At 38.9% G+C, this 57,671-nt stretch carries 56 protein-coding genes, 1 pseudogene and 1 riboswitch (2 of these 58 cut by a window edge); of the genes and pseudogenes, 31 read left to right on the top strand and 26 right to left on the bottom strand.

Features of this window, described 5'->3' with window-relative positions; translation table 11 throughout:
• Both pdxR and M998_RS03040 read left to right on the top strand, forming a co-directional pair.
• Positions 1-1,424, top strand: partial view of a MocR-like pyridoxine biosynthesis transcription factor PdxR gene (gene pdxR / locus M998_RS03045; protein ID WP_082912988.1) — the 3' portion only. 16 nt of this gene lie to the left of the window's left edge; only the last 1,424 of its 1,440 coding nucleotides appear in the window; its start codon lies off the left edge, out of view; it ends in the stop codon at positions 1,422-1,424.
• 284 nt (positions 1,425-1,708) lie between these two features.
• A complete protein-coding gene (locus tag M998_RS03040; RefSeq protein WP_068442927.1) occupies positions 1,709-2,995 on the top strand; it encodes a dicarboxylate/amino acid:cation symporter in 1,287 nt (428 codons plus the stop codon).
• 75 nt (positions 2,996-3,070) lie between these two features.
• On the opposite strand, the gene M998_RS03035 is transcribed toward M998_RS03040, so the two are convergent.
• The gene (locus tag M998_RS03035; protein ID WP_068907440.1) at positions 3,071-3,952 is read right to left on the bottom strand and encodes a LysR substrate-binding domain-containing protein; all 882 of its coding nucleotides are present in this window, start codon (positions 3,950-3,952) and stop codon (positions 3,071-3,073) included.
• Positions 3,953-4,075: 123 nt separating this feature from the next.
• On the opposite strand from M998_RS03035, the gene cuyB reads away from it, so the two are divergent.
• The 3 genes from cuyB (at position 4,076) to M998_RS03020 (ending at position 7,023) form a co-directional block, all read left to right on the top strand.
• Entirely contained in the window at positions 4,076-4,813 is a 738-nt protein-coding gene (cuyB, locus tag M998_RS03030; RefSeq protein WP_068907438.1) for a cysteate racemase, read from the top strand.
• A gap of 169 nt (positions 4,814-4,982) precedes the next feature.
• Positions 4,983-5,924, top strand: coding sequence for an SPFH domain-containing protein (locus M998_RS03025; RefSeq protein ID WP_068442932.1), 942 nt, complete (start codon positions 4,983-4,985; stop codon positions 5,922-5,924).
• Positions 5,925-6,210: 286 nt separating this feature from the next.
• Positions 6,211-7,023, top strand: coding sequence for a bestrophin-like domain (locus tag M998_RS03020; protein WP_068442935.1), 813 nt, complete (start codon positions 6,211-6,213; stop codon positions 7,021-7,023).
• Between the two features lie 74 nt (positions 7,024-7,097).
• Here the strand turns inward: M998_RS03020 and ulaA are convergent, their stop codons facing one another.
• Genes ulaA through M998_RS03005 form a run of 3 tightly spaced genes read right to left on the bottom strand, consistent with a single transcriptional unit; the run spans position 7,098 to position 9,121 of the window.
• On the bottom strand, positions 7,098-8,354 hold the full coding sequence (ulaA, locus tag M998_RS03015; protein WP_068442938.1) for a PTS ascorbate transporter subunit IIC: 1,257 nt from the start codon (positions 8,352-8,354) through the stop codon (positions 7,098-7,100).
• A gap of 11 nt (positions 8,355-8,365) precedes the next feature.
• Positions 8,366-8,653: a PTS sugar transporter subunit IIB gene (locus M998_RS03010; RefSeq protein WP_068442941.1), complete on the bottom strand. Its 288-nt coding sequence runs from the start codon at positions 8,651-8,653 to the stop codon at positions 8,366-8,368.
• Between the two features lie 21 nt (positions 8,654-8,674).
• Positions 8,675-9,121, bottom strand: coding sequence for a PTS sugar transporter subunit IIA (locus tag M998_RS03005; protein WP_068442945.1), 447 nt, complete (start codon positions 9,119-9,121; stop codon positions 8,675-8,677).
• Between the two features lie 235 nt (positions 9,122-9,356).
• Between M998_RS03005 and M998_RS03000 the strand changes: the two genes are divergently transcribed.
• The gene (locus M998_RS03000) at positions 9,357-10,391 is read left to right on the top strand and encodes a LacI family DNA-binding transcriptional regulator (protein ID WP_068442948.1); all 1,035 of its coding nucleotides are present in this window, start codon (positions 9,357-9,359) and stop codon (positions 10,389-10,391) included.
• A gap of 206 nt (positions 10,392-10,597) precedes the next feature.
• The gene (locus tag M998_RS02995) at positions 10,598-11,491 is read left to right on the top strand and encodes an endonuclease/exonuclease/phosphatase family protein (protein ID WP_068907472.1); all 894 of its coding nucleotides are present in this window, start codon (positions 10,598-10,600) and stop codon (positions 11,489-11,491) included.
• Between the two features lie 71 nt (positions 11,492-11,562).
• Here M998_RS02995 and M998_RS02990 read toward each other — a convergent pair whose 3' ends face one another.
• Complete coding sequence (locus M998_RS02990; protein ID WP_068442951.1) at positions 11,563-11,853, bottom strand: hypothetical protein; 291 nt, start codon at positions 11,851-11,853, stop codon at positions 11,563-11,565.
• A gap of 1,096 nt (positions 11,854-12,949) precedes the next feature.
• On the opposite strand from M998_RS02990, the gene M998_RS02985 reads away from it, so the two are divergent.
• Entirely contained in the window at positions 12,950-13,273 is a 324-nt protein-coding gene (locus tag M998_RS02985) for a hypothetical protein (protein WP_232007507.1), read from the top strand.
• 70 nt (positions 13,274-13,343) lie between these two features.
• Here M998_RS02985 and M998_RS02980 read toward each other — a convergent pair whose 3' ends face one another.
• Complete coding sequence (locus M998_RS02980) at positions 13,344-14,972, bottom strand: FGGY-family carbohydrate kinase (RefSeq protein ID WP_068907435.1); 1,629 nt, start codon at positions 14,970-14,972, stop codon at positions 13,344-13,346.
• Positions 14,973-15,010: 38 nt separating this feature from the next.
• Positions 15,011-15,739, bottom strand: coding sequence for an SDR family oxidoreductase (locus M998_RS02975; protein ID WP_068907433.1), 729 nt, complete (start codon positions 15,737-15,739; stop codon positions 15,011-15,013).
• A gap of 251 nt (positions 15,740-15,990) precedes the next feature.
• Between M998_RS02975 and M998_RS02970 the strand changes: the two genes are divergently transcribed.
• Positions 15,991-17,031 carry a LacI family DNA-binding transcriptional regulator gene (locus M998_RS02970; protein WP_068442965.1) on the top strand — a complete coding sequence of 347 codons (1,041 nt, stop codon included), beginning with the start codon at positions 15,991-15,993 and terminating at the stop codon, positions 17,029-17,031.
• A gap of 54 nt (positions 17,032-17,085) precedes the next feature.
• Here M998_RS02970 and fetB read toward each other — a convergent pair whose 3' ends face one another.
• The gene (gene fetB / locus M998_RS02965) at positions 17,086-17,862 is read right to left on the bottom strand and encodes an iron efflux ABC transporter permease subunit FetB (protein WP_068907431.1); all 777 of its coding nucleotides are present in this window, start codon (positions 17,860-17,862) and stop codon (positions 17,086-17,088) included.
• Between the two features lie 15 nt (positions 17,863-17,877).
• Positions 17,878-18,525, bottom strand: coding sequence for an iron efflux ABC transporter ATP-binding subunit FetA (gene fetA, locus M998_RS02960; protein WP_068907429.1), 648 nt, complete (start codon positions 18,523-18,525; stop codon positions 17,878-17,880).
• Positions 18,526-19,036: 511 nt separating this feature from the next.
• Between fetA and M998_RS02955 the strand changes: the two genes are divergently transcribed.
• Positions 19,037-19,798, top strand: a complete 762-nt coding sequence (locus M998_RS02955) for an SDR family oxidoreductase (protein ID WP_068907427.1) — start codon at positions 19,037-19,039, stop codon at positions 19,796-19,798.
• Positions 19,799-20,275: 477 nt separating this feature from the next.
• On the opposite strand, the gene tkt is transcribed toward M998_RS02955, so the two are convergent.
• Positions 20,276-22,273: a transketolase gene (gene tkt, locus M998_RS02950; protein WP_068907471.1), complete on the bottom strand. Its 1,998-nt coding sequence runs from the start codon at positions 22,271-22,273 to the stop codon at positions 20,276-20,278.
• Positions 22,274-22,311: 38 nt separating this feature from the next.
• On the bottom strand, positions 22,312-22,764 hold the full coding sequence (gene rpiB, locus M998_RS02945; protein ID WP_068442977.1) for a ribose 5-phosphate isomerase B: 453 nt from the start codon (positions 22,762-22,764) through the stop codon (positions 22,312-22,314).
• Between the two features lie 321 nt (positions 22,765-23,085).
• Between rpiB and M998_RS02940 the strand changes: the two genes are divergently transcribed.
• From M998_RS02940 to M998_RS19725, 8 genes are all read left to right on the top strand, one after another.
• Positions 23,086-24,198 carry an MDR/zinc-dependent alcohol dehydrogenase-like family protein gene (locus tag M998_RS02940; RefSeq protein ID WP_068442979.1) on the top strand — a complete coding sequence of 371 codons (1,113 nt, stop codon included), beginning with the start codon at positions 23,086-23,088 and terminating at the stop codon, positions 24,196-24,198.
• Positions 24,199-24,320: 122 nt separating this feature from the next.
• Positions 24,321-25,592: an MFS transporter gene (locus M998_RS02935; protein ID WP_068442981.1), complete on the top strand. Its 1,272-nt coding sequence runs from the start codon at positions 24,321-24,323 to the stop codon at positions 25,590-25,592.
• A gap of 12 nt (positions 25,593-25,604) precedes the next feature.
• The gene (locus M998_RS02930) at positions 25,605-26,606 is read left to right on the top strand and encodes a dihydroxyacetone kinase subunit DhaK (protein ID WP_068442982.1); all 1,002 of its coding nucleotides are present in this window, start codon (positions 25,605-25,607) and stop codon (positions 26,604-26,606) included.
• 11 nt (positions 26,607-26,617) lie between these two features.
• A complete protein-coding gene (dhaL, locus tag M998_RS02925; protein ID WP_068442984.1) occupies positions 26,618-27,271 on the top strand; it encodes a dihydroxyacetone kinase subunit DhaL in 654 nt (217 codons plus the stop codon).
• A gap of 287 nt (positions 27,272-27,558) precedes the next feature.
• Entirely contained in the window at positions 27,559-28,521 is a 963-nt protein-coding gene (locus M998_RS02920) for a sugar-binding transcriptional regulator (protein WP_068442986.1), read from the top strand.
• Between the two features lie 79 nt (positions 28,522-28,600).
• A riboswitch (Fluoride riboswitch) is annotated at positions 28,601-28,669 on the top strand.
• Between the two features lie 121 nt (positions 28,670-28,790).
• The gene (crcB, locus tag M998_RS02915) at positions 28,791-29,171 is read left to right on the top strand and encodes a fluoride efflux transporter CrcB (protein ID WP_068442990.1); all 381 of its coding nucleotides are present in this window, start codon (positions 28,791-28,793) and stop codon (positions 29,169-29,171) included.
• A gap of 100 nt (positions 29,172-29,271) precedes the next feature.
• Positions 29,272-30,420 carry an AAA family ATPase gene (locus M998_RS02910; RefSeq protein WP_068907425.1) on the top strand — a complete coding sequence of 383 codons (1,149 nt, stop codon included), beginning with the start codon at positions 29,272-29,274 and terminating at the stop codon, positions 30,418-30,420.
• Between the two features lie 2 nt (positions 30,421-30,422).
• Entirely contained in the window at positions 30,423-30,881 is a 459-nt protein-coding gene (locus tag M998_RS19725; protein WP_068907423.1) for a PIN domain-containing protein, read from the top strand.
• Positions 30,882-30,926: 45 nt separating this feature from the next.
• Here the strand turns inward: M998_RS19725 and M998_RS02900 are convergent, their stop codons facing one another.
• On the bottom strand, positions 30,927-31,889 hold the full coding sequence (locus tag M998_RS02900) for a sugar-binding transcriptional regulator (protein ID WP_068907422.1): 963 nt from the start codon (positions 31,887-31,889) through the stop codon (positions 30,927-30,929).
• A 234-nt stretch (positions 31,890-32,123) separates the two neighbouring features.
• Here M998_RS02900 and dalD point away from each other — a divergent pair, with 234 nt between their 5' ends.
• From dalD to M998_RS02870, 6 genes are all read left to right on the top strand, one after another.
• Positions 32,124-33,512, top strand: a complete 1,389-nt coding sequence (dalD, locus tag M998_RS02895; protein WP_068907420.1) for a D-arabinitol 4-dehydrogenase — start codon at positions 32,124-32,126, stop codon at positions 33,510-33,512.
• A gap of 11 nt (positions 33,513-33,523) precedes the next feature.
• Positions 33,524-34,990 (top strand): xylulokinase, encoded by a 1,467-nt coding sequence (gene xylB / locus M998_RS02890; RefSeq protein WP_068443001.1) that lies wholly within the window; start codon positions 33,524-33,526, stop codon positions 34,988-34,990.
• Positions 34,991-35,082: 92 nt separating this feature from the next.
• The gene (locus M998_RS02885) at positions 35,083-36,375 is read left to right on the top strand and encodes an MFS transporter (RefSeq protein WP_068907418.1); all 1,293 of its coding nucleotides are present in this window, start codon (positions 35,083-35,085) and stop codon (positions 36,373-36,375) included.
• Between the two features lie 650 nt (positions 36,376-37,025).
• Positions 37,026-38,249: a hypothetical protein gene (locus M998_RS02880; protein WP_068907416.1), complete on the top strand. Its 1,224-nt coding sequence runs from the start codon at positions 37,026-37,028 to the stop codon at positions 38,247-38,249.
• Between the two features lie 7 nt (positions 38,250-38,256).
• On the top strand, positions 38,257-39,492 hold the full coding sequence (locus M998_RS02875; protein WP_068907415.1) for a Zn-dependent hydrolase: 1,236 nt from the start codon (positions 38,257-38,259) through the stop codon (positions 39,490-39,492).
• A gap of 66 nt (positions 39,493-39,558) precedes the next feature.
• The gene (locus M998_RS02870) at positions 39,559-40,743 is read left to right on the top strand and encodes a M20 family metallopeptidase (RefSeq protein ID WP_068443013.1); all 1,185 of its coding nucleotides are present in this window, start codon (positions 39,559-39,561) and stop codon (positions 40,741-40,743) included.
• A gap of 120 nt (positions 40,744-40,863) precedes the next feature.
• Here the strand turns inward: M998_RS02870 and M998_RS19185 are convergent, their stop codons facing one another.
• Both M998_RS19185 and M998_RS02865 read right to left on the bottom strand, forming a co-directional pair.
• Positions 40,864-41,040, bottom strand: coding sequence for a DUF2526 family protein (locus M998_RS19185; protein ID WP_073890155.1), 177 nt, complete (start codon positions 41,038-41,040; stop codon positions 40,864-40,866).
• A 32-nt stretch (positions 41,041-41,072) separates the two neighbouring features.
• Entirely contained in the window at positions 41,073-41,678 is a 606-nt protein-coding gene (locus M998_RS02865; RefSeq protein WP_375342642.1) for a helix-turn-helix domain-containing protein, read from the bottom strand.
• A 36-nt stretch (positions 41,679-41,714) separates the two neighbouring features.
• Here M998_RS02865 and M998_RS02860 point away from each other — a divergent pair, with 36 nt between their 5' ends.
• Both M998_RS02860 and M998_RS02855 read left to right on the top strand, forming a co-directional pair.
• Positions 41,715-42,368 (top strand): AzlC family ABC transporter permease, encoded by a 654-nt coding sequence (locus M998_RS02860; RefSeq protein ID WP_068443019.1) that lies wholly within the window; start codon positions 41,715-41,717, stop codon positions 42,366-42,368.
• 279 nt (positions 42,369-42,647) lie between these two features.
• Positions 42,648-42,968: a branched-chain amino acid transport AzlD family protein gene (locus M998_RS02855; RefSeq protein ID WP_175403180.1), complete on the top strand. Its 321-nt coding sequence runs from the start codon at positions 42,648-42,650 to the stop codon at positions 42,966-42,968.
• Positions 42,969-43,013: 45 nt separating this feature from the next.
• Here M998_RS02855 and M998_RS02850 read toward each other — a convergent pair whose 3' ends face one another.
• Positions 43,014-43,202 carry a YegP family protein gene (locus M998_RS02850; RefSeq protein WP_068443023.1) on the bottom strand — a complete coding sequence of 63 codons (189 nt, stop codon included), beginning with the start codon at positions 43,200-43,202 and terminating at the stop codon, positions 43,014-43,016.
• A gap of 433 nt (positions 43,203-43,635) precedes the next feature.
• Positions 43,636-43,941: a hypothetical protein gene (locus M998_RS02845; protein WP_068907469.1), complete on the bottom strand. Its 306-nt coding sequence runs from the start codon at positions 43,939-43,941 to the stop codon at positions 43,636-43,638.
• A 270-nt stretch (positions 43,942-44,211) separates the two neighbouring features.
• Between M998_RS02845 and M998_RS02840 the strand changes: the two genes are divergently transcribed.
• Positions 44,212-45,216 (top strand): luciferase-like monooxygenase, encoded by a 1,005-nt coding sequence (locus tag M998_RS02840; RefSeq protein WP_068907413.1) that lies wholly within the window; start codon positions 44,212-44,214, stop codon positions 45,214-45,216.
• Positions 45,217-45,300: 84 nt separating this feature from the next.
• Here M998_RS02840 and M998_RS19180 read toward each other — a convergent pair.
• From M998_RS19180 to hxpB, 4 genes and pseudogenes are all read right to left on the bottom strand, one after another.
• Positions 45,301-45,688, bottom strand: a pseudogene (locus M998_RS19180) (YkgJ family cysteine cluster protein).
• A 251-nt stretch (positions 45,689-45,939) separates the two neighbouring features.
• A complete protein-coding gene (locus M998_RS02835; protein WP_068443030.1) occupies positions 45,940-47,331 on the bottom strand; it encodes an L-cystine transporter in 1,392 nt (463 codons plus the stop codon).
• Between the two features lie 181 nt (positions 47,332-47,512).
• Positions 47,513-48,088 carry a metal-dependent hydrolase gene (locus tag M998_RS02830; RefSeq protein ID WP_068907411.1) on the bottom strand — a complete coding sequence of 192 codons (576 nt, stop codon included), beginning with the start codon at positions 48,086-48,088 and terminating at the stop codon, positions 47,513-47,515.
• A gap of 192 nt (positions 48,089-48,280) precedes the next feature.
• Positions 48,281-48,946: a hexitol phosphatase HxpB gene (gene hxpB / locus M998_RS02825; protein WP_068443036.1), complete on the bottom strand. Its 666-nt coding sequence runs from the start codon at positions 48,944-48,946 to the stop codon at positions 48,281-48,283.
• A gap of 247 nt (positions 48,947-49,193) precedes the next feature.
• On the opposite strand from hxpB, the gene M998_RS02820 reads away from it, so the two are divergent.
• A complete protein-coding gene (locus M998_RS02820) occupies positions 49,194-49,733 on the top strand; it encodes a YniB family protein (RefSeq protein WP_068443039.1) in 540 nt (179 codons plus the stop codon).
• A gap of 68 nt (positions 49,734-49,801) precedes the next feature.
• Here M998_RS02820 and M998_RS02815 read toward each other — a convergent pair whose 3' ends face one another.
• The 5 genes from M998_RS02815 to M998_RS02795 all read right to left on the bottom strand — a co-directional run bounded on the left by M998_RS02815 (position 49,802) and on the right by M998_RS02795 (position 54,494).
• Positions 49,802-50,671: a fructosamine kinase family protein gene (locus tag M998_RS02815; RefSeq protein ID WP_068443041.1), complete on the bottom strand. Its 870-nt coding sequence runs from the start codon at positions 50,669-50,671 to the stop codon at positions 49,802-49,804.
• Between the two features lie 273 nt (positions 50,672-50,944).
• Entirely contained in the window at positions 50,945-51,811 is an 867-nt protein-coding gene (locus M998_RS02810; protein WP_068443044.1) for a metal ABC transporter permease, read from the bottom strand.
• A complete protein-coding gene (locus M998_RS02805; RefSeq protein WP_068907409.1) occupies positions 51,804-52,694 on the bottom strand; it encodes a metal ABC transporter permease in 891 nt (296 codons plus the stop codon). The genes M998_RS02810 and M998_RS02805 overlap by 8 nt, the downstream gene beginning before the upstream one ends.
• Positions 52,691-53,581: a manganese/iron ABC transporter ATP-binding protein gene (locus M998_RS02800; RefSeq protein WP_068443049.1), complete on the bottom strand. Its 891-nt coding sequence runs from the start codon at positions 53,579-53,581 to the stop codon at positions 52,691-52,693. The genes M998_RS02805 and M998_RS02800 overlap by 4 nt, the downstream gene beginning before the upstream one ends.
• A gap of 1 nt (position 53,582) precedes the next feature.
• Entirely contained in the window at positions 53,583-54,494 is a 912-nt protein-coding gene (locus tag M998_RS02795; RefSeq protein ID WP_068443052.1) for a metal ABC transporter substrate-binding protein, read from the bottom strand.
• A 297-nt stretch (positions 54,495-54,791) separates the two neighbouring features.
• Here M998_RS02795 and M998_RS02790 point away from each other — a divergent pair, with 297 nt between their 5' ends.
• The gene (locus M998_RS02790; RefSeq protein WP_068907408.1) at positions 54,792-55,454 is read left to right on the top strand and encodes a transglycosylase SLT domain-containing protein; all 663 of its coding nucleotides are present in this window, start codon (positions 54,792-54,794) and stop codon (positions 55,452-55,454) included.
• A 56-nt stretch (positions 55,455-55,510) separates the two neighbouring features.
• Here M998_RS02790 and M998_RS02785 read toward each other — a convergent pair whose 3' ends face one another.
• A complete protein-coding gene (locus tag M998_RS02785) occupies positions 55,511-56,215 on the bottom strand; it encodes a MarC family NAAT transporter (RefSeq protein WP_068443057.1) in 705 nt (234 codons plus the stop codon).
• Between the two features lie 735 nt (positions 56,216-56,950).
• Between M998_RS02785 and M998_RS02780 the strand changes: the two genes are divergently transcribed.
• Complete coding sequence (locus M998_RS02780) at positions 56,951-57,361, top strand: hypothetical protein (protein ID WP_068443060.1); 411 nt, start codon at positions 56,951-56,953, stop codon at positions 57,359-57,361.
• Positions 57,362-57,460: 99 nt separating this feature from the next.
• Positions 57,461-57,671 carry the beginning of a methyltransferase family protein gene (locus tag M998_RS02775; protein ID WP_068443063.1) on the top strand. The gene runs 239 nt beyond the window's last position, so the window shows 211 of its 450 coding nt (coding positions 1-211); it begins with the start codon at positions 57,461-57,463; the stop codon falls past the right edge of the window.

Below are 57,671 nucleotides of genomic sequence, written 5' to 3'. Positions count from 1 at the left end.
TGAATATTGATGAAGCGGCAAATATTCCGCTCTATATCCAAATTTATCAACGTTTTCATGAAGGAATAAATAGTGGGCAATTAAAACCCTTAACCCGAGTTCCTTCTATCAGAGTGTTGGCGAGTGAATTGAATGTTGCTCGCGGTACAGTAGAGCTAGCATATCAGCTTCTGATCAGTGAGGGGCTATTGGTGGCTAAAGGTGCAAAAGGAACATTTATTACTGAAATAGTTGAAAATCTTTCCAATAGTGCAAATTCGCTGAATAAAAAAGTCATGGCTGTTGCTGAACAGAGCGCTATACCTAAACATAATGCGAAATCAATTCGTCCATTTCAATTAGGGATCCCTGCCTTAGACGCCTTTCCGATTAAGCTCTGGTCTCGGTTATCTGCCACAACGTTAAGAGAGACTAACTCATCACTATTAGGTTACCCTGATCCGCAAGGCCTATTTGGTTTACGTGAGGAATTGGCAAGGTATCTAGTTATGTCTCGCGGTATTAATTGTACCGCTGAGCAAATATTCATCAGCTCGGGCTACCGTTCTAGTTTAATGTTGATCGTGCAAAGCTTACTCAATTCAGGAGATATAGGGTGGTTTGAAGAGCCGGGTTATCATATAGCACGTTCCTTCTTGCAGCATATGGGCATAAAGCTTGTACCCATAAGTGTTGATGATAAAGGCATTAATGTGGAGCAAGGGAAGCGATTGGCACCAGATGCAAATTTTGCTTTAGTCACACCAACGCATCAAAGCCCGACAAATATTTCATTGAGCTTAGAGCGGCGAATTGAATTACTTGATTGGGCTAATAAGAACAAAAGTTGGATTATTGAAGATGATTATGATGGAGAGTTTCGCTATCAAGGTCGGCCATTAGCTGCATTAAAAAAATTAGACAAATTCGAACGAGTTATTTATTGTGGCACAATGAGTAAGGCACTATTTCCTGCATTACGACTATCTTATGTTGTCGTACCAACTCATTGTATTTCGCAATTTTATTCCATAGCTGAAATTATTGGCAATCAATGTTCAGTTTGGCAACAGGAAGTCACGTATAAATTTTTTAAAGAGGGACATTTTTCTCGACATTTACGTAAAATGCGTAATTTATACCGCCAGAGAAGACAAATTCTTATTAATGCCATTAATGATGAACTTTCAAGTATATTTAAAATTGAAGCTCAAGCGGGGGGGATGCATATTGTTGTAGAGTTAATTAATGGACAGACTGCAAAACAATTTTCGGTAGTTGCAAATAAAAATGGGTTAAGTGTGGAATCATTAGATGATTGGTGTATCAAAGAAACGAATAAACAAATTTTATTGTTAGGATTTACAAATATATGTGATGAGATTACAGCTTATAAATATTGTCAGCAACTATTAAAAATTAGTACATATGAACAAGGAATTTAATTTAAGCTGTTTTTTGAAATAAAGTTAAATAGTGTTTTTTATATTGGTATCAATTATTTATTAAAAATAAAAAACACAGTAAATAAATGATTTGATTTTAAAAAGTGATTTTATTCAATGTATTACGTTGAATTTTTTTCTATGCGTTTTTTGCATACGATTTCGCCCATTTGCATTTCTCTTTAAGTTAAAAAAATGTAACTATCGAATTCAGGCTCAAGAGTCGCCTCCAATAAAAGAGTTTGGGAAAATCCCAACTTTACATAAATACAATAGGGGTCCGAATGAACAGACACAAACTCATGAAACAAATTATTATCGCCATTGTGCTTGGGGTTATATTAGGTTGGGCATGTCATAATTATGCTACATCAGTTGACGAAGCAAAAAATATAGCATCATATTTAAATATTATTACCGATGTGTTTTTACGTTTAATTAAAATGATTATTGCACCATTAGTATTTGCCACCATAGTATCCGGTATTGTTTCTATGGGAGGATCTTCTTCTGTCGGTAGTATTACCGTTAAAGCAATGGTTTGGTTTATTTCTGCAGCTATTATTTCGTTAGTCATTGGAATGGTATTCGTGAATGTATTCCAATTAGGTGTAGGACTTAATTTAACTGTGCCTGCAGTTGCTGTCGACAGTGGATTAAATACATCAGGTTTTACATTAAAAGCATTTATTACACATATATTCCCGAAAAGCTTTGCGGAAGCGATGGCGAATAATGAAATATTGCAAATTTTAGTTTTCTCAATCTTCTTTGGCTCAGGCCTTGCGTATATCTGCAAAGATAAAAAAAGTCCGATTGTAACTTTTATTGAAGATCTCTCGCGGATCATGTTCCGTATTACGGATTATGTGATGAGCTTTGCGCCTATCGCAGTATTTGCTGCAATTGCTTCAGCGGTTACCGTGGAAGGGATGGGTTTACTTTATGACTATGGCAAATTAATCGGCCTATTCTATGTTGCGCTGGCTTTATTATGGGGTGTCTTATTTTTTGTAGGTTATATTTTCTTAGGTAAATCAGTGTTTCATTTAGGTAAATTGATTCGGGAACCTGTTGCGTTGGCTTTTGCGACAGCAAGTAGTGAATCGGCTTATCCAAAAACAATGGAAGCACTAAACCAATATGGCGTTCCTAAAAAAGTGACGAGTTTTGTGCTTCCATTAGGTTATTCGTTTAACCTTGATGGTTCAATGATGTACCAATCATTTGCTGTATTATTTATTGCTAATGCGTATGGGATTGACCTAAGCATTACTGAGCAAATTTTAATTCTGCTTACCTTAATGGTAACAAGCAAAGGAATGGCAGGTGTTGCTAGGGCATCTATCGTTGTTGTTGCAGCGACGTTACCAATGTTTAGTTTACCTGAAGCCGGTATTTTACTTTTACTGGCAATCGACCAATTCCTTGATATGGGAAGAACTGCAACAAATGTCGTGGGTAACAGTATTTCAACAGCGGTAATATCTCGTTTAGAAGAGCGAAAGGGTAACTTGCACGAAGCGCCAGAAGTTACTATAGATGAAAAAGTAACGACAACAACATCATAGTAAATAATTAAAATTAAGATATAGAAATCCCTTCTTATTAATTAAGATGGGATTTTCTATTGTCATGAATAATTACTATTTCAAGTTTCTCATAAATTGCCAAAAGCGTTCTGATGAGACATTGAGCCTTGCTTCGGTTCGATAAATATAGACACCCATAGTAATCGAAAGGCTTTCATCCAAAATGGCTAATTCATTTCGTTCAATTTCATTTTTAATTGAATAATCAGGCAACCAACCTACACCGCTTCCATTCAAAATCATACGCTTTAGTACATCACTCATTGATGAAACAAACAGTAACTCTAAAGGTAAATGCTTATATTTATTCATCAGTTGATTTACTTGACGTCCCATATAGCTTTCATCTGTGTATTTTATGAGTGGTAAATTCGAGTTATCAAGCTGAAAAATAGGCTTTTTATTTTCATCACATAAAGAAACTAAATGTAAACGACTTTCCAATATTTTCGAGTGCAAGAAGGGGGAAGACATCAACTCTTCATTATAAAAAGAAAGGATAAAATCACTTTGACCTTCTTTTAATTTATGAACAGCTTCGTCAACATTTATTGATTCGACAAAGAAAATTTTGTCAGTATCTTGTGAAAATTGAGAGATAAAATCAGGAAGTAGAAAAACAGATAAGGAGTGCGCTGCAGAAATATTTATTCTTTGCTTTCCATTATCAATCCCTTTAATTCGGTTTATTTGAAAGTAAATATCATCAAGTAGATTTCTAGCATAGACAATAAAGTTCTTTCCCTGAGCGGTTAGTTGGAGTGGGTTTGTATTACGATCAAATATTTCAAATCCAACGGATGACTCTATCGTTTGAATTCTTCGACTAAAAGAAGATTGTGAAATATTTCGTTTTTCTGCTGCTAAAGTGAAACTTCGACATTCTTCTAGTACAACAATATCGTGCAACCATTTTAATTCTAGATTACTGATCATTGTGTCCCCAAATAATTTGTAGTTATTAATTTGCTATGCAAATTTAGCATACATTATAGAAACTCTGCAATTACCTAAGACTAACATTATGTCATTATAATATTTATTTACGAGGTGGAATATATGAAAAAAATATTAGGCATGTTGGGTGGGATGGGGCCGGGAGCAACAGTAGATGCTTTTTCAAAATTAGTTACTAATACTCAAGCGTCAAAAGATCAGGAGCATATTCCTGTTATTATTGTTTCTATTCCTGATATTCCAGATAGAACTGAAAATATTATTCATCATGGTCCTTCTCCGTTACCTGCGATGATAGATTCCCTGCGTATATTGGAGCGTGCAGGAGTTTCTTGCATTATTATGCCTTGTAATACAGCACATTACTGGTATGAAGACTTAAAAAGTTCAGTTAATATACATTTTATAAGTATTATTGATACCGCATGTAATAAAATAATAGAAATGGGTATTAAGCGTATTGCTTTATTAGCAACCACAGCGACTATTTATACTCAATTATATCAAGATAAATTAAAAAAACACAAAATTGAATGCATTATCCCTGATGAGATTAATCAATATAAAATAATGCAAAGCATTATATCTTATAAGGCAGGGGATTTAATCAAAGCAAAAGAGTTAATTTATCCCTATATTGATCAACTTAAATCATTAGGTATAAATAAGTTTGTTATGGGCTGTACAGAAATTCCACTGATACTTAATGAGCCGGCTAAAATTTATCCAAATGATTTTATTGATGCGACAGAAGAGCTGATTAAAGAAACGATAAGTTGGTATAATTTAAATGGGTACACAATTGATGATGAACTGAATAAAGTGGTAGAACACTATTGAAAAAGCTGATTAAGATAATACTTAATTTGTGATAACCCCTAAATACGTTAAAATATCTAATCAAATAAATCTAAATTATTTTAGGATTTTTACGCTTGCAGTTATTTCTCTAATAAGGACAATACGCTCCTCAAATATAATAAGATAATTGTTAGATAGGGATTTAATCATGCAGTTAAAGTCAATAATTACACTAGTTATAGGTGCCGCCATACTTTTAGTTGCGGGTCTTGTTGGTGTTAATTCGTATACGATTGTACAAGATGGTTCTGTTAAAGTAGGCACATTTTTAGGGAAAGTTGATCCGGTAGCATATGATGCTGGTCTTCATTTTCCTATAAATCCATTTACTAATTTTGATACTTATTCAACTAAGGATATCCGTGTTTCTTTAAAAGAATTACGGGTACCTTCCCAAGATAAATTAAAGTCAATTGTTGATATCACGGTTATGTTGCAATTTGATGGAGCAAAGGCACCAATGCTACGTATTAATGGCGGAACTGAAAGTGAAGCTCTTGATAAATATGTTCGTCAAAAACTAATCTCAACGATTTTAGAATTTGGTAAAGATGTTGCCAATGCGCAAGATTTATATACGGCAGATACTCAACGAAAATTACAAGAATCAATTCGTGATGCTATCCAAAGTTATGCATCACCTTATGGTTATACAATTAAAGAGATTATGATCCAAGATATTACGCTACCAGAGGTAGTACAAGAACAAGTTGTTAATACCAAAATGCGTCAAGAACAAATTAATCAAGCAAAAGCAGAAGCTGAAAAAGAGCGTGAATTAGCGCAAAAGAAAGTCGTTATAGCTGAGGCCGAAAGGGAATCTTCAGAGCAACAAGCGATTGCAAGAGAACGTAATGCACAAGCTAGCTCTTTTGCTACACGTCAGGAGGCTGATGCAAAATTATACGCGGCTCAGAAAGAAGCGGAGGCCAATGCAATTTTGCAACGAACGATTACCCAAGAAATGATCCGATGGAAACAGTTAGAAATTGAGCAAGTTAAAGCACATAAATATAAAGGTGAAGTACCCAATATTGTTGTCGGTGCTGATTATGATGGAAAAATGATTATGGATATGCGCAGTAATTGATTTGTTATTGAGCCGATTAATTCGGCTCAATTGATAAATAACGTAATATATCTCCTCAACTTTTCAAATTATATGCTGTTAAATATCATCAATAAGCGTATTGCTTGAAGAGTGGCGGGGATATGCTGAATAAGTGACTCAAGGAGCTATTCCTGCCTGAGCAATATCATTAAATGATTTATTACTGGATGTAATACCTAAAATAGGAAACTAAGTACTTAATAACTAGATAATTATACAATGAGTGTGATATATCATCAGAAAATAAACTCTATGGGTGTATTCCATGTTTAACCTTTCTGAATTCATTAATGACTCACCAATTGACTCTATACTTCTTTTTGTGATTACTTTTGTTTTATTAGTTATCGCCGCTTATGTGGGTAAATTTATTTTTAAACGTAAAAATGCACATGAAGAAGCGGCTGATGATGAAGCTAAAATTATTTTAGGCGCTATTTTATCATTGCTGGGTTTACTTATTGGTTTTGTGCTTTCTATTTCGATAAACGGGTATAATAATCGGCAGCAAACGGAAGAAAATGAAGCCATCGCTATCGGCAACGCTTATCAGCGAGCTCAATTGCTCGGAGATACGGATAGAATGGAAGCATCTAAACTACTACAGCAATACTTAGAAGCGCGCATCGAATTTTTTAAATCTGGCGTCAGTGATGAAAATAATCAATGGCGTATGCTTTCTCTGCAAAAACAAAATCAGTTATGGGAAATCGGTGTTAAAGAAGCCCATCAATCACCTAATCCTGTTGTTGCATCTGTATTATCTGCATTTAGTGACCTTTATCTTTCTCAACAAAAAACAATGGCCAGTTGGCGGCACCAAATTCCCAATGCAACCTGGTTTTTACTGATTTTTTTTGCTATTTGTTCGAATGTTTTAATTGGCTATAACATTCGCGGTACAAAGGGAAAAAACTGGTTAATACTTATCTTGCCTTCATTAACCACTTTAGCGTTATTTATGATCGCAGAAATAGATATCCCGGGAGAAGGGGTCATTCACGTGACACCGGATGATTTAGTTTTATTGCAGGATTTTTTATTTAAAGATGGTGCTTGGCTTGGCAAAGTAGAATAGTTTATGACTTACTAATATTCTTGGACTTTCTTGATATATTCCCCGCAAACTTATGCTTGCGGGGAATATTATAATTAACGAACGATAATACCTAATAAAATTCCGATAGCACCGAAGTCTGCATCACTAAAGGTCGTATTGGCAATACCAATGTCACCAAGAACAGGCAGTAAGAATACAGGTAAGAAGGTGATTAATAGGCCTTGAGCAAAAGCACCTAAAATAGCACCACGACGTCCACCGGTAGCATTACCGAAAACACCCGCAGCAGCACCTACAAAAAAGTGTGGAACTACCCCTGGAATAATTACTGTCATATTCAATGCATATAAAATAAACATCCCGATGACACCGGCGGCAAAGCTACTTAAAAATCCGACTAAAACCGCGTTTGGTGCATAAGGAAAAACAACTGGGCAGTCTAATGCAGGCTTTGCATTTGGGACTAATTTATCTGAGATACCTTTAAATGCAGGTACGATCTCCGCAATCACCATACGTACACCCTGTAGGATGATGTAAACACCTGCCGCAAAGGTAATAGATTGCATTAAGGAGAACATAAACCAGTTTTTACCGCCACTCACTTCACGTACATAATCACCACCCGCAAATAAACAAGTAATGATGAAAATAATGAACATGGTAAATGAGATAGCAACCGGGGTATCACGCAGGAATAATAGGCTTTTTGGGACATTCATGTCTTCAGTTGAATGTGCTTTATTACCAAATTTACTGCCGATATAACCGGCTAAAACGTAAGAAATTGTTGAAAAGTGACCAATGGCAACGTCATCAGAGCCAGTAACTTTTTTCATATAAGGGTGAGCGATGGCAGGGAAGAATACCATACAAACCCCAACAATCACGGAACCGACAGCGACTAACATGGTTCCTTCCATCCCAGCGGTTGCCAGAATAACAGCAATCATCATAGACATGAATAATGTATGGTGACCCGTTAGGAAGATGAATTTCCATGGTGTTAAACGCGCAATTAAAATGTTAATCAGCATTGCAAAGAACATGATCATCGCCATTTCGCGACCAAAGCTCTTTTGTGCAATAGAAACAATTGCTTCGTTATTTGGAACAACACCATTTATGCCAAATGCATGTTGGAAAATTGCTGAGAAATCACCTAAAGAACTCACAACTAAGCCAGCACCGGCACCTAAAATAACAAAACCCATAATGGTTTTGATGGTACCTTTAATGCATTCAGTAACGGGTTTCTTTTGAGCAATTAAACCAATTAATGCGATAAGACCCACTAGAATAGCAGGTTCTGATAATACATCTTGCATCAGAAAACGAAAAAATGACATATTGCCTCCGCTTACATCGCGCCGAGTTTATGTAAAGCGACACTGAGGCGTTCTTTCATTGCCACTTTGTCTATCATATTTTCGAGTGCAACAATTTCACCACCAACTTGTTGGGCAACGAGTTGCTCTGCAATATCTTTTGTACCGACAAAAATATCGCTGACAGTTCCCTTGGCTGAACCAAGATCAACGTGGTCAACATCCGCATTAACTTGCAAATCTTTTAAGATAGTCTTGATGCTCATTTCCATCATTAAACTTGTACCTAAACCATTTCCACAAACAACAGTGATTTTCATAGTATTTACCTTATGACTAAATTATTCGTATTTAGAGATGACATTAAGAATGTCATTTACGTTTTCTGATTGCATGATGCTATCAATATCATCTTGATTATCAAATAGCTCTGCAAGTTTAGCGATGGCGCCAATGTGGCTATTGCTATCGGTAGCAGCAAGTACGATAAGTAATTTGATTGGGTCATTACCGTCAGAGCCAAACTCAACACCTTGCTTAATCACAGTGAGTCCAAGCGAGAGCTGATTGACACCATCTTCAGGACGAGCATGGGGCATTGCAATCCCAGGGCCTAAAACATAGTAAGGGCCTATTTTTTCATGGGACTGAATGATGGCATCAATATATCTTGGTTCGATGAACTTATTATTAATTAATGGATTACAGGCTACTTTAATCGCATCACGCCAATCATCCACGCTTTCTACGACTTGAATGACGTTAGGTGTTAGTAATGTTGTTAACATTAAATTGACTCCTGGTATCGTTACACATTTTTTAGCTTTTATATTAAGTGAGTGAATAGTAGTGATCTATGGTAGCGCTATCTAGCTGTATTGTTCATTTTCGTGATAGCGCTATCATTTTGAGCAAATATAACCAATAAAAGCGAAACAAGGCGGTTTGTGGCTTAATTAACAAATTCAACCTGTGGTAAGTTAGTCACGATAAATATGAGGTTAAGCGAACTAAAAATATTTCATGCAAAAAATACGAAAGCGAAAAAATACAGGGCGAGTTACATTACAGGATGTTGCTAAACATGCTGGTGTAGGGTCAATGACGGTATCTCGGGCTTTACGCACACCAGAGCTTGTTTCTGATAAGCTGAGAGAAAAAATTAATAGTGCGGTCGAAGAACTTGGTTATATTCCTAACTCAGCGGCCGGGATTTTGGCATCAGGTCAAAGCCGGACAGTTGCGGTATTAGTCCCTTCATTGAGAGATAATGCTAGCTCAGTATTTCTGCAATCATTACAAGAAGTACTGAACAAAAATAGTTATCAAGTGGTTATTGGTAGCCATGACTATCAGCAAAAGAAAGAATCAGAGGTCTTGTTTACATTGCTGCAAAGCAATCCTGCAGCTCTCGTTATTTTCGGCGCAATTAATTCTGAAAATGTATTTACTTACCTAAAAAATATCGATATTCCCGTAATTAATGTCGCGGGGGAGTCAATACATCCTTTTACGTTGAGTATAAAAAGTAATATTGGTGAGGCGGTTAATTTTTTAACACGCTACTTATTGGAAAAAGGCCATAAAAAAATTGGTTACATTGGTGCGCAAATGGACAGCAAAATCCAAAGTCAGCAATTAAGTGGTTGGAATAAAGCGATGCTCAGTCATAATCAAAGTGCAGACCAAAGTATTACAACGCCTTATGTTGCAACCATGGATTTTGGGCGTCAGGCAATTAGTGAAATGCTCACTCGCCAACCCGATTTAGAAGCCGTTATTTGTAGCCATGAAATGATAGCTTTAGGTGTCATGTTTGAGTGCCAAAGAAGGTTGATTCAAGTGCCTAGAATGTTATCTGTTGCTTGTGTCGAAGGTTCTTCTAATTGTGATCATATTCATCCATCACTAACCTCTGTACGTATTGATTACAGTAAAATTGCGCGTGAAACAGCAAAAAAAATACAAAAGTGGTTAGCAGATGCTGACTATGATTATGAAGCTGTGCATGAAGAAATTATTTTTCCATATAAGTTTGAAGCAAGACAAAGTGCATAAAATATAATAATTGTTTTTTTTCATGTCGAAATAAGATTGCTAGCCAAGTCACTGTATCATTTTTATTTCATGGTAGCGTATAGGGGATGGTGGCTCATTACCATCCTGTATGGCGTGTACTATCTGATTTTATTCGTCGTATATTGAAAATACCTTCACATATAGATCCATTTTTCATGTAGATGATTTCAGGGGAAGTTATGAAAATAAAATTATTAAAAACAATAGTTTCAGCAGCAATTTTAGTTTCTTGTGGTGCGACTGCGGCCACAACAGGTTCTGAAGTTCTTATGGTTCAAAATGGTGGAACACCAAACAAAGTTTACACTCAAAATAAGCCTACAATAAAAATTGCTACTTATAATATAGGTAAAAATGAGCTTTCTCAGGATGTGAGCAATCTGAATAATCTGAGTAATGCCATCGCTAAAATAGATGCTGATGTTATTGTTTTAACTGAGATTGATAATAAAACGGCTCGTAGTAAAAACGTACATCAGCTAGAAGAAATAGCAAAAGCAAACAAAATGGATTTTGCTTTCGGTAAAGCACTTGATTTTGATGGTGGGGAATACGGAGTAGGTATTTTATCAAAGTATAAAATTGAAAAGTCCCAAGTAATTAACCTTCCATCGGGAGAAGCAGAGCAACGAGTTGTTTTATTGTCGCAGATTAGTAAACCGGGTTTCGATGCACCAATCATTATTATGGGTACTCATTTAGATTGGCAAAAAGATCCTACAGTTCGTATTGGCCAAGTTCGTCATATTTTAGATGCAAGTATTGGTGACACAGAAACGGGTTTCGACAATATAGCCGCTTCGATTAAAATTCTGGCTGGTGATTTTAATTCGACCGCCAATGAACAGCCGACACAAGAAATTCGTTATTTATGGAACCCTGTAGCGAAAAAGGGCGTTGATTATCGGACATGGCCTGCGGTTAATCCTGCTATTGATATCGATCATATTTTCACATTCAAAGGGCAGGTTTGGGATGTTAAAAATATGAAAATCCCTACAGATAGCCCAGAATTTCAATGGTCAAGTGTGAGTGATCACCTTCCTGTTATCGCAGAGCTAGAGTTACAGGAACAATAAACGGTCACAATAGAAATAGGTAGATAATAGCGAAGGCCTCTTAATTGCAGGCCTTCATCATTTATATCACCTTACTTTTTTTGTAACGCTTGTTGGCGTTGAATAAAGCGAGTTTCAGCAGTGGCTATATAACTTTCAATTTCTGCATAGATGCGTTGACGTTGTTGATTCAAGCTTGGATCACTCTCTAAAGCGGAGGTTGTTTGTTTAATAAATACATCTAAAAAATCACTAATACAGGAATATTTGTTAGCAATATTTGAGTGATAATATTGATATACATAGGATTCTTGGGCGTGACTTAATGTTGTATTATTTTTTATGTTATTGGTTGCAAGTAGTAATAATTGAATGTGTGTCATGGTTTGGCTTACCCTATTTTTAAGTGAATAGATGCTACATGACTCCAAGAAAATTTTTTATCACGAATAGTCGGATAATTTTATATTTACGTTATAGATTAATGGGGATAAGAATATTCTGTAAAATTATAAGTTGTTTTATACTAAATGTAATGGATGTGTCTATAATAGTGTCTGTTTTGTGTGGTTTTATAATTAAATATTCTTATGAGTTATTAATTGTTTATATTTTGTTAAAAATTATTTTTACCATAAAACAAAATGACCTTTGAATTGAAAAATACTCAATTCCTTTGTTTTCATGTGGATAAAGGTGCTTCTTATATAGTGTATTTATATATTTTTAATAAAATTATATTGCTATACTCATTTTTAATCATTTACACTCTTTTTTGTTGTTTTCTTTAATCCTCTATTAGGTATTCAATTTACCGTCATAATTACATTTACTCATTGAAAAATAACAATAAATTAAATTCAGTCTATATTTGTGTATTTTTGAAATAAAAGTTTTAAATATTATTTGCAATATAAGATTTTACAATTAACGCAATAATTGAGTAAATCAACGCAATTAATGCGTTAATTTACAATTTGAAATGGTTATTCTTAAATTGAATTATTTATTTATATCTTTAATATTAATAAAACTAAAGAATAATGAACAGTTAAGCTGAATTAGTGTTTTTATTATGTAAGTATGAAATATTTACATGCTAAAAAATACAAATTGCAACAGTTAATCTTTCGTTTACTATTTATGTTCTTTGAATAATGCTGATATACTTACTCACCTTAAAGGTAAAAGCATATAAATACGCTTAATGCGTGTTTTATAATTGTTTTTTATCGTTTTTACTAATGATGAGGTTTCTAGGTAATTATTACCTAAATTAGCACTATTTAATAAGATAAATTTAAGTGGTTTTTGACTTAAATATTACATGAACACTCTTTATTTACCTTTTGATATAATTTATTGGCATGTGGCCAATTTGTGGTAATACATAGTTTTATGAGAGCTTAAAATATGAATTTGATAAAATTGCTCACCATTTTGTTGCTAACGGGCTGCTCTTTTTTATTAGGGATCACAATGAATTATTCACCTACGCCTGATTTAATCAGCTTAGCTAAAAGTAGTGTTGAGGATTATTTGTCTTATCCTGAAACAGCATCATTTAAAAATGTAAAATATAATTTTATTCGTCAAACTGCAGATAAGGGCGATCTTGGCTATGTTTGCGGTGAAGTGTTTAGAGTCAAAAATGCAAAGCTTGAAGGATATAAAAAATTCGTTGTCAAAGTTTACAGTGGTCATGATGGAAAGATATCGTTATCCATACCTTTAGTTGAAGGGGATTATGATTTGTTGCCAATGGAGATGGCGGAGTCATTATGGCAAAAATATTGTTATTAACCCTTAATGTCTATTTTTGAGCATTAATTGAAAATAGAGAAAGTTGGTTAAAACTTTCTCTATAATAAGCCTATCCTTTCAGGTTTCTTGCACATTGCTGTAAATGTAAAAATGATACATAGCGAATGTTATGATGTTCTTGATAATATTCGTTAGCTTGGTAGGTCAGGTCAATACTTGAAAATTGGTCCATTGCTTCAGCAACATTCTCACAAACACCGCCAGCGACTGCACCTAGGATCGCGGAACCCAGTAAAACCGGTTCACTTGCTTGAGTTGAGATAACCGGAACGCCACAAGTATCTGCAAGCAATTGACGGATCAGCGGGTGCTGTCCTGCGCCTCCACTCACGACAATATTTTTAATGCTTGCACCGGACTGAGCTTGAGCTTCAATAATTTGCTTCAAGCCATAGCCGATACCGCATATGCCAGCAATATAGAAAGCCAATAAATTTTCTAGGCTATTATCCATTGAAAGCCCTGCGATTACAGCTCGTGCGTGTGGATCTGCAAAAGGTGCTCGATTTCCTAAAAATTCAGGAATGATATGGATACCTTTTGCTAATTCAACCGATTGGGAAGGTGTTGATGATTTTTCGAGTACCATGTCAGCCAACATTACGGGTAAAGACTTGCCTAGTCCTTTCGCCATAATTTTTGCATCAATGGTGGCTGGATGAAGAGAAAGTAATTGGTCGATGGCTGCACCAGCTGCACTTTGCCCCCCCTCATTTAACCACATACCTGGAACCATGGCGCAGTAGTATGGCCCCCAAACTCCGGGAATAAATACGGGTTCTTGAGTTGTTGTCATCGTACAAGATGAAGTACCAAATACATAGGCCATATTTGCAGTGGCATCACCATTGACACCAACAGTACCAATACCGCCTGCATGGGCATCAATCATTCCAGCAGCAACGGGAGTACCGACTAAAAGCCCCATATGTTGTGCCGCTTGTTCCGTTAAACCTTGGCCACAAGGCGTTCCGGGCTCAACAATTTCTTGCCCAATTCGGCTGAAATTTTCATCAGCAAGTTCAGATAAACCAATTTGCTGAAAATAACTCACATCCCAGCGTTTTTCATGAGCTAAATAAGTCCATTTACAGGTTACAGTACAAGTAGAACGCATTAATGAACCGGTAGATTTCCATGTTAAGAAATCAGCTAAATCAAAAAACTGCCATGCATTATCATAAGTTTGGCGGCGATTTTCTTTTAGCCACAAAATTTTAGGTGTTTCCATTTCAGGCGAAATTTTGCCACCAACATAATTCAAGACAGGGTGCTTTAATTTATTGATGCGCTCCGCTTGCTCGGTTGCACGATGATCCATCCAAACGATAATATTGCGATTTGCATCATCGCTAAGGCTAACAGAAATAGGCTGTTGATCATGGCCAAGCACCACTAAAGAACAGGTTGCATCAAAGCCAATACCGGCAACTTGTTGTGCAATTGCCCCTGATTCAACCATTGCCTGCTTTACGCTAAAGCAAACGGCTTCCCATATCTCGTTACTTGATTGTTCAGCAAAGTGAGCGTTATCACGGAAAAGGGTAATATCTTGTTTAGCGGATGCCAACATCTTACCGTTCATATCAAACACACCAGCGCGAGCGCTGCCTGTGCCAACATCAATACCGATAACGACTTTGTCATTATAGGGTGCTATTTTTGTTGAATTACTCATTTTTCCTCCTAATAGTGGGTATGCAATAAAAGGTGCAATTAGAGGTCAACACTATTGGGTAAAATAACTAAATCGCGAATTGTAATATTTCTTGGACGCGTCAGCATGAATAGAACAGCCTCAGCAACTTCAATGGGTTGCATTAAACTACCGTTAGCTAAAGCTTCTTCAAGTTTTTCTTTTGGCCAATCATCTAATAACGCAGTAACAACAGGACCAGGTAATACAGCACCAACACGGACACCGTGTTCAGAAACCTGACGGCGAGTAGAATGAACGAATGCTTGAACCGCAAATTTTGATGCCGTGTAAATAGGCTCCCAAATTACGGGAACCATACCAGCGATAGAGCTGGTGAATAGAATATCGCCTGACTTTTGTGCGATAAAGTGTGGTAGAACTGCGCGAACACAGCGGAATGCGGCATTAACATTTAAATTTAGGACTTTATCCCAAACATCGGGATCGCCTTCGGCTACGGGCCCACCAATGTAAGCTCCAGCATTAGCATGAAAGATATCTAATCTGCCTGCCTTTTCGATAATACGCGCTAACATGCCATCGACTTGTTCTGGTTTCATTAAATCGATAACTAATGGAATTGCATTTTCACCTAATTCTGCGACCAATTGATTTAGTCTATCTTCTGCTCGGTCAATTAGGACAACTTTAGCGCCTGCTTTGATCAGTGTGCGTGCACATTCGAGACCGATACCTGAAGCGGCACCTGTAATTGCAGCTACGTTGTTTTCGAGAGATATAGCCATAATAATTACTCCAATAATTATTTAAGTAAAAAATGAAAAAGCTTATAAATCAATGAAATAATAATTAGTCACAGATGAGGATTGGTCGCTATCTGGGGGGAGGTAGATATATTGTTTATCATATTAATAGACAGATAAAGGGTTATATATCATCTCTAATTTCATCAATTTCAATATTGCTCAATCGATGTAGCAGTATTGCGACTTTTCATCTTTGGTGTCAAGCTAGGAAAAAATGGAGATATAAATTTGTGACCAAGATCAGGCAAAATAAGAAAACAACGATCTACGACCTTGCAGAAATAGCGGGTGTGTCTGCGAGTGCAGTGAGTGCGGTATTAAATGGGAATTGGCAAAAAAGACGTATTAGTGCGCAATTAGCTGAAAAAATTATGCGTATCGCAGAGGAACAAAATTACTCGGTAAATAAACAAGCGAGCCTTTTACGCAGCAATAAATCGAAAATTATCGGTATGTTAGTGCCTAAATATGATAATCGTTACTTTGGTTCTATTGTCGAACATTTTGAAGAAATGGCTCGTGAACGCGGCTTATTTCCGATTATTACATGCTCAAGGCGAGATCCTGAGCTTGAGCTTGAAGCCGCGCGTGCCATGTTATCTTATCAAGTTGATTGGTTAATCTCTACGGGGGCAACCAATCCCGATAAAATTACGGAAATATGTAACACGTCGGGTGTACCGACTTTGAACCTAGATTTGCCGGGGACGTTAGCGCCTTCGGTCATTTCTGATAATTACAGTGGAGCAAAGGTATTAACGCAACGTATTTTATTGAAAAATCAAACCGTCACAGAAAAGGCAAAACCGCTTATTTTTATTGGTGGACGGCAGCATGATCATAATACTCAAGAACGTATTCGGGGGTTCATTGATGCCCATAAAGAGTTAAAAATTAAGGTCCCGAAACGTAATATTTTAGCTTGTGGATATGCGCCAGAAAAAGCAGAAAAAGCATTGCAGGATTATTTTTATCAGTATAAAAACCAAGCTGACTGGCAAATTGTACAAGGTGGAATATTTGTCAATTCAACAATATCCTTAGAAGGGGTGATGCGTTGGCTGAATCAAATGCAATTTATGGGGGAGTTTCAACCGAATATCGGTTGTTTTGACTGGGATCCCTTCGTTGCTTTATTAGGAAAGGATATCGAAATGGTCAAACAAGATGTGCCCGCAATGCTTGAGCAAGTTTTTAAATTGATTGATGAAGAAAATAACAAGATACAGCTTATTGAGGTACCGCCGATCTCGATAAGCAAGTTTCAATGAAATATTATAAAGTTACCGATTGCCATAGATACAAACTAATCGGTAACTAAAAAGTTATTTATTTAATTTTTCGATAAGTAATTGGTGTTGTTGATTGTAAAATTTAATATAAGTCATATACCCGGCTAAAATTGTGGAAAGGCTCGCCGTAGCCAGTAGCATAAAGGTCACCATTATTTGGTATTTTACGGCTTCTAAAGGGTCTACCCCTGCAAAAATTAATCCAGACATCATACCTGGTAGGCTAACAATCCCCACCGTTTTGGCAGAATCAACGGTTGGAATTAAAGCGGCTCTAATACTGTCGCGAATAATAGAGGATGAAGCAATTTTTGGTGTCGCACCTAGGCTTAGCATCTCTTGTATTTGCTGCTGTTGGCTACCAAAGCGTTGACCTAAATTATTGAAACATAAGCCGACGGCAATCATTGCGTTACCCGCTATCATTCCGGTAATTGGAATGACTTGCATAGGTGTAAATGCGATGGCGTCAGTTAAAATTAACACAAATAAAGTGAGGAACGTGCCTGCTGTAATGGCAATAAGCGCAGTGACGAATATTTTATCGATATACTTGCTTCTTTTTTTTGCATTCCACGCAGCGTTAAAACAAATAAACATGACGAGGGCAATAGTTAAAATTTTATGATCGACATTGAAGATATATTTTAGGATATAGCCAGCGATCAATAATTGAACAATGGCTCGACAAGTACTCCAAATAATATCTTTTTCTAATGATAGCTTTTCTTTGTGACTGATAAAAATGGCCACTAAGACTAACATGATAGAAAAACCAAGCGATTCATTTGAGATAGCAGGTTGATGCATGGTTATTTCCTATGATTATGAATGGTGGATTGGAAGCTTGATAATGTCGTCAGCATGAGCTATTTCATCTTGGTCATGGGTAACCCACAGTACCGCAATGCTATTTTTTACGGTAAGTTGATGAATAAGCTCATTAACATTGACTTTATTTTCTTCATCTAATGCACTAGTAATTTCGTCTAAGAGTAAAATTTGAGGAAGAAATTGGAGGTTACGAATGAGTGATATACGTTGTTTTTCACCACCAGAAAGCTCGTTGATGTTTTTTTCGATAATAGTATCCGGCAATGAGAAATAGTGAAGATCTTCTAAAATTTTATCTTTATTAAAGGATAACTGGCGAATTTGATAAGGAAAATATAAATTGTCATACACCGTAGAGCCAAATAAGGCGGGCGTTTGTGTACAGTAGGATACCTGCTGGCGGTATTTTTCAGGGGAGATATGGCTAATTTCTTGTCCTTCAAACAAAATTTGCCCACAGCTCGGTGAGATTAGAGATGCTATTATTTTTAGCAGGGTGCTTTTACCGCAACCTGATGGCCCTGTGATTAATTTGAATTCACCTGGGAATAGGTCAAACTGTACATTATCAAGAATTACCTTCTCATCAATGGTATAGCCAATATTGTTCAGTTGTAGCAGTTGTTTTTTTTTGTCCATGTTAATGTGACTCGCTCCACTTCAAAATACGTATTACACAATTTTACTTAAACTGATAGCGGTTGTGTTGCTCAATATCAATTTAGATATAACTAATATTATGCGCTAGCTAATGATAAATTTACACTATAATTTTATTTTAAATATCTGATTTGGTTTTTGATTTTCGGCTGATTAAATTCATTATTAATGAGTCTAATACAATTAAAATTTCAAGGTGAATTAACTACAAAGATGACGTTAATGTTATTTGATTCTATAAATAACTTGGATATACAAATAATCATTAAATTTATAAAACTGAACATATGCGCTTTTTTATTGAAATTAAAATTAATATGAGAGATGAATCATTATTTCAACGAGTAAATGTAGAAGTTAATTTATTATTTGGATATATTGATTAAATAGAAATTAAAAAATTTCATCTAATTATATTGATACGCAGTTATCATTAACGATTACTTCCATTCGTACCATAAATTCCGCCTCATGATATTAAGGACTATAAATGAAACAATTTAGTGGATATAACATCAATTTCTCGCTTGAAGGTAAAGTCGCCCTTATAACCGGAGGTGCCGCTGGTATTGGTTTTGCTATTGCAGAATTGTTTATTCAAAAAGGCGCTAAAGTTGCAATTGTTGATAAATCAGAAAAAGTATCTGATATTGCAGGTAATTTAAATCACGCTATTGGTATCCAATGTGATATCACTAACTCACATTCAGTATCAAAAATGGTTGATAAAGTCATCGAACACTACGGGTCATTGGATATTGTCGTGAATAGTGCGGGTATTGTTGCGTTAGCACCGGCAGAGTCCTTGAGTGAATCTGACTGGGACTTAACTATGAATGTTAACTTAAAAGGCACTTTTCTTGTTTGTCAAAAAGCAGGTAATGCAATGATTAAACAAGGAAAAGGTAAAATAATAAACATGGCCTCCCAAGCGGGTGTCATTGCTTTAGACCAACATGCCGCTTATTGTGCAAGTAAAGCAGCAATTATCGGTTTAACTCAAGTGTTAGCGCTAGAATGGAGTAAAAAAGGCATACAAACCAATGCAATATCGCCAACAATAGTGATGACCGAACTGGGTAAAAAAGCGTGGGATGGGGAAAAAGGTGATGCAATGAAACAACAGATCCCAGCAAAGCGTTTTGCAGAACCCTCAGAAATAGCGGCATGCGCACTGTTTTTAGCCAGCGATGCATCGGATATGATTACGGGGCATAATTTGGTTATAGATGGAGGGTTTAGTATCCAATAACGACATCCTCGTCATATTTCGAGCTATAGCGGCGTTGGCTACTTTCCGTTACTCGGGTCACATACTTGTGTATGCTCCCCGAGATACCGTCACTTGCCGCCTTGCTATAACTCGAACTCTTTAGAGGATGTATCCTTGTTATATTTCGGGCTATAGCGGTGTTGGCTGCTTTCCGTTACTCGGGTCACATACTTGTGTATGCTCCCCGAGATACCGTCACTTGCCGCCTTGCTATAACTCGAACTCTTTAGAGTATGTATCCTTGTCATATTTCGAGCTATAGCGGCGTTGGCTGCTTTCCGTTACTCGGGTCACATACTTGTGTATGCTCCCCGAGATTTATGTGACTAGGGTTAGTCTCTGTAATTTAAACTCTTTAGAGAGTGAATTTAATTTTTTATTAAATATTAATAAAGCCGAATAACGAATAATTATTCGGCTTTATTATATTATTGCTAAGCGGAGAGTTATTTATTATTAAGGTTTTAATAAAGAAATAGACATATTTATTAAATTATCAACAGTAAATCCGAAGTGACTAAATAATTTATCAGCGGGAGCAGATTCACCAAAACTATTCATGCCCATAATTAACCCATCAAGACCAACATATTTTCGCCAATAATCCGCTTTAGAGGCTTCAATTGCAATGCGGTGCCGAACATGATTAGGTAAAACCGCCTCTTTATATTCATCAGACTGTTGATCAAAATAATCAGTAGAGGGCATCGATATTACGTTGACTTGATATCCTTGAGTGGTTAAGTGTTGCCAAGCTTCTATTGCAAGTGAGATCTCTGAGCCCGTTGCAATGAGTAATAGTTGGGGCATTACACTATTACTGCGTAGGATATATCCACCGCGTTCAATATTAGCAAGCTGTGCTTCTGTTCGTGAATATTGAGTAAGATCTTGGCGGGAAAGTACTAAAGCTGTGGGCTTATCTTGACTTAAAATAGCCTGTTGCCATGCGACTACGGTTTCTACTTGGCAGCATGGACGCCATACAGATAAATTTGGCGTTGCGCGTAAAGAAGTCAGTTGCTCAACGGGCTGGTGGGTTGGACCATCTTCACCTAATCCAATCGAATCATGGGTATATACCAATATTTGCGGTATTTTCATCAATGCAGCCATGCGAACCGCATTTTGTGCATATTCAGAAAACATCAAAAAAGTTGCGGTATATGGGCGAAAGCCTCCGTGCAGCGCGATGCCATTTGCGATAGCAGTCATACCGAATTCTCTCACACCATAATGAATATAATTTCCGGTAGGATCTTTATTAATTGGCCTAGAGCCTGCCCAATAAGTTAAGTTACAGGGTGCTAGATCAGCAGAACCGCCAATTAATTCAGGGAGTAAAGGCCCAATAATATTTAATGTGTTTTGTGAAGCTTTGCGTGTAGCAACGGCGGTTGGATTTTCATTCAATTGTTGAATGTATTGAGTTATTGAGGGCGCAAATAAATCAGGTAATTGCCCAGAGATCCGTTGTTGCAGCTGGGTTGAAAGCTCTGGATACTGTTTTGTATATTCTCGCAGAGCTTGTTCCCAACGTAATTGCTCTTCAGCACCCTGTTCTAGTGCGCTCCATGCTTGATAAATATCATCCGGAATATTGAATGGCTTATGCTTCCAATTCAATTGATTACGGGTTAATGCGATTTCTTCAGTGCCTAATGGCGCACCATGGGAATTTGCAGAGCCCGCCTTATTGGGTGAGCCATAACCAATCTGAGTTCGACAAATAATTAGTGTTGGCTTTGATGATTGCTGATGGGCTTGTTCAAGGGCATCTTTGATAGCCTGACGTGAGTGGCCATCAATACGCTTAATCACGTTCCATCCATAGGATTCAAAACGTTTTGCTGTGTTATCGGTAAACCAACCTTTTGTTTCGCCATCAATCGAAATTTGGTTGTCATCATAGAAGGCTATCAGTTTATTAAGCTTAAGCGTGCCTGCTAGGGAGCAAGCCTCATGAGAGATCCCTTCCATTAAGCAACCATCACCGAGAAAAACATAAGTATGATGGTCAACAACAGGAAATCCGGGACGGTTAAAAGTTGCCGCTAGGGTTTTTTCTGCAATAGCCATTCCTACAGCATTAGCTATCCCCTGGCCAAGTGGTCCCGTGGTCGTTTCAACGCCTGGGGTATAGCCTAATTCAGGGTGCCCCGGTGTTTTAGAATGTAATTGCCTAAATTGCTTTAAATCATCAATTGATAAGTCATAGCCACTCAGATGCAGCAAGCTATACAGCAACATAGAAGCATGACCATTAGATAAAACAAAACGGTCACGGTTTGGCCAGTTTGGATTGACTGGATTATGTTTTAGATAGTCACGCCAAAGGACTTCTGCAATATCTGCCATGCCCATAGGTGCACCAGGATGGCCTGAATTAGCCAGTTGAACTGCATCGATAGCAAGAAAACGAATTGCATTTGCAAGTTCATTTTGTGTCTGTATTGTCATCACTCACTCCTGAAAATATCCAGTAGGTTGAATTAGCGCTCTCCATTTTCATATTCATTGATCCGCGCCACTTTAGGGGCTGAGCGGCCTCCGTCATAGTGAGAAGTAAGCCATGTATCCACAATGACTTTGGCTAATTCGGGACCAATAACACGAGCGCCAAAAGTAATAATTTGAGCATCATTACTTTTTTGGGCTCGTTCAGCGGAGTAGGTGTCATGACAAAGCGCGGCGCGAATACCGGTAACTTTATTTGCGACGATAGACATTCCAATACCTGTACCACAAATCAAAATACCGCGTTGATGCTTCCCTTGCTTTATTGAAGTGGCAACAGCATGGGCAACATCCGGGTACATTTCATCTTCAATACCGGTATTTAAACAGTAGTCGGTGACGTCATAGTTAAGTGCTTCCAAATGGGCTTTGATCAAATCTTTCATTTCAAAAGCTGCATCATCAGCGCCAATAGCAATAGATAGCATGATTGAGATCCTTTTTGAACATTTGTTCAGTGATTATTCATATGTACTGACTAGAAAATAAGATCTAATGAACAAATAATCAATAGCTGACCATATGTTTTTATCTTTTCAGTGATCTAATTTGTGATGTATGGCATTAAAAACAGTTTTTTTATGTAAAATTGCAATTAATGCACATTTAATGGTGCATTTGTAAGAATGTTTGCACTCAATCACACTTTGACAATCTACTTATGGGCAAGCATTGATAAAAGAGGGTATGGTTTATTTGTATTGATAGTGAACTTATGTTCATTTCGCAAAACCACTGAGGATAAAACAATGTGTAAACACTGTGATTCAAAAGCAACTATGAGCGAAGGCATCCCAGAAAAAATGAAAGCCGTTGTTGCTTACGCGCCAAAAGATTATCGATTAGAAACGGTTGATGTTCCAACTATCAGCGAAGAAGAAATATTAATTCGCGTTGAAGCTTGCGGTATATGTGCCGGTGATGTGAAGGCCTTTGAAGGTGCGCCAAGTTTTTGGGGGGATGAAGAGCAACCTGCCTATATTAAAGCACCGATGATCCCAGGCCATGAGTTTATTGGTCATGTTGTTGGTTTTGGTTCAAAAGTAGAAGGATTTGCACTGGGCGATCGTGTTATTTCAGAGCAAATCGTGCCTTGCTGGGAATGTCGCTTCTGTAAACGTGGTGAATATTGGATGTGTGAGAAGCATGATTTATATGGTTTTCAAAATAATGTGAATGGCGGTATGGCGCAATATATGAAGTTCACAAAAGAAGCCATTAACTACCATGTGCCTGTTGATATGCCAATTGAAGATGCCATTTTAATCGAACCTTATGCTTGTTCGTTACATGCGGTACAGCGGGCTAACGTCAAATTGGGTGATGTCGTCGTACTGTCAGGTGCTGGCACATTAGGTCTTGGCATGATAGGCGCAATCAAAAAATCAGGTGCAGGAAAAATAGTTGTATTGGATTTATTTGATAAACGCCTTGAATTAGCCAAAGAATTTGGTGCGGATATTGTTTTGAATCCAAAACGTGATGACGTCGATAAAATCGTCAAAGGCATGACGGAAGGTTATGGTTGCGATATTTACATCGAAGCAACCGGTGCACCGAAATCGGTAGAACAGGGACTTAAAATGATCCGTAAACTCGGAACATTTGTTGAGTTTTCGGTATTTAAAGATCCTGTAACAGTGGATTGGAGCATCATCAGTGACCGTAAAGAACTGGATTTGTTAGGCTCTCACCTTGGGCCGTATTGTTACCCATTAGTCATTGAAGGCATTGGAAATGGTGATTTCCCCACCAAAGGCGTGGTAACTGATATTTTGCCATTAGATCAATTTGCCGAAGGTTTTTCGATGATGGCGAAAGGTGATCCGCATATTAAAGTGGTTCTCGACCCGAACCTGTAATGCTTTATTGGATATAAAAAATATTGGATTAAAAAATATAAAAATTGGACCTGAATAATTTTACCCAGCGAAGGCATCCTACTCAGGTCCAAACCCAGCGAACAAGCACTGAGGTTAACGGTATGATAATCAATAAATTGTCTAAAGTAACGGGTTTTTCACCAAAGTTGCTGCTTGGCTACTTTGGTGTACTGATCTTTATGATGGGGGAAGGGCTAGAGCAAGGCTGGTTATCTCCTTTTATTATTAGTCGGGGTATGACCATTGAAGAGTCATCCTTACTATTTAGTGTCTATGGTTTTTGTGCCGCAGTTGCCGCTTGGCTTTCAGGGGTACTTGCTGAAATTTATACCGCACGAAGAGTGATGATTTTCGGCTTTGTCATGTTTGTCATTGGCTCAGTAATCTTCTTATCTGTTGGATTACCAAGTAATAGTCTATCCATCATGATCCCAACCTATGCGCTTCGTGGCTTTGGTTATCCAATGTTTGCTTATGGCTTCCTTGTTTGGGTTGCGTATGAAGCCCCGGTTAAAAAACTGGGTTCTGCCGTAGGTATGTTTTGGTTTGTTTACAGTGGCGGGTTAGGCGTACTCGGCGTGATGTATTCCAGTTATGCATTACCTGTTATGGGGGAAATGGCAACGCTGTGGAGTGGGTTAATTTTTGTCACTATCGGGGCATTTATTGCCATCGCATTGAATCGAAATTCTGTGGGTGATGTCGATATAAAACCAAAAGAAAAAGTTTCACTCAGCTACTTATTTAAAGGTATCACCATTGCATTTGAGAACCCTAAAATCGGTTTAGGGGGGATAGTGAGAACAATCAATACGTCAGCCGCTTATGGCTTTGTGATCTTTATGCCAATGTTTCTTGCTGATTTTGGATATTCACGAACTGAATGGTTGCATATTTATGCTGCCCTTTGGACAGTCAACATCGCCTTTAACTTGATTTTCGGTGTGGTGAGTGACCGTATTGGTTGGCGTAATATTGTGATTTGGTTCGGATGTGTGGGCTGTATGGTTTGTACACTGATGTTTTATTACGTACCGTATTACTTTGGTCACAATTATCTTTTAATGATGATTGCTGCGGGATTATTTGGAGCCTGCCTTGCCGGATACGTGCCACTGTCTGCCATTATGCCAACATTAGCACCTGAAAATAAAGGTGCAGCAATGTCAGTGCTTAATCTGGGTGCAGGTTTAAGTACTTTTGTCGGCCCTGCACTCGTTGGACTGTTTATTGGTAGTTTAGGGGCGCTTGGTGTGATTTGGATATTCACTGGTCTTTATTTTATCAGTGCAATATTGATGAGCTTTATCACTGTGCCTAAAGAACTCCTTGAACAGCCAGAAAATGTACAGCTAACACCAGAAAATAAATAAAATGAGGGAATTATGAACAGAATCATTAATGAACCTGATCTTGTTGTTGAAGATGCAATTCAAGGCTATTTGAAAGCACATCCTGAATATTTTGCTGAAACAGATAATGCACGAGTTTTAAAATATCCAAAGGTGCCAATTCAAGGGAAAGTGGGGATTGTGACGGGTGGGGGTTCAGGGCATGAGCCAGCCTTTCTTGGTTATGTTGGTGAAAATATGCTCGATGCCGTGGCGATTGGTGAAATTTTCTCATCGCCAACCGCAGGCGCATTTTTAGATGCGTTTAAAGCGGCTGATAGTGGTGCTGGCGTAGCTTGTCTGTATGGCAACTATGCAGGCGACAATATGAACGTGAAAATGGCGATGAAAAAAGCCGAAAAAGCGGGCATGAAGATTAAAACTGTTGTTGCCACCGATGATGTTGCTTCTGCACCAGCAAATGAGAAAGAAAAGCGCCGTGGTGTTGCTGGTGAGATCCTAATGTGGAAAGTAGGCGCAGCAGCAGCCAGTAAGGGCTATGATCTTGATGGCGTGATTAACGCGGCACAAAAAGCGATTAATAATTGCCATTCTATTGGTGTTGGGCTGACATCTTGTACCATTCCCGCGGTTGGACACCCTAATTTCCATATTGAGGACGGTATGATGGAGTTAGGCATTGGTCACCATGGTGAACCTGGTATCGAGATCATGCCAATTCAATCGGCGGCACAAATGGCTCAAACCATGTTAAAACCTATTCTCGAGGATATGCAGGCTAAACAGGGTGATGAAGTCGTCGTATTGGTTTCAGGACTCGGGGCGACGCCTGTGATGGAGCTGTATATTTATTTTGCGGAAGTTGAAAAGCAACTTAGCGAGAAAGGCGTGCGCATTGTACGTAATTATGTCGGCAATTATTTCACTTCTTTAGAAATGATGGGCGTGACGTTAACATTGATGAAAGTTGATGATGAGCTCAAAACACTGATGGATGTACCCGCTTATTCATTAGGTTTAACACAAGTTAAGTAAAGGAGCTATTTATGCAGGTTATATCAACGGATTGTGGCAAGGAAATTATTCTCGATTTGGTGAATATCGTGGTAACAAATCGTGAATATCTTAGTGATATTGATGGTGCAATAGGTGACGGCGACCATGGTATTAATATGGCAAAAGGATTTAACCTATGTGCAAAAGCGATTGAAGGGCGTGATATTTCACTCGGTGAAGGCTTTGAAGAAATCTCAGATGCGTTGATGGAAGGGATCGGCGGGTCGATGGGGCCATTATACGGCAGTTTTTTCATGGGGATGTCTGATAGCATTTCTGGAAAAGAGACACTCACACAGCAAGATTTCCTGCTGATGCTCCAAAATGGCTTATCAGAGCTGCAAGATATTAGCAGTGCAAATGTGGGGGATAAATGTTTAATGGATACATTAATTCCGGCCATTAACGCATTTGATGCCGCAAATATTGCGGGTAAAAATTTCAAGCAAGCACTTGATGCTATGCAAGCGGCAGCAATAGCAGGTCGTGATTCAACACTTGATTTAATTGCAAAAATTGGCCGCGCCAGTCGTTTGGGAGAGCGTTCTCGTGGAGTACTTGATGCAGGCGCAACATCATGTTGTTTATTATTGTGTCAATTGGCGAAAAGTGTTGAAAAACATGGCGCTTTAGCAAATGCCTAATATCCTTAAATAATGATAACGGTGGATATGTACTCAAAATAAATCGGGGGTATATATCCACGCTATTGTATATGTTGCTTATTAATTGGCACTAAAAACGCTATACTCATCGTACTTCAAGTTACAGGGTCGTTGACTACGCTCAGCGACGCGAATCACCGAGTTACCCATGCTCATCGGCTATCTTCACTTGTCGCCTACATGTAACTTGAATTATTTAGAGTGTATCATTAACACGCATTTATCCTTGTTGCGATTAACATCAATTGAGAGGAATTCATTACTTTATGGATAGATCACAGGCATCTTCTGATATCGAGCTACTCACTGAAATTGCGATAGCTTATTATCGTGATGAAATCACTCAGGAAGAGATCGCCAATAAATTTGGGATATCACGCATCAAGGTAGGGCGCTTACTTAAACGTGCTAAAGAAGAAGGCATTGTGGAAATCAATGTCCGCTACCATCCAATATTTAGTACTCAATTAGAGCAACAACTGCTTTCTCGTTTCCCAATATCCCGAGCATTAATTGCCTTAGATCATCCCGATGAAGAAGAACAGCGCTATCAAGTTGGTACGCTAGTGGCTAATTATTTGTCGACAACCTTAAGAGACAATATGATTGTCACTGTTGGCCAAGGGCGTAATGTGGCTGCTGTTTCTGACAGTGGTGGAGCTGTTCCTGAAAAAGATTGTCGTTTTATTTGTGGTATTGGTGGTACGCATCGACCGGGTGATTCGATTAATGCTGATCATATTAGCCGTCGTTTAGCGAAAAAATTTGGCGGCACGAGTGAAACTCTTTATGCCCCAGCTTATGTTGAAAATAATGAATTAAAACAGTCGTTCATGAAGAATGGCACCATCAAAGAAACCCTTGACCGAGCCCGAAAAGCGGATATTGCACTCATTGGTATTGGTGATATGAATGAAGATAGCTATATGGTTAAACTGGGCTGGTTTACCCCCCGTGAGATTGTTGATGCAAGTTTAAATCAAGGCGTCATTGGGGATATCGCAGGTTATGATTTTTTCAATGCTCAAGGTCAGCACGTTGATACGGTAATGAATGATAGAGTCATTGGTTTAAGTATTGATGAACTAAAAAAAATTCCATGTGTGATTGCCATTGCCTCTGAAACATCGAAATCAATGGCAATAATGGGGGCTTTACGTACTGGCGCTATTGATATTATTGCCACCAGTGCAAGTAATGTGCGTACAATTTTGAAAATGTCCCAATAAACGCGATTTGTGTGTTTTTAAGCATGACATGAAACGCATGTATAAAATTTAATGACATTCCTTATTATTTTATAGTAAATTTATTTGAGGAGATGGCATTCCTCCTATTACAAACCGCCCATTTAGGGCTGATGATGCCTACGTTGACCTTTTCAATCAGTAACATTGATAGGGTGCGTAGGTATTATGCATCCTAAATTTAGGGTATGAATGTAATGGTAAAATATTCCTTTCATTTATTCCCTTCCGACACTTTAAGGGAAGCTTCTATGTATCCAGCACTTATCGCTATCGCCATCGGCTCAGTTTTAGGCGGATGGTTAAGATGGTTTGTTGGTTTAAAACTTAATCATCTCTACCCAAATATTCCACTGGGAACGGTTTTTGTTAATTTGGTTGGTGGCTTTGTGATTGGATTCGCAATTTCTTATTTTGCCAACGCAAATATTAGCCCAGCCTATAAGTTATTTATTGTGACGGGTTTTTGTGGCGCATTTACCACTTTTTCCACCTTTTCGTTGGAAGTCCTTGTGCTTATCCAAGAAGGAAAACTGGGTTTTGCCTTCAGCACAATCGCTATCCATGTGATTGGGGCACTGCTATTCACTTTGCTCGGCATGCTATGTCATAACTGGTTGGCTCAAGGGTGAATTGTATATTTGTCGACTTCGTCTTATATGTAAATTGAGTATCTTGTTCGAGATTAAGCAACTGCTATACTGAAACGATGAGCTAATGAGGAGAAAAGGGATGTTAGGCACACAATTGGAGTTTGAAGGGTTAGTCGGGGTTGGTAAAGTTCAGCTTGAATTACAACCTAATCAACGCGTTTATACACTAATCGGTGTCAATGGGGTAGGGAAAACCAAAACGTTGGAAGCATTGTTTCAGGTGATGTTTTTTAGTAATCAGATGGTTGATAATTCACTTTCTAATATGTTGAAAATCTATTTTAGATTTAGGCAGGTGCGAGAAAATCAACCGAATGGCTTCAATGTACTGATACCTAAAGAAAATACCGAAGCCACATATTGGAATTTTTCAAATGAAGGTGTCAAAAAAAATTTTTCATCATTTGCTCATCAATCACCGATTGTTTACCTTGGTGCTCAAGCTCGTGGGGCGATAAACGAAAAAAACAACATTAGCACAGGCTCGTTAGGTGATTTAAACCATAGACGTGAAGAATACTTTACTAACCTAGTAAAACAAATGGAGTCTGAATTTGGTTCGATGAATATGGCAACCAACATTCAAGAATGGTTTATTCAAATCGCCCGTTCGTCGAATCCATACCAAAGCTCAGAAGATAACCGCCAAATCGAAATTAAAACCGTATTGCGTTTATTGCATGATATTGATAAACGCATCGATCCTGATTATTTAGAAATAGGTGGAGATGACCGAGTTAGCTTAAAAATAGATGGACGAAAATTGCAGTTAAGTCAGTTGAGTTCTGGTTTTACCTCGATTTTAAAACTTATTCAATCCATTGTTTCGGGTTATGGTTATTTTACTAATGAAACTAACCTAAATAATATAAAAGGTATTGTTTTCATCGATGAAATAGAAAGCCATCTTCATTTGTCATGGCAAGCTAATATTATTCCTTTGCTTAAGAAATTGTTCCCGAAAACCACGTTTTATGTCACAACTCACTCTTCAGTTGTTCTTTCTCAGTTGCAAGAAGGGGAAGCGTATGAACTTCAACGTGATAAAGATGATGGCATAGTTAAAAGCCGTTTAATTCCATCCCCGAATAAAGCGGCTTTTGCCGACATACTTCGAGATGTTTTCCATGTAGATATTAATAAAATTAAATTGGAAAATAGTACGGTGGATGAGCAAAAAAATGCTAAAGACAATCTACTTGCACTATTGAAAAAGCAAGAGGGCTAGTTATGACAAGGAATGTTTTACTCGATACTAACTTATTAGTTGCTGCATTTGACCGTCATGGAACGGCATCTGAAGACATTAAGAATGCCGCAATGACTAAGTTAACAACGCTGTTATCCGACCCTGAAACCAAATTATTTATTACTCCGTTGATACGCTATGAAGTGCTTCGTGGCATAAAATGGCCTGATTCAGATTCCTATAGTTCAATGTGTCGTGTCTTGAATGATTTTCCTGAATTAGAGATCACTCGTAATGTTGCTGAATTATCTGCAAACTTATTCCGTTTCGATACTCATGAAATGGCATTACAGGGAACGGTCACAAAAAATATTGAAAAAAGAAAATTTGATGTATTTCACTATTGTTGCGCCAGTTGCAATGACCTTTATTTAGAATCAAATGATACTGATATTGCAAAAATTGAACAGTTATATCAAAGTTACTTAGGGGCTATTTAACTAAATCAGTCTAAGCGGCAATACAAGCAGCCGCTTAAATTTTCGTTACGCTTTTATCTTGTCATTAGCGAGTAATTTTCGCGCGCAGCTTTCGTCAGTCACCAGCCCTGATACCCATTTACCATTAAGTATCGCTTGGATGGCACTGTGCTTTATTTCTCCACCGGCGAATGCGATGACTGGCTTTTGGGTATGCGCCATGAGCGGGACGCTAGTGTGAGTTTCATCCATTATGGTTGAAAGACGGTCACCATTAGCTTGAATAAAATGCCCCAGCATCTCAGCGGCAACACCATTTTCGAGCAACATATCCACTTGTTCATCGGTGATAAAACCTTCTGAATTTAATGGGCAGCCAATACCAACTTCGCCAATTCCAAGAAAGGTAATATCCGCATTAAGTGCCTTTTCAGTGACTTCTTTATAAACGCGATGTTGGCACCACATGGCTTTATCTTCTGCGCTATCCGCGTATAGCGGAGCAGGTAAGATATAGTGGCGACATTGCAATTTCTCCGCAAAATTTAAAGGAACATCATAGCGAGTGGCTGAACTGTCTCGTGCAATTGCCCCGATCAATGAAACACATTGATGCTGCGGTGTATTGAGGTTAGGTAGTGCATCAATAATACGGCGCAATGTTCTTCCTGAGCCTATACCAATAACTTGTGGTTTTTCTTTATCGATGAGCTGTTCCATTAACTCTGAACCTGCAACAGCAATCATATCTAATATTGACTCAGTATCTAACTCCCCTGAAGGAACAACGTAACAATGCTTAAGCTGGTATTTTTGTTGTATTTCATGAGCTAAGCGTAAGCATTCGGTAATAGGATGTGTTATTTGAACATGTACCATTCCTTGCTCTTTGGCGAGAGAAATCAGACGTTGTGCTACCTGCCTCGACAGCCCTAATTCGTGGGCAATTTCTTGTTGTGTTTTACCCGCTACAAAATATAACCAAGCCGCTCGTGCAGCTTGTTCCATTTTTTTTACTTCTCTTTGCACTTGTGTTCCCTCTTTTTGTTCTTGTCGTAATGGGTCATCGGCTCGCTGAAATAAGCAATTATGGAATATCTAATCTAAACGATATTGTTGTTTTGGGCAAATGCTTATCAAAAGAGCAAATGTCAATATTGTGAGCCTTATCGCAGTAACCTTAAAGGCTTTGAAACTAAAATATAACAAATGGGCATATGCCCGACAAATAAACAATTATCTATATTTTATTGGGGAGTCGCAATGCTAAAACAAAAATCGGTGTGGATGCATATTGGCGCAGGTTCATTTCATCGTGCACACCAAGCTTGGTATTTACATCGTTTGATCCAGCAAGGTGATGATAGTTGGTCAATCGCCTTGGGAAATATTCGTAATGATGCTAATGCATTGCTGGATAATTTAGCCAAGCAAAAAGGCGAGTACACATTAGAAACGGTATCGCCAGAGGGCGAGCGTCATTATGAAAAGATCACTTCAGTCCGTAAAATCTTGCATTGGGATGAACAATTAACCGAGCTAGTAGAGCAAGGCAGTGACAAAGAAACTCGCGTAATTGCCTTTACGGTCACGGAAGGTGGTTATTATTTGACGCCTCAGCATGAACTCGATGTTGAGCAAGGCGATATTAAAGCTGATCTTAATGGTGAAATGCGAACGATTTATGGTGCACTCGCACATATTTTACGCGCCCGTTTAGCACGACATGGTGAGCCGGTGACACTGCTAAATTGTGATAATTTACGCCATAATGGTGAGCGTTTCAGACACGGGTTTTTATCCTTTTTACAGCTAAAAGGGGAATCTGAATTGTATGAATGGGTTAAAAATCAAACTCGTTCACCTAATACCATGGTAGACAGGATCACGCCACGCCCAACACCGGATGTCGCCGAGCGAGTTAAGCAACAAATGGGTTGGGATGATAAAGCACCTGTAATGGGGGAATCTTTTATCCAGTGGGTGATTGAAGATGATTTTATCAACGGGCGTCCAGCACTTGAGAACGTTGATGTTGAAATGGTTGACTCAGTTCTGCCATGGGAAGAAGCAAAAATTCGTATTTTAAATGCGAGTCATAGCTGCATTGCTTGGGCTGGTACATTGATTGGCTTAAATTATATTGATGACAGTACTCGTGAATTACCAATCAAACAAATGGCATGGAACTATGTTACACAAGATGTCATTCCTTCCTTATCACCAAGTCCGTTAGATTTAGCACAATATCGTGATGTGGTATTAGCGCGTTTTGGTAACCCATATATAAAAGATACTAATCAACGTGTTGCAGCTGATGGGTTATCAAAAATCCCCGGATTTATCACGCCAACCTTGCAGGAATGTTACGGCAGAAACCAAATTCCAGCCGCAACGGCAGTATTACCGGCATTATTTTTTGTTTTCCTAACCCGTTGGGCGCAAGGTCAATTACCTTATGAATACCAAGATGGTGTGCTTGATGTGGCCTATTATCAAAAACTAATGAATTCAGATAATGCCCTCGATAAATTTGTTGCAGATGAAACGTTGTTTGGTGCATTAGCAAATTCCGCTGAATTTCATGGGTTAATGAAAAGTACAGTGATACACATCGAAAATTGGCTGAAATCGCCAGAACAACTGTTGTAGGAGGGAAAGCTATGTATCTTGGAATTGATCTAGGTACTTCTGAGCTTAAAGCGGTGCTGATTGATGGACAAGGAAATATTGTTGCATCGAGTCATATGGCCCTGACTGTACAGCGCCCCCATCCGCAATGGGCAGAGCAATCCCCCGATAGCTGGTGGGAAGCCACGAATGCAGTTGCTGCGACATTACGTCAAAAAGCCCCTGAGGCGTGGGCGGCGGTGAAGGCTATTGGCTTATCAGGCCAGATGCACGGTGCGGTATTGCTTGATCAGCAAAGTGAAGTGTTACGTGATTGTATTCTTTGGAATGACACTCGCAGTGCCGATGAATGTAATTGGTTAATGGAACATCATCCTGAATTTTTAACTATTGGCGCCAATATGGTAATGCCTGGTTTTACTGCGCCAAAATTATTATGGGTTGCCCGCCATGAACCTGACATTTTCAACAAAATAGGTAAGGTTTTACTGCCTAAAGACTATTTACGTTGGAAAATGACAGATGAATTCGTCAGTGAAATGTCAGATGCATCAGGGACGATGTGGCTTGATGTGGCCAAGCGTGATTGGTCGGATGAATTACTTACAGCCACTAATTTGACTCGGGAACAGATGCCATCGCTGGTGGAGGGTTCTGAAAAAAGCAGTGTATTGAGAGCTGATCTCGCATCTCAATGGGGATTAAGTGCTGAGGTGATTATTGCGGGTGGAGGGGGGGATAATGCCGCCTCTGCAGTGGGTGTCGGTGCAATCAATGAAGGGGATGCATTGATTTCATTAGGTACATCCGGTGTGATTTTTGTTGTCAATAATCAACTACAAGCTGCACCCCATAATGGGGTGCATGCATTTGCCCATGCTTTACCGAATCGTTGGCATCAAATGAGCGTTATGCTCAGTGCTGCCAATTGTTTGCGCTGGGTATGTCAATTGTTATCTACCACTGAAAATCAATTAATGGATGAGATTGGGCAACTTAGTGAAATGCAAAAGAAACAAGCACCGGTTTTTTTGCCATATCTTTCTGGGGAGAGAACGCCACATAATGACCCTTATGCTACCGGATCATTTTTTGCGCTCAAAAATGAAACGACGCGAGCTCAATTAGGCTATGCAGTTATTGAAGGCGTCACATTCGGTCTTGCTGATGGTATGCAAGTCCTAAAAGAAACCGGTACGCAGGTGAGTCAGTGCAGCTTGACTGGCGGTGGCGCACGCAGCCCCATTTGGGCACAACTGATCGCCGATGTGATGGATATTCCGATAGTGACACATCCTGCGAGCTCTTCTGGTGCTCTGGGTGCTGCACGCTTAGGCTGGTTAGCCGATGGTGGTAATCAAGATGCCGTATGTCGTAAGCCGGATGTACTCAGTAGATTTATACCATGTGCGGAGAATCAAGGTTGGCTGAGCCAACGATTAGAGGTATTTAGACTGCTATATAAGCAGCAAAAGCAGGCGAGAGCATTGATGCCTTAATTGGCCAGTAACGGCAGCTGATTTACCCTACGATGCTGCCGTTACATTATTCGTCCGAGTAAAACAACAATTTAAAATATGAGGAAACTGCAATGGAGCAAAAGCAGTATTGGCTTGGATTACCTAAGCATTTGTTCTGGGGATTTATCGCTATCGCTATCTTTATGAGTGGTGATGGTTTTGAAATGGCCTTTTTATCGAAACATATTACGGATCTTGGCTTTACACCGACACAATCAGCCATGGTGTTTACTGTCTATGGGTTGATGGCCGCCGTAGCTGCTTGGGCATCTGGTGTTGTGGCTGAAATTATCACGCCCCTCAAAGCGATGATGATTGGTTTTATTTTGTGGATAGTCATGCATATCTTTTTTATGGCATTTGGCCTTGGCATGAAAAGCTACTCGATGATGTTGCTGTTTTATGGCATTCGTGGTTTGGCTTATCCGCTGTTTATCTATTCATTTATGATGATGTTAGTTCAGGTTATTCCTCGTGCACACCTTGCGGCGGCAACAGGTTGGTTCTGGGCAATGTATTCTGTTGGTATCGGTGTTATTGGTAGCTATTTGCCGAGTTTCTCGATCCCTTATATGGGGGAAACAGGCACACTATGGATGGCAATCGGTTGGGTGGCGATAGGGGGCGTTATTGCCTACTTTAGTTTGCGTAACATACCGGTAGACCGCTCAAAGGTGAATTTACCAATGAAGGATAAGATGGCAGAATTATCACGCGCTGCGACCATCTTGTTTACCAATAAAAATATTCTTATGGCGAGCATTATTCGTATTGTTAATACCATTTCATTGTTTGGTTTTGCCATTATTATGCCTTTGCTGTTTGTTGATCGCTTGGGCTTCACAATTTCAGAATGGCTACAAATTTGGGCGGTATTCTTCTTTGTGACAATTTTTACCAATATTTTTTGGGGAATTATTGGCGAGCATATTGGTTGGATCCGTCAGGTAAGATGGTTTGGTTGCTTAGGCATGGCAGTATCGAGTTTAATGTTCTACTACTTACCTGTCTATTTTGGTCATAACTTCGCAATCGCGCTGATCCCTGCAATTATGTTAGGTATTTTTGTCGCTGCATTTGTCCCAATGACGGCAGTATTCCCAAGTATTGAGCCTCATCATAAAGGCGCGGCGGTATCGATTTATAACCTATCTGCGGGGTTGAGTAATTTTGCGGCTCCTGCAATTGCTAGCTTAGTATTACCATTCTTCGATATTGTTGGTGTGGTATGGGCTTATACAGGGTTGTATATATTTGCAGGTATTCTTACTTTCTTTATCAAGGTTCCTCAACCAGGGTTTGAGAATAACCGAAAAATAAAGACAGCAACAATTTCAGCGGAGCAGCAAACAATTAACCACTAGTTAATCGTACGGGCTATTTTTAAAACCTTATAGATTGAATATATCTATAAGGTTTTTTTGTATGCAATATCCTTGGGCTCTAACATATAAAAACATTCAAATTTAAGCCTTATTAGGCTAAAGGGCTTTACGCCCTTTATGCTGAGATTTAAAGCGAAAATCGTTATCTTTAAAATAAAGTGGAATATCTTTAGTTAAAGTAAAAATTAATCATATTTATAGTGAGATTGTCGTAGTGATGAAGTGAATTATTGAAAATACCCGGCTAGGCAAAAGAATATAATTTTATGGGTTAAATAATAATCTAAAGAATTTATCGTTATAAACAGATTAAAAAGTGGAATTTAATATTCATAAGGACGTTGATTATTAGAGGATACAAACAGAATAATGCAACAGGCTGTTATATCTGACTAATCAATTTATGAGTGCCACTATTCCCCTAGGTGTTCCTTATCTTTTGTGACCTATACATCTGGATTTTCAGTGATATTATGATTTTTGTTGCGACTTTGTATCAATGCAGCAAATTACACTTAATATTGGTGAGTTATCATCCAGAAAATGACTTTTTATCCTAACTAAAGTTGGATAAAAAGTATGTAAAACTAAAAAAATAAAACATTAAAAAATATATACGGGGAAAGTTTATGTCACAGATGTTAGCGCTATTTCTTATCGTGGGGATATTATATATCGGGGATGCGATAGCCGTAAGAACCAAAGCATGGGTTCCTTCTGTTTTCGTCTGTGCTGTTTTATTTCTTGTGGGTTATTGGACTATTTTTCCTAAAGATATTGTCAGTATTGCGGGTATTCCACAGGTCGTTGCTATTTCTCTCATGTATTTATTAATTACGAATATGGGAACACTGTTATCCCTTAAAGAGCTCTTGAGGCAATGGAAAACAATTGTTATTTCCCTCTCTGGTATCTTAGGGATTATCGTCTTTATTTATGTGATAGGCATGTCACTATTTGATTTAAATACGGTATTAGTTTCTATACCTCCTTTAGTCGGCGGCATTGTTTCATCATTAATTATGTCGAAAGGTGCGGCGGAAGCTGGGCTGGTAGATCTTTCTGTCTTCGCTATTCTAATTTATGTTATGCAAGGCTTTGCTGGATATCCATTAACTGCCGTTATGTTAAAAAGAGAAGGGCGTCGAGTTCTAGCACAGTATCGCAGTGGGAACTGGAAAGAATCATTATCGGTTGATGGAGCGGATGACGTTGAAGTAAAAACGTTGGTTTCAGAAGATGAAATGCCTCGAATGTTCAAAAAAATTCCGTCTCATTATAACACGAGCTATTTCAAATTCTTGCGCTTAGCCGCAGTAGGGTATCTTGCTTACTTGGTCTCTTTATGGGCAGCGCCATATGTCAGTATCAGCCCATTTGTTCTGTGCTTATTATTTGGTGTTATTGCCTCATCTATGGGTTTTTTAGAAAGACAACCATTACAAAAAGCTAATGGGTTTGGTTTCGCCATAATGGCATTGATGCTGTTTATCTTTGATACGTTAAACCATGCTACGCCAGATATGTTACTGCGCTTAGTGTATCCAATGGTGGTGCTAATCGTTGCCGCCGTTGTGGGAATGTACTTAGCATCGTGGATCGTCGGTCGGATCTTGGGGGTCTCTAAAGAAATGGCGTTTGCTGTTTCATTAACCGCATTATATGGCTTCCCAGCAGATTATATTATTACTAACGAAGCGATTAATGCGCTAACCAAAGATGAAAAAGAACGCCAAATATTGACTAGCCACATGTTAGGGCCAATGTTAGTCGGGGGCTTTATCTCAGTAACGATGGTTTCCGTGGTTTTAGCCGGCGTTATGGTTGCTTATATTGTTCCAGTTGCAGGGTAAATAAATTATGGAAACAAGTGCATCAAGAATTCAGCGTTACTTAGAACAGTTGGCGGAATATACGTCGACTCCGGGGCAAGGCACAACCCGAATGAGTTATAGCGAGCAAGATAAACAAGCACGTAACTATTTGAAGCAAGAAATGATATTGCTAGGTTTGCAAGTTCGTGAAGATGCGATTGGCAACATTTATGGACGATTAGAAGGGCAAGAAGCGGGTCTTCCTGCGGTGATTATTGGCTCCCATTTTGATTCAGTCCCCAATGGTGGCGCTTTTGATGGTCCCGCGGGAATTGTTACTGGGTTGGATGTGGTGGCGCGCTTACGTGAAGAAAATCTTAAACCTCGCTATCCCCTTGAAGTGATTGCCTTAGTAGAAGAAGAAGGAACTAGTTTTGGTCGAGGGTTAATGGCGTCGAGTGTCATAACTGGGTTGATTGGCAGTAAAGAGCTTCATCAACTAAAAGATCGAGAAGGTATTACAGCAGCGCAGCGCATGGCTGCAGCCGGTTTTAATGCAGATAAAGCCCATGAAGCAGTACTGAAACCTGAATCAGTAAAAGCATTTTTAGAATTACATATTGAGCAAGGCCCTGTTTTAGAGCAAGCCAATGAAGATATCGGAATTGTCGACACCATCGTGGGGATTAGTCAGCTAGAAATTAAACTGGTGGGTAAGGCGGGGCATGCCGGAACCACACCAATGAATATGCGGGCAGATGCCCTAGTATGTGCTAGCCATATTATTAGTGAGATCCCTGAATTGGCGAAAGCCGCAGGGGATAATTCAGTCGCGACAGTGGGGCGCTTAAATGTCCTGCCGAATGGGGCAAATGTTATTCCTAGTGAGGTTATTTTCAGCGTCGATATTCGGTCTAAAAATGATGCTGCATTACGTAAGTTGATCGAGCAAATTATTGACTTTACGGAGAAACAAAGTGAAAAACTTGGCATTTCTAGCGAAATCATTCAACCACTTTATGTACAACCAACTGCGCTAAATTTACAGATTGGTGAGTTGATGAAGCAACATGCAACAGATCAAAATCTACGTTTTAGAACCATGGTGAGTGGTGCTGGGCATGATACGATGATTTTTGCGGGTATCACGCAAACTGGATTGATATTTGTACCTAGTCGCAATGGGTTAAGCCATCATCCTGATGAATGGACTGATTATGCACAGATTGCTCGTGGGGCAGATGTGATGTTTGCCACGGTAAAATCACTGACAGAATGTTGATTTTAATAATATATCAGTAAATAGCAAATGCAGGTGTTTATCTGCAAAAGGGTAAAAGGTAGAAATATGGTTAATACAACAATTGCAGCGGCAATCAAAAAACACACACAAGAGATGATTGCTTTTCGTCGCGACCTTCACTCGCACCCGGAGTTGCCATTTGAAGAGGTTCGTACTACAAAACGTATCGCAGAAGAACTGGCAAAAATTGGCATTGAATATCGACTCACTGAGCCAACCGGTATTATCGCCGAAATTAAAGGTGGAAAGCCCGGTAAAACGGTGGCTTTACGCGCAGATATCGATGCGTTGCCTGTGTTAGAGCTGAATAACACATTAGAGTACAAATCAAAAAATGAAGGAAAAATGCATGCCTGTGGCCATGATGCTCACACCGCTATGCTACTAACCGCCGCCAAAGCTTTATACGAAATTCGCGCTGAACTAAAAGGAAATATTCGTTTGATATTTCAACCTGCGGAAGAAATTGCCCAAGGTGCTCGCGAAATGATCAAACAAGGGGCGATTGAAAACGTTGATAACGTATTTGGTATGCATATTTGGTCTACAACGCCATCAGGAAAGGTGTCTTGTAATGTTGGTGGGTCATTCGCTTCTGCTGACTTGTTGGTTGTGAAATTTAAAGGGCGTGGCGGGCATGGGTCTATGCCGGAGGCAACGGTAGATGCCTCAGTTGTAGCTTCTTCTTTTGTGATGAATTTACAAGCGATTATTTCACGTGAAACCTCATCCCTCGACTCTGCGGTTGTCACCATTGGTAAGATGGATGTGGGTACCCGTTTTAATGTCATCGCAGAAAATGCAGTATTAGATGGGACGGTTCGTTGCTTTGATATTGCAACACGGACTCGCCTTGAGTCTGCCATCCGCCGCTATGCGCAGCATACTGCTGAAATGTACGGTGCAACGGCTGAAGTCGATTATATCTATGGTACGTTGCCCGTTATTAATGAAGAACGCAGTGCATTATTAGCACAAGCTGTTATTACTCAGGCCTTTGGAGAGAAAACGCTAATGGCGGAAAAACCAACACCGGGCGGGGAAGATTTCAGTTTTTATATGGAAAATATACCGGGTTGTTTCGCATTATTGGGGTCAGGCAATGCAGAGAAAGATACCCAATGGGCGCATCATCATGGCTGTTTTAATATTGATGAAGATGTGATGGCGACAGGTGCTGAGCTGTATGCACAATATGCATGGTCATATTTGCAACAAGCGGAATTCTAGTTGATCTCGCTGATGGTTTTTGGGCTAGTTTTGCTGCCCATACCGGGTCTACCGTTAATGTTGCTCCTATAATGTACTATATTAATAAAGGGTTAGGGCTTAATGCTCCTAACCTTTATTTTATGCGTTATGGTGTACAAAGATAGCTTCTCTAAGACGCTGCTGTTGCTCAAAGCGCTGTTCTTGCGTTAATTCATCATCATGAGAAAGCTGAGTTAGCAACTCATTCATATTGTGAACGGAATTTTCATCGAGTCGTAAATCGACTTGTTGAATGATGTCGTCATAGTGCGCCATATTGCGTATCTCCATTTAAAAATAATGTATTGCTAGTTTTGTTTATCAATCACCATAACTGCCATGGTATCGGGCTCAAGTGCTCGCATGATATGGGGTTCATCTCCTGGATAATGAATATAATCGCCCGGATGAAGTTCTATCGGGTTATCTAATGGTCCCACTAATGCTCTGCCTGACATTAAAATAATATGTTCACTGACACCCGACATATGGGGTTCTGAAATACGGTCTCTTCCCGGTTGGGCAACCACGGTATAAATATCACGGCGCGAATCTGTCGGTGCAGATGAAAGTAGGAATGCGAGATAGTTAGCATGTTCTGCACTCACTTGAATACCATCGCCATGGCGTATAACGGTAACGGTTTCTTGTTTATCTTCAATAAGGCGAGCAAAGGGAATATCCAATGCAACACAAATTGCCCATAAAGTCTCTATGCTGGGGTTACCATTACCTGCTTCCAATTGAGAAAGTGTCGATTTGGCTATCTTAGCTTTACGTGAAAGTTCGGATAAAGATAAGCCTCTTTTTTGTCTCTCTCGAGCTAAGGCTTTTGAAATTAGCTCGATAGGGGGCGAAGGTAAGTTCAATTTTAATATCCTATTTTGATTGCACTTGGTAAAAAACACCGACATAATGAACGAACGTATTATATATCGAACGATTAAATTATGCTAACTTCTATACTTAATAATAGTACAGTGAAAAATATTACATTGGTATGTATCGCTGACTTGATTGTGGGAATATCTTATGGCGCGTTAGCCCACTCTCAAGGGTTTGATCTGTGGGTTCCACTGACATTATCTGTTTTGGTTTTGGCGGGAGCGTCAGAATTTTTGTTTATAGGCGTTATATTTACGGGGGGAAGCCCGATTTCTGCGGCGCTTGCTGGCTTACTGGTTAATTCTCGACATATTCCATTTAGTTTTGCGGTTAGTGAACTTACAGGGAAAGGGCCTAAAGCGTTACTGGGTTACCACATTATGAATGATGAAAGTGTGGTGTTCGGGCTTGCTCAAGAAAGTGATGCAGAAAAAAGAGCCGCATTCTGGCTGTGTGGAATAGGTATTTTAATTTGCTGGCCTATGGGGGTAATTATTGGTGAAGTTCTTGGCAGTTTTATCAGTGACACTCAGGTATGGGGGATGGATGCGATGTTTCCAGCGATTATTTTGGCGCTATCTTTGCCAGCATTGAAAGATAAACGATTAAGAATAACGGCCATTGCGGGAGCAATTATTGCTGTTGCGACTACACCATTTTTACCAGCAGGGATCCCTGTATTGTTTGCGCTATTAAGCCTAGGGGCTGTTAATCGTTGATGGTCACTTTTTATTCGAATTAAAGACCTTTTAGGCAAGGCGAGAGGTTCGCCGCTTAGTGAACTAAGCAAGAGCCTCTCAACGTAGAATAAAATGAGTGAAACGTTCTTTAATCGAACTCGAAGGGCCGTTTTTGATGTCCTTTTTTAGTTGAAATATTGATTGTTGTTAATAATCACTATAAACCTTAATTGGGTTGATTGTTTATTGCCCTTTTTGTGCTGTAAAAATAAGCAGCAAAGATCAACAGCTCCTAGTTATTTATATAAGGAAATAATGATGATGGATAACCCATGGCTTATTCTAAGCGGTATTTTATTACTTGCTGTTGGCACTTATATAATGCGTGCCTCAGGTGCAATTTTAAAAGATAAAGTCGTTTTAACTGACAACAGTAAAGCGTTATTTTCAGCTGCTGCTATTGTAATTTTATTTTCTGTTGCAATAACGTCGACCCTTTTCGAGGGCGATAATGTCTCTGATATACCTAAAATCGTTGGGGTATTGTTTGCAGGTATTCTGACTTGGTATAAAAAACCTTTTATTTTAATCGTGTTATCCGCAGCCATTGTCACTGCGTTATTGCGTTTTATTTTTTGATTTTAACAAGAAAGCCCCCTACGAGTAACTGTAGGAGGCAATAATTTAAACGGTTAGATCTTTGATTGTTTCGGTTGTCCCATTTTTCTGGACAGAGGCAATACCTTTTAGTGCTGATTGCTTTGATGCATACATTTCACTGGTGGCAATAATTTCATGATTTCCAGCTTTCAGTACAAAGTAATATGGCTGAGCCACATCTTTCGTGGATTTTTTTAGTTCAAAGTACCCCATGGTAAGCTCCGAATTTATAATGAAAAGATTAGAAGATAAAATGGTCATGAATAAAGCAGAAAACGGTGGCCTGCTTAGAAGTAAGGTTAGTGGTAATTAGGTGTTTTTACCAGTGGATGGCAAAAAATTGAGATAAAGTATAAAAAAAAGCCTCTGTAAACAGAGGCAATCGTAGGATATATATTTAATTCATTATTGTCTGAATAAGATATCGGTTTTTCACAATCGATACTATGTGATTATATTTATCGTTGTGAAAGGTATTACCTATATCTGCGGGAATTTAAGGGACAGATTAATTGTGCATCATCAGTAACCTAATTCCCGCAGAACGTTGCGGTTCTAAGGTTAGCTTGCTTATGCCTGTTACACTTAAAAGTAGTGGGTCAATATATTTAGTAATACTTCTCATATCAACTATTAGAGATACTGATTATTGATCCGCAGGCGCTTTCACCGGTAATGGCATTGGCTTATTTTTACCATTTGAATATTCAGGAACTTCGACGACACTGACTTTGACTACGTAACGCTTACCATCTTCAATTTTAGGTGCGGCGTTTGCGAGCTTTTTAGCCGTTTCATTTGGTGTTGTGGTTTGTTCAGTAACGCTATACACCATGTTGTGGTGATTTCCCATGTGTTGGCGTGGCGTTTGGTTATTGACGCCATTGGCTGACGCTGCGAATCCAACAGACATTAACGCTAAAGCCAGTAAACCTGTGTTAAATTTTTTCATTTGAATTTCCTCTGTGTTTGCGATGAGTTGATAATCAACGAATTGATTTTGTCGCGCAATCGGTTTTACGCCCCTTGACTGAAGCTTCATATTTACTGCACTTTTTGCTCACGTTGGGCTCATATTGTTTAATAATAAGTAAAAATAAGGTTGAAATATGAATTTTTAGACCAGTTGTGCTGATGGAATTTCAATTGCTGGTGGCACAAGCACTAATCTACTAGGATAGTTATACAGACCGGTTATTGAATACCAACAAAGCGAGTGTTTATGTCAGATACAAAAATTCCTTTTTCGCTACTTGATCTTGCGCCTATCACACAGGGTTCAAGTGCAAAAGCCGCTTTTTCTCATTCACTTGATCTCGCCAAGATGGCAGAAAAACAAGGTTATCACCGTTATTGGCTGGCTGAGCATCACAACATGACTGGGATTGCGAGTGCCGCAACCTCTGTTCTAATCGGCTTTTTGGCGGCGAATACTACTACGCTTCGTCTTGGATCAGGCGGAATAATGTTGCCGAATCATTCCCCCCTTGTGATTGCTGAGCAATTTGGGACACTAAATACACTTTATCCGGAGCGTATTGATCTGGGAATAGGGCGAGCGCCGGGCAGTAATCAGCAGACAATGCAAGCTTTACGCCGTCATATGAGTATAGATGTCGATAATTTCCCACAAGATGTTGCCCAAATAGTTAATTGGTTTGATGCGATTAATCCTGACCCAGCAGTACGGCCAGTACCAGGATTCGGTGAGAAAATTCCGGTTTGGCTGCTGGGCTCAAGCTTATATAGTGCAAGGCTTGCGGCTGAAATGGGGTTGCCATTTGCTTTCGCTTCACATTTTGCGCCGGATTTACTTTTGCAAGCGTTGGATCTGTATCGTGCTAATTTTAAGCCCTCTGCGAGGCTAACAAAACCTTATGCGATGGTTTGTATTAATATCATTGCAGCAGATAGCAACCGTGATGCAGAGTTTTTATTTAGTTCAATGCAACAAGCTTTTGTGATGCTGCGTCGTGGGCAATCTTCACAACTTCCAGCCCCAGTTCAAAGTATGGAAGGGATATGGTCACCAGCAGAACAATTTGGTGTTCAACAAGCATTGGGTATGTCTCTCGTGGGTGATAAAGCTAAAATCCGTAATGGATTAGAAACGATTTTACGCCAAACACAAGCCGATGAGATTATGGTTAATGGCCAAATATTTGATCATCAAGCTCGGTTATATTCATTTGAATTAGCAATGCAAGTGATGAAAGAAATCGCTTAAATTTATAGACCAAGGAGTTGTTTTAGCAAGGAGGCTTGAATTATCTAAAAAAGATAACCCAGAAAAGCTCTGGGTCATAGACGGTTAGCAGGCTATTTGCGGTAAGTTTGGCTCGAGAGGCGGTAATCCATGAGCAGCGCGAGCTCTATCACAAGCTTCATTGTATATACCATTATGCCAAGATTGTTCAAATTCACGGCAAGGTGTTGGGCGCTGAGTATAGATAGAGCAAGAGACACATTCCCCAATATTGCCATCTAAGGCAGCACAGCGCGTGTTTTTGCTTTTGGTTGGTTCCTTGCATGCAGCTCATAAATGGTGTGATTTGTTCTGTTAAATATTGAGGAACAATCCCGCCACTGCTTTCGGCTTCAGCCCAATAAAATGATACACGGAAATAAGCGCAACAAGCCCCACAAGTTGTACAAGGGTTATCAGAAGGATTTGTTTTTAGTTTGTGAATATTTGTCATATCAAAAACCATATAAATGATGTTGATAATGTTCCCGTAGAATACGGGGTGACGCAACACAGGCAGGAAGCCTAAGAAAACGTTGCTCAAATATTATTATCTTACGTAAGTTTAACGGGTGGCAATTATTTTTGGTATAAAAAGCGGTTTTTTTGTTCTTGATAAGATAAATAAAATTTATCAGCAATTTATAGAGATAAAAAAACCTGCCGGAATACAGCAGGTTTAAAGAACAGAGGTCACATTGGTGGCTAAACGTGCTTCAGCTCACCGTCATCATCTTGGTTAAATACAGATTTATCGGTTTCACCCATCAATTGGCTGGTGACTGTACCGGCTGTCATTGAGCCACTGACGTTGAGTGCAGTACGGCCCATATCAATCAATGGTTCAACTGAAATTAGCAGTGCAACAAGTGTAACAGGTAGTCCCATCGCAGGTAGAACAATCAGAGCGGCGAAGGTTGCACCGCCACCAACACCGGCAACACCCGCCGAGCTGACTGTCACGATACCGACTAAAGTTGCAATCCAGAGAGGGTCGAATGGGTTAATTCCCATCGTTGGTGCGACCATCACAGCCAACATCGCTGGGTAGATACCTGCGCAACCATTTTGACCAATTGTTGCGCCAAATGAAGAGGAAAAGCTAGCAATCGATTCAGGAATACCAAAACGGCGTGTTTGGGTTTCGATATTGAGTGGAATACTTGCTGCGCTTGAGCGGCTAGTAAAGGCAAATGTCAGTACAGGGCCTGCTTTTTTAAAGAATTTAATTGGATTCAATCCGGTCGATGCAACCAGTATTCCGTGGATCACAAACATAATTCCAATTGCGACATAAGAGGCGATAACAAATGTACCTAGGTTAATAATGTCGGCTAAATTTGAGCTTGCAACCACTTTGATCATCAGCGCCATCACACCATAAGGGGTTAACCGCATGACTAGACGGACTAATTTCATGACCCATGCTTGTAATACATCGATTGCGGCTAAGGCTTTCTCACCGCGCTCTTTATCATCTTTAAACAGTTGTAATGCAGCAACACCGAGGAAAGCGGCAAATATAACAACACTGATGATTGAAGTTGGATTTGCACCTGTTAAATCTGCAAATGGATTTTTAGGAACAAATGATAAAATGAGCTGTGGAACGGTTAAGTCAGAGACTTTACCAATATAGTTCGTTTCGATTGCACTTAATCGCGCTGTTTCTGACTGACCTTGAATCAGGCCTTCAGCGGTTAGACCAAACACATTAGCGATCAGAATCCCCACCAAGGCAGCAATGGCTGTTGTGAAGAGTAATGTACCAATTGTTAGGAAGCTAATTTTACCTAATGAAGATGCTTTATGTAGTCTTGCCACCGCGCTGAGGATAGAAGCAAAAACTAAAGGCATAATCACCATTTGTAATAGCTGAACATAACCATTACCAACAATATTAAACCAAAGTATGGAATCTTTTACTGTTTGATGTCCAGTGCCATATACGAGATGTAGCACAACACCATAAGCCACACCGAAGACTAAACCGACTAATACTTTCTTAGAAAGGCTCCAGCCTCTCGCACCCAGTTTTGCCAACAGAATCAGTAGTGCTACAAAGACGAGCACATTAATAATTAGAGGAATATTCATTCCGAACTCCAAATCGCAGTTTTTTAAGTTATATTGCTTGCTCTTTAACCCTTTGTGGTTATAAGGATTTAACTTCTTTGAACAATTGGTTATATATTATCAGTAGAGAAAACACATTACTTATACTAAAAAGTAATAAGGTAGTATTATTCGTACTTACATTATATTACAAATGTAGAGTTTATGTAGGTAAGTGTATACTTAATTGATTTTGAATATATTTTATCGCCATTTCTATTTGGAAGTACAAATCTAATTGGTATCCACTCGGTAATAAGCAGGCACAAACTGTCAAAAGAACTGAGACAAAACGCTCACCACGCTTGTTTGTTTTGCTGCGAAGCAAGGGTAAGCAGAAACGCTGAGGTAGAGGCCATAAGAGTGGAACACCGGATGGTGTCAACATATCAGCAATAAGATGGCTCAGATAACCTAATAAAAAAGCTTGAACCAAATCAACGGGAATACCCCAACTAGCAGGTAGCCATTGGTAGCAAGAGATAAGTAATATCATCCAAGCAATTAGGCTGTGTGTGAAACCTCGATGTCCACATAGTTTCGATATAGGAAGGGAAAAAATACGAAATAACCGGCCAGGTATAGAGGATGGATGGTCGATGTCAGGCAGCAGCGCACCTAATAATGCGCCCGGAACCATATGCAACCAATCACCTTGAGCAAGCTCAGGCGTTAATTGTAATTTATGAGCCATTATTAATGAGGCGACGGAAAAAAGCAGATGCCCTTCAGCTGTCATGGTGGATAAAATACCATCTGTTTATCTATACAGTTGATCGGCAGTATAAAACGTTTAAAAAGAATATGATAGAGGTAAGAAGTTAAAAAAACTCTTATTTATTAGCAGATAACAAAAGGATTTTATTCTTTTGTGCTAATTCCCCCACCAAGAAAGGATAGGGGAGAATACTTATTCATCAATTTTCAAGACTTAACGTAAATGTTCTGCTTTTAACTCATTTAATGATGATAATTTTATATCAGCAAGCCCAAAGCGAGGATCATTAAAATGTGCTTGGTCGGGGATAACGATAGAGCGCATTCTTGCCGCTTTCGCTGCAATCATACCATTGAATGAATCTTCTAATGAGACACAATGGATAGGCTTGGTTCCCAGTGCAGCAGCTGCTTTAAGATAAACTTCAGGATGTGGCTTGCTCAATGGGAGGTCGGCTGCTGAAATAACCGCAGAGAAATAATGGCGTATATCGAGTAAATCGAGCACCTTTTCTAACATATACAGTGGGGAAGCCGAAGCGAGTGCAATTTTTAAATCCATTGAGCGACATAATTCCATTGCATGCTGAACACCCGGTAATACAGGGCGTGTTTCTTCGACTAAACCGATTACCCGGTCAATAATTCGCTGTGTCGCTTCTTTTTGGCTACAACCTTGCCAAGGCGATGCGTTGTACCAAAGTTCGACAACATGATCAATGCGCAGGCCTAGTGTATCAGGCAATGTCTTCTCAATAGCAAGATCTACACCTAACTGAGCAAAAATCTCACGTTCTCCCTGTGCCCAAAAAGGCTCTGAATCAATGAGTAAGCCATCCATATCAAAAATAACGGATTCGATAGGTAAGTTATGAGACATGTAATACTCCATTCATGTATGTGGTTGGCAACTTGAAAGTGGTAGCCTTATTGAGATGACCTATTGTAGCAAGCTAGTCATTGATTATATAGATACAAATCCATCCAATAATGACGTTCTTGATTATTCTTAAAGTCAGAATATGGCTATCATTTATAAATGCAAAATTTGGAGTGAATAGATAATTTCAGCTATGATTAGCAGGAAAAATTCGGCAATAATAAAAAATCGCTAAGGAATCGTAGTAATGAATTACCACAATGCAAGTTATGTCGCAATCGGCAAGCGTATTCTGGGCTGGGTTGTTTTTTTGGTGGCATTGATTTCTACATTAGCCTCTCTGATTAAACTCGCAGGAATGAAAGGACTAACGGGTGAGGGGATCAATGCGGTAGCGAATGATTTTATTAAATTGATGGCGGAAATGACGCGTCAAAGTACACCATTTTTAAATTTCTTCTGGAATAACTCGCCAGTACCTGAGGTAGCAAAAGGATTCTCCGGCAGTAATATTGGTTTTTTTATTATTTTTATCTTTATATTTGTAGGATTAGCTCTGAGTGCTTCCGGGTTACGTATGTACAGGCAAATCAAATTTATTCGTGAAAGTATTGAAGACCATGTAATTTTAGAGAAAGCAAAAGGTGCCGAGATTTCGAAAGAGGAATTAGAAGCGAAAGTCACGATCCCTCGACACACTATTTTTACGCAATTTTTTATTCTTTACTTCTGGCCAATTGTGATTGGGATAGGGATATATTGGGGATTATCTTTACTTAATTGGTAATCTGATTTATTTCTCGTCACAGTTAAATATTTGCTCTAACTGTGACGAGAATTTGTTTAGCCATAAGATTATTTGTTGTCAATTAATCTATCGATAATAGCCCTAGCGTGTATATACCCTTGCTCATTACCAAATATATTCGATTGGTTGAGTAAATAATAAAGTTGGTAAATAGGTTGCCTCTCTAAAAACCCGTTAGGGAGAGGCCATACACTCTGATAGCCATCAATAATCTGAATAGGCAGTTCACGATATAATGGTAACATCGCAATATCACACTCCCTATCCCCCCAATAGCAAGCTGGGTCATACAGAACACCATCAATTTGATTGGTGATCGCGCAATTTGCAGGCCATAAATCGCCATGTAATAACGAAGGCTGAGGTTGATGTCCTGCAAGTTTATTTTTTATGATATCAACAATGGTTTGAATATCCCCAAATACCATGCCTTTTTCAGATGCAATTTGTAATTGGAGCCCAATACGTTTTTCTGCAAAAAATGAATTCCAGCGTTTTTCCCAGCCATTGGGTTGAGTAACGGTGCTGAGCATGGTATCAAAATCAAATCCGTAGCTGGGTTGCTCTTCCCATTGATGTAAACGGGCTAATTGTTGACCAAAATGCCAAGCGTTAGAGGCATCAAAAGCTTTTAGAGGGAAGTATTCAAGGAGAAGAAAACTGTGGTGCTTATTACTACCAACACCGTACACTTTTGGCACAGTGACTGTTTGACTTTTAGCTAGAATTTCTAACTGTTCAGCTTCTTGCTTAAATAATGGCAAAAATTCACGTCGGTTTTGTTTAATGAAAACAGTATGCTCACCATAATCGATACGTAAAGTATGGTGAATATCACCTCCAGAGAGAATGACTTTATTATGCAGTTCTGCTTCACCCAAGTGTTCACTTAATAAACGACACATTACTTGCCACATGATCCACCTCGCTCTGCTTTGGTCTTCATTAACACAATACTATAGCGACAGTTTAGGAATTGACAGGGATAATTGTATAAAAAGAAGAGCCTATCACGAAAAATAGGCACTATATTTTGTGGCTAATGCATAATTGCTATAGCAGTGTAGGAAGTGTGAATTGATTAAGATTGAGAATAGTTAAGTTTTTATAAGCTGATATTAAAGTAAAGGATTGAGTTGAGAGTAATACCCAACTCAATCCTTTTAGCGCTAAATTTTTATTTCATTATTTTAGGCGGTATGCAGTGCATTGGTTGGTGTTTTTAGCTTTTTACGCGCCAAAACGATCTTACTGTATATTAAGGCAACAATAAAATACAAGGCTTGAACAACCACGATGGTTGGCCCTGTGGTTGCGTTTATGTGAAAGCTTAATATTGTCCCGATAACACTCGAGGTGACTGAAGCAATCACTGCAACTACGAGCATCCAGCCAAAACTGCGACACAACACAAATGCAATAATACCGGGGGATATCAGCATCGCAATGACTAAGATTATCCCAACGGCTTGTAATGAGGCGACGATAGTTAGTGCAAGAAGAGACAGTAATCCGTAGTGAATCAATTTCACCGGAAGCCCAATCACTCGAGCTTGGTTTGGATCGAAGCAGTACAGCATAAAATCTTTACGCTTTAATAAAATGACGGCAATGGTGAAACCTGCAAATAGCAAAATTTGCTTAAACTCATCATTGGTAATACCTAAAATGTCACCAAATAAAATATGCGTAAGATGCTGTGACGTATCGATTTTGGCAAACATCACCAGGCCGACGGCAAACATACCCGAGAAGACAATTCCCATGACAGTATCTTCTTTTATACGGCTATTTTCTTTTAAGTAGCCAGTCGCAACTGCGCAAAATAATCCAGAAGCAAATGCACCAATAGCGATAGGAATGCCAATTAAAGAAGCCAAAATAATACCGGGGAGTACGGCGTGGGAAATGGCATCTCCCATTAATGACCAGCCTTTCAATACCAAAAAACATGATAGTAAAGCACAGACTGTTCCTGCGACAATTGCCGTTAATAAGGCTTTTTGCATGAATGGAAAAGCGAAGGGAGCCATTAGTAAGTCAATAAAATCACTCATGGGAGATTCCTTGTTGCTTTTCGAGATGTAAATGAGCAACTTCTTTTCTTGCTTTACGGCGTGATGCAAATAAACCATGTTTTGGTGCAAAAAAGAAAGCAAGTAAGAAGATTACGGTTTGAAAAGTGACGATCAATCCACCCGTTGCACCATTAAGGAAATAACTTACATATGCACCAACGGCACTGGTTACTGTGCCAATGATGACAGAAATAATCAGTAAACGTTTGAATTGGTCGGTGAGCAAATAAGCCGTTGCACCGGGCGTGACGACCATGGCGATAACTAAGATCGCACCGACAGTTTGCAGCGCAGCAACAGTACAAGCACTCAATAGAGTAAAGAAAATTATCTTTAAGCGCAGCGGATTTAATCCGATGGATCGTGCATGGCTTTCATCAAAAAATACCGCTAATAAATCTTTCCATAAACATAATAATACAACGAAAGATACCGCGATAATAATTTCAACTTGCAAAACATCCGCATCTGCAATACCTAAAATATTACCAAAAATAATACTTTGCACATTTACTGAAGTTGGGTTGAGCGAGACGATAAGCAAACCCGCGGCGAAGAATGTGGAAAAGATAAAGCCAATGACGGCGTCTTCCCGTAATCGAGTGAGATGTTTGACTAATGTCATCGCAAGGGCGGCGAGAATACCGGTAAAGAATGCTCCCGCAGCATAAGGCAAACCAAGAGCATAAGCACCCGCAACGCCGGGTACAACGGAGTGGGAGAGGGCATCACCCATTAATGACCAGCCTTTTAGCATCAAGTAAGCAGAAAGAAAGGCACAAACCGCACCAACAATCGCACTTACCCAAATGGCTTTAACCATAAAGTCATACTCGAAAGGCTGTAATAACAACTCAATCATTCTGACTCCTTAGGTTGGTTTTTCCGGACTGGGGCATCATGGTCGTGACCATAGAAAACTGCTGCCCTTTCATCATCGGTAATAACAGTGATTGAACGAGGGTCATCATCGTCATGCAGTTCTTGACCAGATAGATTAATGTGGCGTAATACCCCTCCAAAGGCTTGTTGCAAGTTTCTTTGGGTAAAGGTTGTTTCCGTTGGGCCACTCGCTAGAACTGTGCGATTAATCAAGATAACTTGATCACAAAATTCAGGAACACTGCCTAAGTTATGTGTTGAAACCAAGATTAAGTGGCCTTCATCCCGTAAGCTACGCAGTAGGTCGATGATAGCGTTTTCTGTTTTCACATCCACACCGGTAAAGGGCTCATCAAGTAATAAAACTTTACCTTGTTGAGCAAGTGCTCGTGCTAGAAATACCCGCTTTTTCTGCCCACCAGAGAGTTCTCCGATTTGCCTGTTTTCAAGCCCAGCCAGATCAACTCGCTCTAGCGCAATTCTGACTGCTTCTTTATCTTCTTTTTTAGGTATCCGGAAAAAGCCCATTTTCCCATAACGACCCATCATCACAACATCAGAAACGAGAACCGGAAAATTCCAGTCTACTTCTTCTGTTTGTGGAACATAGGCAATAACGTTTTCTTTTAACGCCGCCTTGATTGGACGATTATTTAGGGTAACGCTACCTGATGATGGGGTAACTAACCCCATTACCGTTTTAAATAGTGTTGATTTTCCGCTTCCGTTGACCCCAACAAGTGCACAGATAGACCCCCCGGTGATATTGAAACTCGCATCATATATTGCGGTGTGGCCGTTGTTATAAGTTACTGTGGCATTATCCACGACAAGGTTTGGGCGCTCAAATTGATTTGAATTACTCATATTACTGGGAAAATCCTTTTGCTATCGTGTCTACGGTGGTATTTAACAGGTCAATATAAGTGGGTACTGGACCTTCTGCGGTAGAAAGTGAGTCAACATAAAGAACGCCGCCGTATTTTGCACCAGTTTCTTTGCTAACTTGACGAGCAGGTTTGTCTGAAATTGTGCTTTCACTAAAAACAACGGGAATTTTATGTTCACGTACAGTATCAATGACCTTTTTGACCTGCAGCGGTGAGCCTTGTTCTTCAGCATTGATTGGCCATAGATAAACCTCTTTAAAGCCATAGTCTTTTGTTAAATAACTAAACGCACCTTCACTTGAAACTAACCAGCGCTCATCTTCAGGGATACGGTTCAAACGTTCACGTAATGGTGCATCTAGGTCGGCGATTTGTTGTGCATATTTTTTTGCGTTTGCATTATAAGTTTCGGCGTTTTCAGGGTCATATTTAACTAAAGCTTGACGAATGTTTTCGATATAAATTTTTGCGTTAGCAGGGGACATCCATGCATGTGGGTTTGGGTTATCTTTGTATTCCCCTTCACGAATTGGCATCGGGTGAATACCCTCTGTCACAATTACGGCAGGAACATCTTTAAGATTTTCAAAAAAACGTTGAAACCAAACTTCAAGATTCATGCCATTCCAAAGGATTAAATCGGCGTCATAAGCTTTCATTATATCTTTTGGTGTTGGTTGGTAACCGTGAATTTCAGCACCAGGTTTAGTAATTGACTCAACAATTGCAGCATCTCCCGCTACATTTTGTGCCATATCCTGAATAATAGTAAATGTGGTGACCACTTTGAATTTTTTTGCAAAAGCAGGCTGGCTGACAAAGAGAATGGCAGCTAAAGCGATAATCGTGGTGAGTAAAGGTGCAGATAATCGTGATAATGTGTTCTTCATAAAAATTGACCCTGACATTATTGGCTTAGTGTTATTTTAACTGTATTGTTACTGGGGTTATGTAACTAACATAATTTATAACTCAACTGATAATGATTATCAATATCAGTTGAGTAAATTAAGATAAATAGTGTGAATTTGTTATTTTATCTGGCTATTTTTATTATTGTATCTATGTTTGTAATTGCTATTTCCTATGACTAAAACACGTCCTGAAGTAAAAGTTAAGTAAAAAATATATTATTTTTCCTAGGATTAGTTATTCTCCTTTCGGTCTAATTAGCAGAGGGTATTATCGTGTATAAAATTGTCGGCGGTGCTTTTATGCTTCTGCTATTAGCGGGATGTTCGAGTAATACCGAACAACCTGTAGCAAAACAAAAAATGCTGGATAAGCGTAGCAATTTACCAACAACAAAGCCAAATCAATCATTCCCTCGCACACCATTTGATGAGTTTATTCGCGAATCAGCATCACGTTATAGTGTTGATGAAACCTTGATCCGTGCGATTATTGAAGTTGAATCTAATTTTAGACCTGAAGTCGTGAGTAAATCGAATGCGATTGGATTGATGCAAATAAAAGCATCGACTGCCGGGCGTGATGCGTATCGATATCACGGAAAATCAGGTGAGCCTAGTTCGCGTGATTTGAAAGATCCTAAAAAGAATATCGATATTGGTACAACGTATATTCGTATTTTAAAAGAGCAGCATTTAGCCGGTATTAACCATCCTGAAACCTTATATTACGCAACGGTCGTCGCATATGTAAATGGGGCAGGGGCACTATTAAGAACCTTTGATAATGATAAGGGTAGAGCCATTGCTATGATAAATAGTTTGTCACCAGAAGAATTTTACCAACATGTACAAACTAAACATCCAGCACCACAGGCTCCTCGTTATTTATGGAAGGTCAAGAATGCCTATAATGCATTAGGAACTACCGATTTTTAAAGGTGATTTTTTGGTGATAAAAATAGCCAGTAAAGATTAATCGCCCAATAAAAAATTTATTGATACTCGGTCATTAAATGTGGGAGCTGCGCGACAATTTCAACAATTCCGTTGATTACAAACTGCACTCCCATACAAATTAATAAAAACCCCATCACTCGAGCAATTGCATCAATTCCGCTATTTCCTAGCCATCTCATAATTGAGGTAGCGCCTCTTAATCCAATCCAAACAATTAAGCTCGCTAATAAAAATGTAATCACTGGAGCGACTTTTAGTACCCAAGGAGCGAAGCCGACGTCACCTTGTAACGAAGCGGCTGAACTGATGATCATCGCGATAGTTCCGGGACCCGCAGTACTTGGCATGGCAAGGGGAACGAATGCAATGCTAGGTGATTCTTGACGCTTTTTAGACACATTCGGATCATCTAAAGCGGTATTTGTATTTTCATCATTATTATCGGTGCTTGGAAATAGCATGCCAAAACCAATGAAGGCGACAATAAGCCCACCAGCAATACGAAGCCCAGGTATTGATATTCCGAATGTATTCATGACCAATTGGCCAGCATAGAAGGCGATTGTCATGATAATAAAGACATAAATAGAAGCTAAGAATGCTTGATGATCCCGTTGCTCTTTGGTCATGTTCGCTGACAAGCTGAGCATAACAGCAATAGCGGTTAGCGGGTTAGCGAGCGGTAGTAGTAATACCAGTCCTATACCAACAGCTTGAAAAAGCTCTAGGAAATTTGTCATAGTGAATCAATCCAGCTCTTAATTAATGTGATGTAAAGATGCTCCAAATTGGACTATACCCTAAATAATATGAATTGCATGTAAGTCATCATCGGGTGACCTAAATGAACATTTATCTAGTGGCATAACAAAATTGTTATGAATTTGTATATTAGCATAAATAAACAGACTATTTTTTATTGAAGCGGATTGAGGCAAAAACGAATTAGGAATTTGTGCGGGTTATTTTTAATCAATTTATGATGAAAGTTGTTCACATTAACTGTGGATAACAACCCTGTTCGTTTGTGAATAACTTATTTAAGTCTTTATATTACAGTGTGATGTGTGTATGCGTTAAAAGTATTCAATGTGAACGGCAAAAAAAAACCTTTTTATGGGGGGCATAAAAAGGTCAAGGGCATCTATTAGTAGGGTGTCTTATGTAGATATGCAATTGACTATACACGTTGTAATGTTGTTTACTGATATTTTATGTAAATTCGTTAAAATAATTTTTGGATCGTGAGTTTTGAAAAACTAATGCCGTCTAAACTTTTTAGGTGACAATTATTCTAAATACGAATTGTTGATGTGAATTTCGGTATATCGATGATTAATTTTATGTAGGATCGGGTATTTCTAGGATTTTCTTTACAAAGAATTTTTAATTTTAAAAATTGCTTTACGCATTGTTGTATATCCTAAATTCAATTAAGTACTTTTAATGTCTTTAATTGAATTTTAGGATAATCAATGAAAAATTTACTCGCAACATTAGCTGGCGTGTTAATGCTATCGGTATTAGCGATTGCGATGTTGTTTATTATTTTTCCACAGCAATGGAAACAAAATATTTATCCTAGCATCTCTCAAATGCTTCCAGAGCCTATGAGCCGAATTATCGCTGTGGGTACGACCGAGAGTAATATCTGCGCAAGTCTAGAGGGAAATCTACAAAGCTTTGCTAATTATTTAAAAATGAACCAAGAAGTTGTCGATGTGAAAGGAATGAATAGCTTAGATGAACAATTATCACGGATACAGGCTCGTATTGATACTATGCCTAGTGATGTGCGTAATTTAGTTTGTCAGCAAGAATATGTGAAATTAGAGGGTTTAAAAAGTGTCTTTTCGTTAGAACACTCAAATTTAAACACGTTATAGTACAACCCTATATATGGTTCAAATAGTAAATCGCCTCGCTAAAATTTAATTTATTTATATGTTATGCTTATAGCGTCATTTTGCTTACAAGGTAACATAATGGGCATCTTTAAACTTCCACTTTTAAACTGGTTTTTTGTCAATGCTTTTGCTGCATATTATCTGTATTCACAAGATGCTTTTTACTGGCATTTTTCAGGTTGGATGGGAATTTTAGGGATACTTATAATATTAGAAAGTTTTGTCTGGATTGGTATGAGTCTGTATTATTTTTTCCAATATAAAACATCACCAAATCCAACAACCCAAG

The sequence above is a fragment of the Providencia heimbachae ATCC 35613 genome (genome assembly GCF_001655055.1).
GTDB classification, from domain to species: Bacteria; Pseudomonadota; Gammaproteobacteria; order Enterobacterales; family Enterobacteriaceae; genus Providencia; species Providencia heimbachae.
Note: the sequence above shows the minus strand (reverse complement) of the source record. Positions and strands in the feature narration are given on the sequence as shown.

Bases quoted from the DNA above. Each gene is read 5' to 3' on its own strand.
- M998_RS03040 (WP_068442927.1), top strand. From the start codon at position 1,709: ATGAACAGACACAAACTCATGAAACAAATTATTATCGCCATTGTGCTT.
- M998_RS02955 (WP_068907427.1), top strand. From the start codon at position 19,037: ATGAAACAATTTAGTGGATATAACATCAATTTCTCGCTTGAAGGTAAA.
- M998_RS02980 (WP_068907435.1), bottom strand. From the start codon at position 14,972: ATGAGTAATTCAACAAAAATAGCACCCTATAATGACAAAGTCGTTATC.
- M998_RS02920 (WP_068442986.1), top strand. From the start codon at position 27,559: ATGGATAGATCACAGGCATCTTCTGATATCGAGCTACTCACTGAAATT.
- M998_RS02940 (WP_068442979.1), top strand. From the start codon at position 23,086: ATGTGTAAACACTGTGATTCAAAAGCAACTATGAGCGAAGGCATCCCA.
- M998_RS02885 (WP_068907418.1), top strand. From the start codon at position 35,083: ATGGAGCAAAAGCAGTATTGGCTTGGATTACCTAAGCATTTGTTCTGG.
- M998_RS02990 (WP_068442951.1), bottom strand. From the start codon at position 11,853: ATGACACACATTCAATTATTACTACTTGCAACCAATAACATAAAAAAT.
- M998_RS02785 (WP_068443057.1), bottom strand. From the start codon at position 56,215: ATGACAAATTTCCTAGAGCTTTTTCAAGCTGTTGGTATAGGACTGGTA.
- crcB (WP_068442990.1), top strand. From the start codon at position 28,791: ATGTATCCAGCACTTATCGCTATCGCCATCGGCTCAGTTTTAGGCGGA.
- M998_RS02780 (WP_068443060.1), top strand. From the start codon at position 56,951: ATGAAAAATTTACTCGCAACATTAGCTGGCGTGTTAATGCTATCGGTA.
- M998_RS02805 (WP_068907409.1), bottom strand. From the start codon at position 52,694: ATGATTGAGTTGTTATTACAGCCTTTCGAGTATGACTTTATGGTTAAA.
- M998_RS02820 (WP_068443039.1), top strand. From the start codon at position 49,194: ATGAATTACCACAATGCAAGTTATGTCGCAATCGGCAAGCGTATTCTG.
- M998_RS19185 (WP_073890155.1), bottom strand. From the start codon at position 41,040: ATGGCGCACTATGACGACATCATTCAACAAGTCGATTTACGACTCGAT.
- M998_RS02815 (WP_068443041.1), bottom strand. From the start codon at position 50,671: ATGTGGCAAGTAATGTGTCGTTTATTAAGTGAACACTTGGGTGAAGCA.
- M998_RS02845 (WP_068907469.1), bottom strand. From the start codon at position 43,941: ATGAAAAAATTTAACACAGGTTTACTGGCTTTAGCGTTAATGTCTGTT.
- M998_RS02875 (WP_068907415.1), top strand. From the start codon at position 38,257: ATGGAAACAAGTGCATCAAGAATTCAGCGTTACTTAGAACAGTTGGCG.
- M998_RS02850 (WP_068443023.1), bottom strand. From the start codon at position 43,202: ATGGGGTACTTTGAACTAAAAAAATCCACGAAAGATGTGGCTCAGCCA.
- hxpB (WP_068443036.1), bottom strand. From the start codon at position 48,946: ATGTCTCATAACTTACCTATCGAATCCGTTATTTTTGATATGGATGGC.
- M998_RS03000 (WP_068442948.1), top strand. From the start codon at position 9,357: ATGCAAAAAATACGAAAGCGAAAAAATACAGGGCGAGTTACATTACAG.
- M998_RS02795 (WP_068443052.1), bottom strand. From the start codon at position 54,494: ATGAAGAACACATTATCACGATTATCTGCACCTTTACTCACCACGATT.
- M998_RS02830 (WP_068907411.1), bottom strand. From the start codon at position 48,088: ATGACAGCTGAAGGGCATCTGCTTTTTTCCGTCGCCTCATTAATAATG.
- M998_RS03020 (WP_068442935.1), top strand. From the start codon at position 6,211: ATGTTTAACCTTTCTGAATTCATTAATGACTCACCAATTGACTCTATA.
- M998_RS02860 (WP_068443019.1), top strand. From the start codon at position 41,715: ATGCTAACTTCTATACTTAATAATAGTACAGTGAAAAATATTACATTG.
- M998_RS03025 (WP_068442932.1), top strand. From the start codon at position 4,983: ATGCAGTTAAAGTCAATAATTACACTAGTTATAGGTGCCGCCATACTT.
- M998_RS02910 (WP_068907425.1), top strand. From the start codon at position 29,272: ATGTTAGGCACACAATTGGAGTTTGAAGGGTTAGTCGGGGTTGGTAAA.
- dhaL (WP_068442984.1), top strand. From the start codon at position 26,618: ATGCAGGTTATATCAACGGATTGTGGCAAGGAAATTATTCTCGATTTG.
- M998_RS02800 (WP_068443049.1), bottom strand. From the start codon at position 53,581: ATGAGTAATTCAAATCAATTTGAGCGCCCAAACCTTGTCGTGGATAAT.
- M998_RS02870 (WP_068443013.1), top strand. From the start codon at position 39,559: ATGGTTAATACAACAATTGCAGCGGCAATCAAAAAACACACACAAGAG.
- M998_RS19725 (WP_068907423.1), top strand. From the start codon at position 30,423: ATGACAAGGAATGTTTTACTCGATACTAACTTATTAGTTGCTGCATTT.
- M998_RS02810 (WP_068443044.1), bottom strand. From the start codon at position 51,811: ATGAGTGATTTTATTGACTTACTAATGGCTCCCTTCGCTTTTCCATTC.
- M998_RS03035 (WP_068907440.1), bottom strand. From the start codon at position 3,952: ATGATCAGTAATCTAGAATTAAAATGGTTGCACGATATTGTTGTACTA.
- M998_RS02840 (WP_068907413.1), top strand. From the start codon at position 44,212: ATGTCAGATACAAAAATTCCTTTTTCGCTACTTGATCTTGCGCCTATC.
- M998_RS03010 (WP_068442941.1), bottom strand. From the start codon at position 8,653: ATGAAAATCACTGTTGTTTGTGGAAATGGTTTAGGTACAAGTTTAATG.
- M998_RS03005 (WP_068442945.1), bottom strand. From the start codon at position 9,121: ATGTTAACAACATTACTAACACCTAACGTCATTCAAGTCGTAGAAAGC.
- fetA (WP_068907429.1), bottom strand. From the start codon at position 18,525: ATGGACAAAAAAAAACAACTGCTACAACTGAACAATATTGGCTATACC.
- M998_RS02975 (WP_068907433.1), bottom strand. From the start codon at position 15,739: ATGGCTATATCTCTCGAAAACAACGTAGCTGCAATTACAGGTGCCGCT.
- cuyB (WP_068907438.1), top strand. From the start codon at position 4,076: ATGAAAAAAATATTAGGCATGTTGGGTGGGATGGGGCCGGGAGCAACA.
- fetB (WP_068907431.1), bottom strand. From the start codon at position 17,862: ATGCATCAACCTGCTATCTCAAATGAATCGCTTGGTTTTTCTATCATG.
- rpiB (WP_068442977.1), bottom strand. From the start codon at position 22,764: ATGCTATCTATTGCTATTGGCGCTGATGATGCAGCTTTTGAAATGAAA.
- M998_RS02880 (WP_068907416.1), top strand. From the start codon at position 37,026: ATGTCACAGATGTTAGCGCTATTTCTTATCGTGGGGATATTATATATC.
- M998_RS02855 (WP_175403180.1), top strand. From the start codon at position 42,648: ATGATGGATAACCCATGGCTTATTCTAAGCGGTATTTTATTACTTGCT.
- ulaA (WP_068442938.1), bottom strand. From the start codon at position 8,354: ATGTCATTTTTTCGTTTTCTGATGCAAGATGTATTATCAGAACCTGCT.
- M998_RS02935 (WP_068442981.1), top strand. From the start codon at position 24,321: ATGATAATCAATAAATTGTCTAAAGTAACGGGTTTTTCACCAAAGTTG.
- xylB (WP_068443001.1), top strand. From the start codon at position 33,524: ATGTATCTTGGAATTGATCTAGGTACTTCTGAGCTTAAAGCGGTGCTG.
- M998_RS02985 (WP_232007507.1), top strand. From the start codon at position 12,950: ATGAATTATTCACCTACGCCTGATTTAATCAGCTTAGCTAAAAGTAGT.
- M998_RS02835 (WP_068443030.1), bottom strand. From the start codon at position 47,331: ATGAATATTCCTCTAATTATTAATGTGCTCGTCTTTGTAGCACTACTG.
- dalD (WP_068907420.1), top strand. From the start codon at position 32,124: ATGCTAAAACAAAAATCGGTGTGGATGCATATTGGCGCAGGTTCATTT.
- M998_RS02930 (WP_068442982.1), top strand. From the start codon at position 25,605: ATGAACAGAATCATTAATGAACCTGATCTTGTTGTTGAAGATGCAATT.
- M998_RS02865 (WP_375342642.1), bottom strand. From the start codon at position 41,678: ATGTCGGTGTTTTTTACCAAGTGCAATCAAAATAGGATATTAAAATTG.